General features: G+C 72.4%; 53 protein-coding genes and 1 pseudogene (2 of these 54 running past the window's edge). 42 read left to right on the top strand and 12 right to left on the bottom strand.

All coding sequences use genetic code 11. From position 1 onward, the window contains the following. The 5 genes from ACZ58V_RS18660 to ACZ58V_RS18640 form a co-directional block, all read left to right on the top strand. On the top strand, positions 1–6 hold the end of the coding sequence (locus tag ACZ58V_RS18660) for an adenosylmethionine--8-amino-7-oxononanoate transaminase (protein WP_468189546.1). Its footprint begins 1,275 nt before the window's first position; 6 of the gene's 1,281 nt are visible here — the last part of the coding sequence; the start codon falls outside the window, past its left edge; the stop codon is at positions 4–6. Between the two features lies 1 nt (position 7). Continuing rightward, positions 8–733, top strand: coding sequence for a dethiobiotin synthase (bioD, locus tag ACZ58V_RS18655; RefSeq protein WP_468188589.1), 726 nt, complete (start codon positions 8–10; stop codon positions 731–733). An 82-nt stretch (positions 734–815) separates the two neighbouring features. Beyond that, a complete protein-coding gene (gene bla / locus ACZ58V_RS18650) occupies positions 816–1,715 on the top strand; it encodes a class A beta-lactamase (RefSeq protein ID WP_468188587.1) in 900 nt (299 codons plus the stop codon). A gap of 8 nt (positions 1,716–1,723) precedes the next feature. After that, positions 1,724–2,653, top strand: a complete 930-nt coding sequence (locus ACZ58V_RS18645) for an endonuclease/exonuclease/phosphatase family protein (RefSeq protein ID WP_471290887.1) — start codon at positions 1,724–1,726, stop codon at positions 2,651–2,653. Between the two features lie 78 nt (positions 2,654–2,731). Continuing rightward, positions 2,732–3,406: a class I SAM-dependent methyltransferase gene (locus ACZ58V_RS18640; RefSeq protein ID WP_471290885.1), complete on the top strand. Its 675-nt coding sequence runs from the start codon at positions 2,732–2,734 to the stop codon at positions 3,404–3,406. On the opposite strand, the gene ACZ58V_RS18635 is transcribed toward ACZ58V_RS18640, so the two are convergent. Together ACZ58V_RS18635 and ACZ58V_RS18630 are read right to left on the bottom strand one after the other, a co-directional pair. After that, a complete protein-coding gene (locus ACZ58V_RS18635) occupies positions 3,407–3,781 on the bottom strand; it encodes a fic family toxin-antitoxin system, toxin component (protein ID WP_189724416.1) in 375 nt (124 codons plus the stop codon). A gap of 4 nt (positions 3,782–3,785) precedes the next feature. Further along, positions 3,786–4,025 carry a toxin-antitoxin system HicB family antitoxin gene (locus ACZ58V_RS18630; RefSeq protein ID WP_184599608.1) on the bottom strand — a complete coding sequence of 80 codons (240 nt, stop codon included), beginning with the start codon at positions 4,023–4,025 and terminating at the stop codon, positions 3,786–3,788. 136 nt (positions 4,026–4,161) lie between these two features. Between ACZ58V_RS18630 and ACZ58V_RS18625 the strand changes: the two genes are divergently transcribed. The 3 genes from ACZ58V_RS18625 to ACZ58V_RS18615 are packed head-to-tail and all read left to right on the top strand — an operon-like array spanning position 4,162 to position 8,491. Further along, positions 4,162–4,974, top strand: coding sequence for an ABC transporter ATP-binding protein (locus ACZ58V_RS18625; protein WP_471290882.1), 813 nt, complete (start codon positions 4,162–4,164; stop codon positions 4,972–4,974). A 3-nt stretch (positions 4,975–4,977) separates the two neighbouring features. Beyond that, complete coding sequence (locus ACZ58V_RS18620; protein ID WP_471290881.1) at positions 4,978–7,545, top strand: ABC transporter permease; 2,568 nt, start codon at positions 4,978–4,980, stop codon at positions 7,543–7,545. A 46-nt stretch (positions 7,546–7,591) separates the two neighbouring features. Further along, a complete protein-coding gene (locus ACZ58V_RS18615; protein ID WP_471290879.1) occupies positions 7,592–8,491 on the top strand; it encodes an LLM class F420-dependent oxidoreductase in 900 nt (299 codons plus the stop codon). On the opposite strand, the gene ACZ58V_RS18610 is transcribed toward ACZ58V_RS18615, so the two are convergent. Beyond that, a complete protein-coding gene (locus ACZ58V_RS18610; RefSeq protein ID WP_468188574.1) occupies positions 8,488–9,051 on the bottom strand; it encodes a dihydrofolate reductase family protein in 564 nt (187 codons plus the stop codon). The genes ACZ58V_RS18615 and ACZ58V_RS18610 overlap by 4 nt on opposite strands. A 379-nt stretch (positions 9,052–9,430) precedes the next feature. Here ACZ58V_RS18610 and ACZ58V_RS18605 point away from each other — a divergent pair, with 379 nt between their 5' ends. From ACZ58V_RS18605 to ACZ58V_RS18505, 21 genes and pseudogenes are all read left to right on the top strand, one after another. Next, on the top strand, positions 9,431–10,909 hold the full coding sequence (locus ACZ58V_RS18605) for a sugar transferase (RefSeq protein WP_471290877.1): 1,479 nt from the start codon (positions 9,431–9,433) through the stop codon (positions 10,907–10,909). A gap of 73 nt (positions 10,910–10,982) precedes the next feature. Then, positions 10,983–12,299: a nucleotide sugar dehydrogenase gene (locus ACZ58V_RS18600; RefSeq protein ID WP_468188570.1), complete on the top strand. Its 1,317-nt coding sequence runs from the start codon at positions 10,983–10,985 to the stop codon at positions 12,297–12,299. Then, positions 12,289–13,568 (top strand): annotated as a pseudogene (locus ACZ58V_RS18595) (glycosyltransferase family 4 protein). The gene ACZ58V_RS18600 and the pseudogene ACZ58V_RS18595 overlap by 11 nt, the downstream one beginning before the upstream one ends. After that, complete coding sequence (locus ACZ58V_RS18590) at positions 13,565–14,935, top strand: Wzz/FepE/Etk N-terminal domain-containing protein (protein ID WP_471290875.1); 1,371 nt, start codon at positions 13,565–13,567, stop codon at positions 14,933–14,935. The pseudogene ACZ58V_RS18595 and the gene ACZ58V_RS18590 overlap by 4 nt, the downstream one beginning before the upstream one ends. Then, positions 14,932–16,479 (top strand): Wzz/FepE/Etk N-terminal domain-containing protein, encoded by a 1,548-nt coding sequence (locus ACZ58V_RS18585; RefSeq protein WP_471290873.1) that lies wholly within the window; start codon positions 14,932–14,934, stop codon positions 16,477–16,479. Before ACZ58V_RS18590 ends, ACZ58V_RS18585 begins: the two co-directional genes overlap by 4 nt. A 3-nt stretch (positions 16,480–16,482) precedes the next feature. Further along, entirely contained in the window at positions 16,483–18,417 is a 1,935-nt protein-coding gene (gene asnB, locus ACZ58V_RS18580; RefSeq protein WP_471290871.1) for an asparagine synthase (glutamine-hydrolyzing), read from the top strand. A gap of 18 nt (positions 18,418–18,435) precedes the next feature. Further along, the gene (locus tag ACZ58V_RS18575; protein WP_471290869.1) at positions 18,436–20,619 is read left to right on the top strand and encodes a bi-domain-containing oxidoreductase; all 2,184 of its coding nucleotides are present in this window, start codon (positions 18,436–18,438) and stop codon (positions 20,617–20,619) included. Continuing rightward, positions 20,616–22,586: a heparinase II/III family protein gene (locus ACZ58V_RS18570; RefSeq protein ID WP_471290867.1), complete on the top strand. Its 1,971-nt coding sequence runs from the start codon at positions 20,616–20,618 to the stop codon at positions 22,584–22,586. The genes ACZ58V_RS18575 and ACZ58V_RS18570 overlap by 4 nt, the downstream gene beginning before the upstream one ends. A gap of 8 nt (positions 22,587–22,594) precedes the next feature. Beyond that, positions 22,595–24,115, top strand: a complete 1,521-nt coding sequence (locus tag ACZ58V_RS18565; protein ID WP_471290865.1) for a right-handed parallel beta-helix repeat-containing protein — start codon at positions 22,595–22,597, stop codon at positions 24,113–24,115. Continuing rightward, positions 24,108–25,358: an O-antigen ligase domain-containing protein gene (locus tag ACZ58V_RS18560; protein ID WP_471290864.1), complete on the top strand. Its 1,251-nt coding sequence runs from the start codon at positions 24,108–24,110 to the stop codon at positions 25,356–25,358. Before ACZ58V_RS18565 ends, ACZ58V_RS18560 begins: the two co-directional genes overlap by 8 nt. Positions 25,359–25,360: 2 nt before the next feature. Next, entirely contained in the window at positions 25,361–26,581 is a 1,221-nt protein-coding gene (locus ACZ58V_RS18555; RefSeq protein WP_471290862.1) for a glycosyltransferase, read from the top strand. After that, complete coding sequence (locus ACZ58V_RS18550; RefSeq protein ID WP_471290860.1) at positions 26,582–27,838, top strand: class I SAM-dependent methyltransferase; 1,257 nt, start codon at positions 26,582–26,584, stop codon at positions 27,836–27,838. It begins immediately after the preceding gene. Beyond that, positions 27,835–28,629, top strand: coding sequence for a glycosyltransferase family protein (locus ACZ58V_RS18545; protein ID WP_468188550.1), 795 nt, complete (start codon positions 27,835–27,837; stop codon positions 28,627–28,629). Before ACZ58V_RS18550 ends, ACZ58V_RS18545 begins: the two co-directional genes overlap by 4 nt. Continuing rightward, complete coding sequence (locus ACZ58V_RS18540) at positions 28,626–29,273, top strand: PIG-L deacetylase family protein (RefSeq protein ID WP_468188548.1); 648 nt, start codon at positions 28,626–28,628, stop codon at positions 29,271–29,273. Before ACZ58V_RS18545 ends, ACZ58V_RS18540 begins: the two co-directional genes overlap by 4 nt. A gap of 3 nt (positions 29,274–29,276) precedes the next feature. Then, entirely contained in the window at positions 29,277–30,302 is a 1,026-nt protein-coding gene (locus tag ACZ58V_RS18535) for an NAD-dependent epimerase/dehydratase family protein (protein WP_471290857.1), read from the top strand. After that, positions 30,299–31,573, top strand: coding sequence for a DUF4910 domain-containing protein (locus tag ACZ58V_RS18530; RefSeq protein WP_471290855.1), 1,275 nt, complete (start codon positions 30,299–30,301; stop codon positions 31,571–31,573). The genes ACZ58V_RS18535 and ACZ58V_RS18530 overlap by 4 nt, the downstream gene beginning before the upstream one ends. Before the next feature lie 5 nt (positions 31,574–31,578). Further along, complete coding sequence (locus ACZ58V_RS18525; protein ID WP_468188542.1) at positions 31,579–32,880, top strand: hypothetical protein; 1,302 nt, start codon at positions 31,579–31,581, stop codon at positions 32,878–32,880. Further along, the gene (locus tag ACZ58V_RS18520; RefSeq protein WP_471290853.1) at positions 32,877–33,824 is read left to right on the top strand and encodes a glycosyltransferase family 2 protein; all 948 of its coding nucleotides are present in this window, start codon (positions 32,877–32,879) and stop codon (positions 33,822–33,824) included. The genes ACZ58V_RS18525 and ACZ58V_RS18520 overlap by 4 nt, the downstream gene beginning before the upstream one ends. After that, positions 33,821–35,035, top strand: coding sequence for a polysaccharide pyruvyl transferase family protein (locus ACZ58V_RS18515; protein WP_468188538.1), 1,215 nt, complete (start codon positions 33,821–33,823; stop codon positions 35,033–35,035). The genes ACZ58V_RS18520 and ACZ58V_RS18515 overlap by 4 nt, the downstream gene beginning before the upstream one ends. Next, positions 35,032–35,592, top strand: coding sequence for a dTDP-4-dehydrorhamnose 3,5-epimerase (gene rfbC / locus ACZ58V_RS18510; RefSeq protein ID WP_468188536.1), 561 nt, complete (start codon positions 35,032–35,034; stop codon positions 35,590–35,592). Before ACZ58V_RS18515 ends, rfbC begins: the two co-directional genes overlap by 4 nt. Continuing rightward, positions 35,589–36,923 (top strand): glutamate-1-semialdehyde 2,1-aminomutase, encoded by a 1,335-nt coding sequence (locus ACZ58V_RS18505; protein ID WP_471290851.1) that lies wholly within the window; start codon positions 35,589–35,591, stop codon positions 36,921–36,923. Before rfbC ends, ACZ58V_RS18505 begins: the two co-directional genes overlap by 4 nt. Before the next feature lie 12 nt (positions 36,924–36,935). Here the strand turns inward: ACZ58V_RS18505 and ACZ58V_RS18500 are convergent, their stop codons facing one another. After that, positions 36,936–37,598, bottom strand: a complete 663-nt coding sequence (locus ACZ58V_RS18500) for a phosphatase PAP2 family protein (protein ID WP_468188532.1) — start codon at positions 37,596–37,598, stop codon at positions 36,936–36,938. Positions 37,599–37,757: 159 nt separating this feature from the next. On the opposite strand from ACZ58V_RS18500, the gene ACZ58V_RS18495 reads away from it, so the two are divergent. Then, the gene (locus tag ACZ58V_RS18495) at positions 37,758–38,183 is read left to right on the top strand and encodes a GNAT family N-acetyltransferase (RefSeq protein ID WP_471290849.1); all 426 of its coding nucleotides are present in this window, start codon (positions 37,758–37,760) and stop codon (positions 38,181–38,183) included. On the opposite strand, the gene ACZ58V_RS18490 is transcribed toward ACZ58V_RS18495, so the two are convergent. The 3 genes from ACZ58V_RS18490 to ACZ58V_RS18480 are packed head-to-tail and all read right to left on the bottom strand — an operon-like array spanning position 38,180 to position 40,383. Further along, positions 38,180–38,737 carry a TetR/AcrR family transcriptional regulator gene (locus ACZ58V_RS18490; RefSeq protein ID WP_471291708.1) on the bottom strand — a complete coding sequence of 186 codons (558 nt, stop codon included), beginning with the start codon at positions 38,735–38,737 and terminating at the stop codon, positions 38,180–38,182. The two genes, ACZ58V_RS18495 and ACZ58V_RS18490, sit on opposite strands and share 4 nt — an antisense overlap. Positions 38,738–38,795: 58 nt before the next feature. Further along, positions 38,796–40,187 carry an amidase gene (locus ACZ58V_RS18485; protein ID WP_471290847.1) on the bottom strand — a complete coding sequence of 464 codons (1,392 nt, stop codon included), beginning with the start codon at positions 40,185–40,187 and terminating at the stop codon, positions 38,796–38,798. Next, positions 40,174–40,383 (bottom strand): hypothetical protein, encoded by a 210-nt coding sequence (locus tag ACZ58V_RS18480; RefSeq protein ID WP_471290846.1) that lies wholly within the window; start codon positions 40,381–40,383, stop codon positions 40,174–40,176. The genes ACZ58V_RS18485 and ACZ58V_RS18480 overlap by 14 nt, the downstream gene beginning before the upstream one ends. Positions 40,384–40,495: 112 nt before the next feature. Here ACZ58V_RS18480 and ACZ58V_RS18475 point away from each other — a divergent pair, with 112 nt between their 5' ends. The 6 genes from ACZ58V_RS18475 (at position 40,496) to mug (ending at position 46,821) form a co-directional block, all read left to right on the top strand. After that, on the top strand, positions 40,496–41,377 hold the full coding sequence (locus ACZ58V_RS18475) for an MBL fold metallo-hydrolase (RefSeq protein WP_471290845.1): 882 nt from the start codon (positions 40,496–40,498) through the stop codon (positions 41,375–41,377). Between the two features lie 156 nt (positions 41,378–41,533). Next, positions 41,534–42,874 carry a hemolysin family protein gene (locus ACZ58V_RS18470; RefSeq protein WP_468188522.1) on the top strand — a complete coding sequence of 447 codons (1,341 nt, stop codon included), beginning with the start codon at positions 41,534–41,536 and terminating at the stop codon, positions 42,872–42,874. After that, positions 42,871–43,884: a hemolysin family protein gene (locus ACZ58V_RS18465; protein ID WP_468188520.1), complete on the top strand. Its 1,014-nt coding sequence runs from the start codon at positions 42,871–42,873 to the stop codon at positions 43,882–43,884. Before ACZ58V_RS18470 ends, ACZ58V_RS18465 begins: the two co-directional genes overlap by 4 nt. 61 nt (positions 43,885–43,945) lie before the next feature. Then, positions 43,946–44,719, top strand: a complete 774-nt coding sequence (locus tag ACZ58V_RS18460) for an SGNH/GDSL hydrolase family protein (protein WP_471290842.1) — start codon at positions 43,946–43,948, stop codon at positions 44,717–44,719. Between the two features lie 105 nt (positions 44,720–44,824). Beyond that, complete coding sequence (purB, locus tag ACZ58V_RS18455; RefSeq protein ID WP_471290840.1) at positions 44,825–46,267, top strand: adenylosuccinate lyase; 1,443 nt, start codon at positions 44,825–44,827, stop codon at positions 46,265–46,267. An 8-nt stretch (positions 46,268–46,275) separates the two neighbouring features. Continuing rightward, positions 46,276–46,821, top strand: coding sequence for a G/U mismatch-specific DNA glycosylase (gene mug / locus ACZ58V_RS18450; RefSeq protein WP_468188514.1), 546 nt, complete (start codon positions 46,276–46,278; stop codon positions 46,819–46,821). A gap of 4 nt (positions 46,822–46,825) precedes the next feature. On the opposite strand, the gene ACZ58V_RS18445 is transcribed toward mug, so the two are convergent. From ACZ58V_RS18445 to ACZ58V_RS18435, 3 genes are all read right to left on the bottom strand, one after another. Further along, positions 46,826–47,257, bottom strand: a complete 432-nt coding sequence (locus ACZ58V_RS18445) for a hypothetical protein (protein WP_471290838.1) — start codon at positions 47,255–47,257, stop codon at positions 46,826–46,828. A 68-nt stretch (positions 47,258–47,325) separates the two neighbouring features. Next, a complete protein-coding gene (locus ACZ58V_RS18440) occupies positions 47,326–48,054 on the bottom strand; it encodes an ABC transporter permease (RefSeq protein WP_471290836.1) in 729 nt (242 codons plus the stop codon). Positions 48,055–48,056: 2 nt separating this feature from the next. Continuing rightward, positions 48,057–48,977 carry an ABC transporter ATP-binding protein gene (locus ACZ58V_RS18435; protein ID WP_468188508.1) on the bottom strand — a complete coding sequence of 307 codons (921 nt, stop codon included), beginning with the start codon at positions 48,975–48,977 and terminating at the stop codon, positions 48,057–48,059. A 108-nt stretch (positions 48,978–49,085) separates the two neighbouring features. On the opposite strand from ACZ58V_RS18435, the gene ACZ58V_RS18430 reads away from it, so the two are divergent. The 3 genes from ACZ58V_RS18430 to ACZ58V_RS18420 all read left to right on the top strand — a co-directional run bounded on the left by ACZ58V_RS18430 (position 49,086) and on the right by ACZ58V_RS18420 (position 52,181). Beyond that, the gene (locus ACZ58V_RS18430; RefSeq protein ID WP_471290834.1) at positions 49,086–50,258 is read left to right on the top strand and encodes a sensor histidine kinase; all 1,173 of its coding nucleotides are present in this window, start codon (positions 49,086–49,088) and stop codon (positions 50,256–50,258) included. A gap of 14 nt (positions 50,259–50,272) precedes the next feature. After that, the gene (locus ACZ58V_RS18425) at positions 50,273–50,935 is read left to right on the top strand and encodes a response regulator (RefSeq protein WP_189724460.1); all 663 of its coding nucleotides are present in this window, start codon (positions 50,273–50,275) and stop codon (positions 50,933–50,935) included. A gap of 88 nt (positions 50,936–51,023) precedes the next feature. Beyond that, a complete protein-coding gene (locus ACZ58V_RS18420) occupies positions 51,024–52,181 on the top strand; it encodes an ROK family transcriptional regulator (RefSeq protein WP_189724461.1) in 1,158 nt (385 codons plus the stop codon). Positions 52,182–52,247: 66 nt separating this feature from the next. Here the strand turns inward: ACZ58V_RS18420 and ACZ58V_RS18415 are convergent, their stop codons facing one another. After that, positions 52,248–53,009 (bottom strand): GntR family transcriptional regulator, encoded by a 762-nt coding sequence (locus ACZ58V_RS18415; protein WP_471290832.1) that lies wholly within the window; start codon positions 53,007–53,009, stop codon positions 52,248–52,250. Between the two features lie 168 nt (positions 53,010–53,177). Further along, positions 53,178–54,062, bottom strand: a complete 885-nt coding sequence (locus tag ACZ58V_RS18410) for an RNA polymerase sigma-70 factor (protein WP_468188499.1) — start codon at positions 54,060–54,062, stop codon at positions 53,178–53,180. A 110-nt stretch (positions 54,063–54,172) separates the two neighbouring features. Between ACZ58V_RS18410 and ACZ58V_RS18405 the strand changes: the two genes are divergently transcribed. The 3 genes from ACZ58V_RS18405 to pdxR form a co-directional block, all read left to right on the top strand. Then, the gene (locus ACZ58V_RS18405; RefSeq protein WP_471290830.1) at positions 54,173–54,826 is read left to right on the top strand and encodes an NADPH-dependent F420 reductase; all 654 of its coding nucleotides are present in this window, start codon (positions 54,173–54,175) and stop codon (positions 54,824–54,826) included. Between the two features lie 107 nt (positions 54,827–54,933). After that, positions 54,934–55,764, top strand: coding sequence for an alpha/beta fold hydrolase (locus tag ACZ58V_RS18400; protein WP_471290828.1), 831 nt, complete (start codon positions 54,934–54,936; stop codon positions 55,762–55,764). A gap of 48 nt (positions 55,765–55,812) precedes the next feature. Next, a protein-coding gene (gene pdxR / locus ACZ58V_RS18395; RefSeq protein WP_471290826.1) for a MocR-like pyridoxine biosynthesis transcription factor PdxR crosses the window boundary here: on the top strand, positions 55,813–56,843 show its 5' portion. The gene runs 409 nt beyond the window's last position; the window shows 1,031 of its 1,440 coding nt (coding positions 1–1,031); it begins with the start codon at positions 55,813–55,815; the stop codon falls past the right edge of the window.

Genomic DNA, 56,843 nt, shown 5'->3' with positions numbered 1-56,843 from the left:
GGATGACATGACGGTACTGGTGATCACGGGCACGGGCACGGAGGTCGGCAAGACGGTCGTGACCGCCGCCGTCGCCGCGACGGCGAGGGCGGCGGGCCGTTCGGTGGCCGTGCTGAAGGCCGCGCAGACGGGTGTACGGCCGGACGAGCCGGGGGACGCCGCCGAGGTCGCGCGTCTCGCGGGCGCCGTGACGACGGCCGAACTCGCCCGGTACCCCGAGCCGTTGGCCCCGGCCACGGCCGCCCGCCGGGCCGGCCGCGCCCCGGTGCACCCGCACGAGATCGCGGAGGCCGCCGCGAAGCTGGCCACCGAGCACGACCTGGTGCTGGTCGAAGGGGCGGGCGGACTGCTCGTACGCTTCGACGCGGCCGGCGGCACCCTGGCGGACGCGGCCCGGCTGCTGTCGGCGCCGGTGCTGGTCGTGGCGCCGGCCGGACTCGGCACCCTGAACACGACGGAGCTGACGGCGCGTGCACTCCGCTCCCGGGGGCTGGACCTGGCCGGGGTCGTGATCGGGAGCTGGCCCGCGGCCCCGGATCTCGCCGCGCGCTGCAATCTCGTGGACCTGCCGGACGTGGCCGGAGCGCCGCTGCTGGGCTCCGTTCCCGCCGGGTCCGGGGCCCTCTCCCCTGCCGCTTTCCGCTCGGCGGCGCCGCAGTGGCTTGCGCCTCGCCTGGACGGTACGTGGGACGCGGAGGCGTTCCGGGTGCGGGAGGCTCCCCCGGCGTCCTGAGTCCCGGCGGGCGCGCGGTGAAACCGGCGGAGGCGTGATCGCGTGTTGGACTACGTACGTGATCACCTCTGGAGGGAACACCTTGCACCCGACACACTCACGCCCGTCCCGCCGCACGGCTCTCGTCGTGGGCGCCGCCGCCGCTCTCTCGCTCGGCGGCGGCACGGCCCACGCGTTACCCGGTACGGGCGGCGTCACCGCACGGCTGAGGGAGCTCGAACAGGAGCACACCGCCCGGCTGGGCGTCTACGCCCGCAACCTGCGCACGGGCCGGACCGTGTCCTACCGGGCGGACGAACGCTTCCCGATGGCCTCGGTGTTCAAGACGCTGGCCGCCGCGGCCGTCCTGCGCGATCTCGACCGCGACGGCGAGTTCCTGGCCAAGCGCATCCACTACACCCAGGACTACGTCAAGAAGTCGGGGTACTCCCCTGTCACCGAGGAGAACGTCGCGACCGGCATGACCGTCGGCGAACTCTGCGACGCCACCATCCGCTTCAGCGACAACACCGCGGGCAACCTGCTGCTCGTGGAGCTGGGCGGACCGACCGCCGTCACGCGTTTCTGCCGCTCGATCGGCGACCCGGTCACCCGGCTGGACCGCTGGGAGCCCGAGCTCAACAGCGCGGAACCGTGGCGCGTGACCGACACGACGTCCCCGCGCGCCGTCGGCCTGACCTACGCCCGTCTGGTGCTCGGCGACGCTCTGGAGCCCCGGGACCGCGCACGGCTCACGGACTGGCTGCTCCGCAACACCACGAGCGACGAGAAGTTCCGCAAGGCGCTGCCCGCCGACTGGCTGGTCGCCGACAAGACCGGCGGAGGACGGTACGGCACCAACAACGACGTGGGCATCACCTGGCCGCCGGACGGTCCGCCGATCGTGATGTCCGTCCTGACCACCCAGCCGGAGGAGGACGCCCTGGCCGACAACCCGCTGGTGGCCGGGGCCGCCGCGGTGCTGGCGTCGGAACTCGGCTAGGAGTGCGGGTGAGAGGCGGGCGGTCGTGGGACGCCTGGCTCGTCGCGGGCGCCGTCGGTGTCGCCGGCCTGCTGGCCCTGCACTCCGCCGTGCCCAACGGGGTCGGGCGCCTCGGAAGTCTCCTGGAGACGTTCCTGCCGTGGCTGGGCGTGGCCGTGCCTCTGCTCGGCTGCCTCGCCGCGCTCAAGCGGTCGAAGGCGGGGCTGCTCGCCTGTCTCTTGCCCGTGCCCGTCTGGTTCTGGATGTTCGGCGGGCTGTGGTTCTCCTCGCCCCCGGAGTCGCACGATCTGACGGTGGTCCAGCACAACGTGGCCGATGACAACGCCGACCACTCCGGCACCGCGCGGGCTCTGCTCGCCACGGGTGCGGAGCTGGTGGCCGTCGAGGAACTGACGCCCGCCGCACGGCCCGCGTACCAGGACGTCCTGGGCGGCTCCCGGCCGCACCGGGCGGTCCACGGCACGGTGGGCCTGTGGTCGGCCTGGCCCCTGTCGGACGTGCGGCCCGTGGACATCCGGCCGGAAGGCTTTCCGGAGAGCTGGCAGCGCGGCCTGCGGGCCACGGTGTCCGCGCCGGGCGGAGAGTTCGCGGTGTATGTGGTCCATCTGCCGTCCGTCCGGCTGGGCCCGACGGGTCTGGCGTCGGCGGCCCGTGACGAGAGCGCGGCACTGCTCGGGGCACGGATCTCGGACGACCCGGCCGGACGGCTCCTGGTGGTCGGCGACCTCAACGGCACGGTGCGGGACCGGGGACTCGGACCGCTCACCTCCCAACTGGACGCCCCTCCCACGGGGTTCGCGTTCAGCTGGCCGGCCTCCTTCCCGGTGGCGCGGATCGACCAGGTGCTGGGGAGAGGAGCCGAGGTGACGGAGGTGTCCGCCCTGGACGCGACCGGGAGTGATCATCTTCCGGTGCTCGGCCGGGTCCGTCTGGCCTAGTCGCGTTGTGGGCGGCAGGGGTGCGCCGGGGCCGCGCGGGGGACAATCCTGGTAGGTCCGCCTAGCAGGGAGGTCCCCATGCCGCTCCGCTCCGGCAAGGTGCCGCGGGATGCCGTGCACCATCCGCTGTTCGCCCGCTACTACGCCCGGATCAGCGTCGCCGCCGAGACCCGGATGGGCATGGGCAGGGTGCGCGGGAGACTGCTCGACGGGCTGTCCGGGCGGGTGCTCGAGATCGGCGCGGGCAACGGGCTGAACTTCGCGCACTACCCGGGCACCGTCTCGGAGGTGGTGGCCATCGAACCGGAGCGGCGGCTGCGGCAGCTGGCCGTGGAGGCCGCCCTGCGCGCCGAGGTGCCGGTGGACGTGGTGCCGGGCGCGGCCGAGGCGCTGCCGGTCAAGAGCGAGGGCTTCGACGCGGCGGTGGTGTCGCTGGTGCTGTGCAGTGTGCGGGACGTGCCCCGGGCGCTCGGGGAGCTCCGGCGGGTGCTGCGGCCGGGCGGTGAGGTGCGGTTCTTCGAGCACGGCCGGGGCGGCGGCCGGGTGATGACCTTCAGCCAGCGCGCGCTGGACCTGACGGTGTGGCCGGCGCTGAACGGGGGCTGCCATCTGTCGCGGGAGCCGGTGCGGGCGCTGCGCGACGCCGGTTTCGAACTCGGCCCCTACCGGCAGGTGCTGATGCCGGAGCAGGGACCGGCCCTGCCCGCTTCGTACTGCGTGCTGGGCACGGCATGGCGCCCGGTCGGCTCCTAGTCACAGGCTCCACTGGCGCAGCTGCTGCTCGATGTCCCGTACGGATGCCTCGCCGCTCTTGACCAGCTTGGCGAGGTCGCGGACCTGCTCGGGCGAGGTGACGACCTTGGCGCCGCTGGCGACCAGGTACGCGTAGGCGACGGCGGAGGCGAACAGGGCGTTGGAGCGTTCCAGCGCGGGGACGTGGATCAGGAGCTGGAGCAGCGCGGCGGCGCGGGCGTGCGGGCTGTCGTAGACGGGGACGTCGAATATGGCGGCCTGGTGGCGTGCGACGGCGGCGACGAGGGCTCCCCAGTCGGTGACCTGGGGGTCTCCCGGGGTCTTGTGCTCGGCGAGCATCAGCAGCCAGGCGAGATCGATCTCGAGGTTGTTCAAGGGATCAGTGACGACCTTCGCGCGTGCCCTCACGGTCGACGCCGAATTCGTCGGCGAAGACGGACTCGTACTGCTTCATGAAGTCGGCGGCGGCCTCCACGAAGGTGTGGCCCACCTCGCCGGTGTCCTGTCTGACCAGCTCTTCGATGTAGCGGTTGACGCTCATGCCGCGGGCCAGGGCGCGTTCGCGGGCGGCTCGGGCGGTGCCCTCGTCGACTCGCACGTTCAGCTGGGTCTTCGCCATACCTCGAAGCTAGCGCGTGAGTGCTAGCACCCGCAAGGCCGGGACTCCGACTCGCGGAGGATACCGAGTGTGGGCCGCGTCACATTACCCTCGGGCAAGACGACGAAGTCCGGACATCCACCCCGAGGAGGCGGCCTTGTCCACACCTGCTGCGGAGCACGCCCCCGGCCTGGCGTCGGCCGACGGGATCGCGGCCCGCGCCCGCGGTCTGACCAAGGCGTACGGCTCGGGCGAGACGACCGTGCTCGCGCTCGACTCGGTGGACGTGGATGTCGCGCGGGGCCGGTTCACCGCGGTGATGGGGCCGTCGGGCTCCGGCAAGTCCACGCTGATGCACTGCCTGGCGGGGCTCGACACCGTCTCGGCCGGCCAGGTGTGGCTCGGCGACACGGAGATCACGGGGCTGAAGGAGCGCGAGCTGACGCGGCTGCGCCGGGACCGGATCGGGTTCATGTTCCAGTCGTTCAACCTCATCCCGACCCTGAACGCGCTGGAGAACATCACCCTGCCCATGGACATCGCGGGCAGGAAGCCCGACGAGAAGTGGCTGGACCAGGTCATCGACACCCTGGGCCTGCGGGACCGGCTCAGGCACCGGCCGTCGCAGCTCTCCGGGGGCCAGCAGCAGCGCGTGGCCTGTGCGCGGGCCCTGGCCTCGCGGCCCGAGCTGATCTTCGCGGACGAGCCGACGGGCAACCTCGACTCACGCGCCGGCCTGGAGGTGCTCGGCTTTCTGCGCGAGGCGGTGGACCAGCTGGGCCAGACGGTCGTCATGGTCACCCACGACCCGGGGGCCGCCGCCCACTCGGACCTGGTGCTCTTCCTCGGGGACGGGCGGATCGTCGACGAGATGCAGCGGCCCACGGCGGAGGCCGTGCTGGAACGCATGAAGAGGTTCGACTCGATCCGCACCCGGTTCGAGGACACCCCGTCCGCCGAGGAGAACTGACCCGTGCTCAAGGCGACCCTGAGAAGCTTCCTGGCGCACAAGGGGCGGCTGCTGCTCTCCGCGCTCGCCGTCCTGCTGTCCGTCGCGTTCGTCGCGGGCAGCCTGATCTTCTCGGACACGGTCAGCCGTACGTTCGACCGGCTGTTCGCCTCCACCGCGGCCGATGTCACGGTCAGCCCGAAGGAGGACCTCGACGAGGCCGTGCCCTCCGGCCGGACGGCCACCCTTCCGGCCGCGCTCGCCGCACGCGTGCGGCAGGTCGACGGGGTCGCGGCGGCGCGCGCCGAGGTGGACGTGGACGGCCTCACGGTCGCCGACGAGAAGAACGAGCCGGTGGGCCCGACCACCGGGGCACCCACGCTCGGCACCGCCTGGAATCCCACCGAGCGCAGCCCCGTGGAGCTGACCTCCGGTCACACCCCGCGCGGGCCCGCCCAGGCGCTGCTCGACTCGGAGACCGCCGACCGCAAGGACGTGCGCATCGGGGACACCCTCACCGTGATCGCGCCGCCCGGTTCGTTCAAGGTCAGGGTCGTCGGCATCGTCACGTTCACCACCACCAACCCCGGCGCCGCCCTGGTCTTCTTCGACACCCGGACCGCGCAGACGAAACTGCTGGGCAGCCCCGGGGGCGCCACCAGCATCTCGGTCGACGCCGCCGACGGGGTCAGCGACGCGCAGCTCAAGCAGCGCGTGTCCGCCGCGCTGGGCGCGCACACCTACGACTTCAGGACGGCCGGCGAGCAGGCCGAGTCGGACGTCGAGCAGCTGGGCGGATTCCTCGACGTCATCAAGTACGTGATGGTCGGGTTCGCCGGGATCGCCGTGCTGGTGGGGGTGTTCCTGATCGTCAACACCTTCTCCATGCTCATCGCCCAGCGCACCCGCGAGCTGGGGCTGCTGCGCGCGCTCGGCGCCGACCGGCGCCAGGTCCGACGCTCGGTCCTCGTCGAGGCCCTCCTGCTCGGTCTGGTCGGCTCCACGCTGGGGCTCGCGGCCGGGATCGGGCTGGCGGCCGGTCTCATCGAGCTGATGGGCCTGCTCGGCATGAACATCGACGCCGGCGAGATGGTCATCGGCTGGGTGACGCCCGTGACGGCGTACGTCGTCGGACTCGGGGTCACCTTCGTCGCCGCGTACCTCCCGGCGCGGCGGGCCGCGGGGGTCTCGCCGATGGCCGCGCTCTCGGACGCCGAGGTCGCCGGGGTGGGCCGGCCGCTGCGGATGCGCGCGGTGGCGGGCGCGATCGTCGGGGCGGCCGGGGCGGCGGCGCTCGCGGGGTGCGCGGCGGCGACCCGGACCTCGTCGGCGGCGTCCCTGCTGGGGCTCGGTGTCGTCCTGACCCTGATCGCCACCGTGATCGCCGGTCCGCTGCTGGTGCGCCCGGTGATCCGGGTGCTCGGCGCGGCCTTCCCCGCGCTGTTCGGGTCGATCGGCCGGATGAGCCAGCGCAACGCCCTGCGCAATCCCCGCCGTACGGGGGCGACCGCGGCGGCCCTGATGGTGGGTCTCGCCCTGGTGGGCGGGATGTCGGTGGCGAGCGCCTCGATGACCAGGTCGTTCGACCAGCAGATCGACAAGACGCTGGGCGCCGACTTCGTGATCCAGAACACCAACTTCCTGCCGTTCCCGAAGGAGGTCACCGACGAGGTGCGCGGCACCGACGGCGTGGGCCTGGTCGTGCGGGGGCGGTTCACCCCGGTCGCGGTGCGGCTGCCGGACGGCGACCGCGTGGAGACGACCGCCGCGGCATACGATTCGCGGCTCGACGAGGTCGCCAACATCACGTACGTCCAAGGGGACTCCGCGGCGGCGCTGGCGGACGGGCGCCTGGCCATGGACCGGGACTTCGCGCGCGACCACGGGGTGCGGGTGGGCAGCACCGTCCCGGTGGAGTTCCAGGGCGGACGGTCGGCCGAGCTGAAGGTCGGGGCCCTCACCGACCAGGACTCCGCCGAGGGGTTCGGCACCCAGGGCGGTCTCTACTTCGGGCTCGCCACCCTGGAGCGGTACGCGCCGGGCGGGCAGGACTCCGCGCTGTACGTCAACGCCGCGCCCGGCACGAGCGACGACGACCTGCGCGCGAACCTGGAGCGGACCCTGGATCCGTACCCGCAGGTGCAGGTGCGGGACCTGGCCGACTACAAGCAGCTGGTCCACGACCAGATCGCCGTCCTGCTGTACCTCGTGTACGCACTGCTGGGGCTGGCGATCATCATCGCGGTGCTCGGCGTGGTCAACACCCTTGCCCTGTCGGTCGTCGAGCGCACCCGGGAGATCGGGCTGCTGCGGGCGATCGGGCTGGCCCGGCGTCAGCTGCGGCGGATGATCCGGCTGGAGTCGGTGGTGATCGCGGTGTTCGGCGCGGTCCTGGGGCTGGCGCTGGGGCTGGTGTGGGGCGTGTGTACGCATCAGGTGCTGGCGCTCCAGGGCATGACGGCCCTCGCGATCCCGTGGGGCACGATCGTCGCGGTGGTGATCGGCTCGGCGGTGGTGGGCGTGGTGGCGGCGCTGCTGCCGGCGTTGCGTGCATCCCGCATGAATGTACTGGCGGCCATCGCCCACGAATGATGGAATCGCGGCAGTCACTCAAGTCCCCTCTCGGTGAGGAGAGTTCATGCCGCGCCCGTTCCGTTTCGGAATCAACATGCTCACGGCCGCCCCTGGCGAGGAGTGGCGCGCCAAGTGCCGCCGGGCCGAGGAGCTCGGCTACGACGTGATCCTCGTCCCCGACCATCTGGGTATGCCCGCGCCCTTCCCCGCGCTGGTGGCGGCGGCCGAGGCGACCGAGCGGCCGAGGCTCGGCACGTTCACGCTCAACGCCGGTTTCTGGAACCCGGCGCTGCTGGCCCGCGAGGTGGCGACGACGGACGCGCTGACGGGCGGGCGCCTGGAGCTCGGGATAGGCACCGGCTACGCACGGGACGAGCACGAGTCGGCCGGGCTGCCGTTCGGTTCGCCGGGCGAGCGGGTGGACCATCTGCGGCGCACGGTAGAGGAGTTGGAGCGCCTGCTGGCCTCCGAGGAGCACCAGCCGCGGGCGGCGCAGCGGCCGCGGGTGCCGCTGCTGGTCGGCGGGAACGGCGACCGGATGCTGCGGCTGGCCGCCGAGCACGCCGACATAGCGGCGTTCACCGGTGCGCGCACGGCACCCGGCAGCACCACCGGGCAGTTGACGCCGATCAGCCCTGACGACCTCGAAGAGCGCGTGGCACGCTATCTGAAGTTCGCGGAGGGCCGCGCGGAACCGGCCGAGCTGAACCTGCTCGTGCAGGTGGTGATCGGCACCGAGGACCGCGAGGCCGCCGTCCAGCCGCTGCTGGACCGCGTACCGGGCCTGACGGCCGATGAGGTACTGGACCTTCCGGTGACCCTGGTCGGCACGACGGACGAGATCACCGCCCAGGTCCTGGCCCGGCGCGAGCGCTACGGCTTCACGTACCTGACCGTCCTGGAGCCGTACATGGAGGCGTTCGCGCCGGTCATCGAGCGGTTGCGCGGGGGTGGAGCCGGCTAGCGCGCCACGCGGTGGCGGAGGTAGACGACGCTCGAGCTGAAGGTGCGGGTCTCGACGAGTTCGAGATCCACCCGGCGCTCGTGCCGGGGGAAGAACGGGATGCCACCGCCGAGCAGCACCGGGTAGACCATGGCCCGGTACTCGTCGATCAGGCCCGCCCCGGCCGCCTCGGCGGCGAGCGTCGCGCCGCCGATCGCGATCTCGCCCTCCCCCGGCTCGGCCCGCAACCGCTCGATCTCCTCCGCCACGCCGCCGGAGGCCAGGCGGGCCTGGCCCTGCACCGTCGACAGCGTGGTGGAGAACACCACCTTGGGGAGCGGGTTCCAGAGCGCGGCCCACTCGAGCCCTGCGTCGTCGAGCGATGCATCCTGGTCGGCGGTCTCCCAGTACAGCATCGTTTCGTACAGCCGTCGTCCCAGCAGGTGGACGCCGACATCCCGGATCTCGTCGATCCAGAAGCGGAAGACATCCTCGCCGGGCACCGTCCAGTCGAACCCGCCGTCCGGGCCGACGATGTAGCCGTCGAGTGAGACGCTCATCGAATAGGTCACGCTGCGCATCAGCAGTCCTCCTCGGTAACGGGTTCGACAGGCGGTCGCCGATCGATGCATCCACCCTCAAAGCTTGAACACAAATTGCACACACCCTCTCTCCATACTGGCCCCGATGGTCTAGATTGACCGTGCTTCAGCTGTTCGGGCACGAGGCGACCCTTAATGATCAATAGGTCCAGCGCTGTATAGAGCCGGTGGGACGGGCGGGTCCGCTGCCGCCGGGGCGGGTTGTTCAGGCAGCCCTGCGAGCGCTGGGATGTCATGCGCACGACGAGGGAGGCGGGGGCCTCCCTGGGGGTGAACGGCGCGGGGGGCGGGGGCCTCCCGGAGGGGGAGGAACAGTGTCGGGCGAGCACGTCGAGCCACTGGGGACCGGGGGGGTTCTGTGCGGCAAGGGGGATTAGCCAGCCCGTATCCGTCAGCACGCGGGCGTCTGGCGGACGGGGCGATCGATCAGCCCGCGATCGACTGGGAGCAGCGGTACCGCCGTACCGTGATCACCACCGATACCGTGGCCACCGCCATCGTGGTGGCGGCGATCGGCAACTTCTTCGGGGCGCGGGACGCGGCCAACTGGCACGAGAAGTGGGGAATCCTCGCCTTCGGCACCGAGCTGCTGGTGCTGGGGGCGCTCGCGGTGGGCCGGGCGTGGGCGCCGGCCGTACTCGGCCAGGGCGCTGAGGAATTCCGCCGGCTCGGACGCTCGCTGTTCGCGGCGACCGTCGTACTGGCGCTCGGCGGCATCGCACTCACCTCGCGCAACATCAAGCTCTGGATCTTCGTCGCGATCCCCGCGATCGCGCTCGTCACCATGACCGCGCGGTATCTGCTGCGCCTCTGGCTGCACAAACAGCGCAATGAAGGCCGGTGCCTGAGACCGGTGCTCGCCGCCGGGAGCCCGGCCACCGTGCACGACCTGATCACCCGGACCCGTAAGTTCCCGCACCTCGGCTGGCGGGTGGACGCGGTGTGCACGACGGACGGTCTCGGGCCGGGCGGTGACCAGCTGGACGGAGTGCCGGTCGTCGGCCGGCTGGCGGACGTCGCGGGCCACGTCCGCCGCGACGGCTACCGGGTCGTGGCGATCACACCGGACCCGCACTGGTCGCCGGACCGGCTGCAGCGGCTGGCCTGGAACCTCGAGGGCAGCGACGCCGAGATGGTCGTGGCCCCCGTGCTGATGGAGGTGGCCGGCCCGCGGCTGCACGTCGACGCGGTGCTCGGGATCCCGTTGCTGCGGGTCAGCATGCCGACCTTCACCGGGGGCCGCCGGGCGGTCAAAGGGGTCGTCGACCGGATAGGCGCAACGATTCTGCTGATGTTGTTCGCGCCGCTGATGCTGGTCGTCGGGCTGCTCGTGCTGGTGGACAGCCGAGGCGGGGCGTTCTACCGCCAGCGCAGGGTCGGCAAGGACGGCCGCGAGTTCACCATTCTCAAGTTCCGCACCATGGTCGCCGGGGCTCACGGGGCACGTGCCGAGCTGGCCGACCGCAACGAGGGCGCCGGCCTGCTGTTCAAGCTCCACCAGGATCCGCGGGTGACCCGGGTGGGAGCGGTGCTGCGCCGGTACTCGCTCGACGAACTCCCGCAGCTCTTCAACGTGCTGACCGGATCGATGTCGCTCGTCGGTCCGCGGCCTCCGTTGCCGGAGGAGTCCGCCGCGTACGGCCCGGACATCCGGCGGCGGCTGCTCGTCAAGCCCGGACTCACCGGCCTGTGGCAGATCAGCGGACGCAGCGACCTGTCGTGGGAGGAGGCGGTCCGGCTGGACCTGCGGTACGTGGAGGACTGGTCGCTCGCCCTGGACACAGTGATCTTGTGGAAGACGCTGCGTGCGGTGCTCCACGGGCAGGGGGCGTACTGATGCGCGGGGGTCGTCGGAGGGCCGACGCGCGGACCGCAGGCCGTCAGGGCCTGCCTGGGGGGAGGAACGAGTCATGAGAGTCAGCGTTTTCGGGCTCGGCTACGTGGGCTGTGTGTCGGCCGCGTGCCTGGCCAGCATGGGTCACGAGGTCATCGGGGTGGACGTGAACCAGGTGAAGGTCGACCTGGTCAACGACGGCAAGGCCCCGGTGGTCGAGGAGCGGATCGGCGAGCTCATCGCCGAGGTCGTGCGGACCGGAGCGTTACGCGCCACCGGTGACGTCCGCGAGGCGATCATGGGCAGCGAGGTGTCGCTGGTCTGTGTGGGCACGCCGTCGGAGCCCAACGGCAGTCTGTGCACCACGTACTTGGAGCGGGTCACCGAGGAGATCGGCGCCGCGCTGGCCGAGCGCGGCGGGCGGCACACCGTGGTGTTCCGCAGCACCATGCTCCCGGGCACCTGCCTGAACCTGCTGGTGCCGATCCTGGAGAAGTCCGTCGGCGGTACCGCCGGAGTGGACATCGGGGTCGCGGTCAACCCGGAGTTCCTGCGCGAGGGCACGAGCGTGCGGGACTTCTTCGACCCGCCCAAGACCGTCATCGGCGAACTCGACCCGGCAAGCGGCGACGCGGTGGCGGCGCTGTACGACGGCTTGCCCGGCGAGGCGTTCCGGGTGCCGATCCCGACGGCCGAGGCGATCAAGTACGCGGACAACGCGTTCCACGGCCTCAAGATCGGCTTCGCGAACGAGCTGGGCGCGGTGTGCCAGGCACTCGGGGTGGACTCGCACCAGGTGATGGACGTGTTCCTGGCCGACCGCAAGCTGAACATCAGCCCCGCCTACCTGCGGCCCGGTTTCGCCTTCGGCGGCTCCTGCCTGCCCAAGGACCTGCGCAGCCTGGTCCACGCGGCGCAGCGGGCCGACGTCTCGGTGCCCATCCTCTCCCATGTGCTGCCCTCCAACTCCGACCATCTGCAACGCGCGGTGGACCTGGTCGAGCGCACCGGCAAACGCCGTGTGGGCCTGTTCGGGCTGTCCTTCAAACCCGGCACCGACGACCTCCGTGAGAGCCCGCTCGTCGAGATGGCGGAGAGGCTCTTCGGCAAGGGCTACGACCTCAAGATCTACGACGCCAATGTCAGCCTCTCCCGGCTGCTCGGCGCGAACCGCGAGTACATCGAGAGCCGGCTGCCGCACCTCGCGCAGCTGCTCGCGGACTCCGTCGACGAGGTGCTCGAGCACGCCGAGGTGTGCCTGGTCGGGACCAGGGATCCGGCCGTGCTGTCGGCGCTGCCCCATGGCGACGGCCCCGTGATCGTCGACCTCATCCGCCTTCCCGACGCCGAGGCGCGTCAGACCGAACCGGGGTACGTGGGCCTTGCTTGGTAACACATCGTTCGGTGAGACAGCCGGCGGCGATCGGTCGGACCGGCGCGCGCTGATCCTGGTGGAGAACCTGTCGGTGCCGTTCGACCGGCGGGTGTGGCAGGAGTGCACGACGCTGCGCGACGCGGGCTGGGAAGTGCACGTCATCTGTCCCCGGGGGGAGAAGCGGGACACGGAGCCGGAGGCGGAGATCGACGGGGTGCGGATCCACCGCTACCCGTTGCGCGCCGCCACCGGAGGGCCGGCCGGCTATCTGCGGGAGTACGGATCGGCGTTGTGGCATACGGTCCGGCTCGCCCGCAAGGTCGGCCCGGTCGACGTGGTCCACGCCTGCAACCCGCCCGACCTGCTGTTCCTGCCCGCACGGTGGATGAAGAGGCGCGGCGCGCGGTTCGTCTTCGACCAGCACGACCTGGTACCCGAGCTGTACCTCTCCCGGTTCGACCGCGGTGAAGACCTGCTCTACCGGGCCGTGTGCGCGCTGGAACGGCTGACCTACCGGGCCGCGGACGTCGTGCTCGCCACGAACGAGAGCTACCGGGACGTCGCGGTGCGCCGTGGCGGTCGGCGGCCGGAGGATGTCTTCGTGGTGCGCAGCGCGCCTGACATCGACCGGTTCCATCCCGTACCGCCCGAGCCGGAGCTGAAGCGCGGCAAGCCTCATCTGCTGTGCTACCTGGGCGTCATGGGCCCGCAGGACGGTGTCGACTACGCCTTGCGGGCGCTCGCGAAGCTGCGCGACGACCTCGGGCGGACCGACTGGCACGCGGTGTTCGTCGGAGCGGGCGACGCCTTCGACGCGATGGTGGAGCTGTCCCGGCGGCTCGGGCTCTCGGAGCAGGTGCAGTTCACCGGACGCATTCCGGACGCCGACCTGGTGCGCTACCTGTCCACCGCGGACGTGTGCCTCTCCCCCGACCCGCGCAATCCGCTCAACGACGTGTCGACCATGAACAAGGTTCTGGAATACATGGTGATGGGCCGGCCGATCGTCTCGTTCGACCTCCGGGAGGCGCGCGTCTCCGCCGGTGACGCCGCCGTCTACGCGCCCGCCGACGACGAGGCCGAGTTCGCCGGGCTCATCGCGCGGCTGCTGGACGATCCGGAGCAGCGGGCCCGGATGGGCAAGATCGGCCAGGAGCGGATCAGCGGGCCGCTCTCCTGGCGGAACTCGCAAGCGTCGCTGCTCGCCGCCTATGCCGCTGCCTGCCGTGATCAAGCTCCCGTGTCGAGAGCGACCCGTACCAGGCAGGGAAGAGGCCGCACTGTTGAGCGATGAAACGATACGCCTGGTCACGATCGGGCGGATTATCCGTCGGCGCGGGCGGCTTCTCATCATCCTCACGGTGGTGGGCGCGCTGGTCGGCTACGGCACCTCTCTGCTGTTTCCTCCGCGATACACGACATCGGCATCGGTGCTGCTGCCGGGGGCGTGGGAGGAGCGCGAGCTGCTGACCCAGACGGAGATCGCGAGCAGTTCGGTGGTGGTCGACCGCGCGGCCGCCGCGATCGGCTGGACCGGGGTCAGCGGCAGCGAACTGCGGGATCGGGTGAGCGCCCAGGCCGCCGACGGGAACATCATCAAGATCTCGGGCACGGCCGACACCCCGGAGCGCGCACAGCGGCTCTCCGACCAGGTGGCCCAGCAGTTCGTCGCGTTCGCCGCGCGGATCGCGGGCGACGACACCGACGCCGACGCGGCGGCGCGGCCCGAGGCACTGCGGCAGCTGGTGGTGCAGACCGGCCGCCGCATCACCGAGCTGGCCGATGCGGCCGATCCGGGGCGGACCGTGGAGAGCGTGCAGACCCGCACCGAACTCGCGAAGCTGCGCACCACGCTGCAGGAGGCCGTCAACAAGCTGGACGAGGCCGACCCGGCAGCCGACAAGGCCAACATGGTCCTCATGGGGCCGGCGGCCCGGCCGGCCGGCGAGGCACCGCCGACGAGGACGCAGCTCATCGTCGCCGGGGCGCTGCTGTTCTTCCTGCTCGCGATCATCGGCCATCTCACCGCCGCGCGGATGAGTCGCCGGCTGCGCACCGAACCGGAGATCGCCGCGGCACTGGGATCGGCGCTGCTGGGCACCGTCGACGTACCCGGTGAACAGCCCGCGCACCGGCGGGAAGACCGTGCCCCGCGGGCCCGGATCCGCCGGCTGCTGGGCGTCGACATCCGGTGGGACCTACCGAGTCCGCAGACGTCCGGCGACGACACCGGCAGGCAGATCCGCTACCGGCGGGTGTGCGCCCGCCTCCGGGAGCAACTGCCGGCCCCCCGGCGGCTCCTGGTCGTCGTCCCGGACGGCGACGAGATCGCCCGCCGGGCCGCCGGGCAGCTCGTCGCCGGGGCCGAGGGCGATCCGCTGCTGCGCGTGGTGGGGGTCTCGGTGTCCCGGCCGATGGTGCCGGACCGCGACAACGAGTCCGGGGCCCTGGTCGTGCTCAGCGCGGGCAGCTGGACCGCGGGGGAACTCGCCGGCATCGCCGAGGCGTGTGCGGACGCCCGGCACGAGGTCGTCGGCATCGTCCTCGCCTCCGGCACGGTCCGGGCCCGTCCGACGCGGTCTGCCGGCCGTCCTCGGGATGCCGCCACGCCGGCGCTCGCGGTCGGCGACAGCGCGGCGGGAGGTTCGAGGTGACGACGAGTACGACGTCGGAGTCGTCGGCCGCTCCGCTGCTGGACCTGCAGGCGCTGGTGGTCGCGGTGCGCAGGCGGCGCCGCCTCTGGGGCGCCATGGCGCTGCTGGGGCTGCTCGTCGGCGCGGCGGTGGCGATCCTCATGCCGCCACCGCCGACCGCGGTGACCAAGGTGCTGGTCGCGCATCAGGAGGACCAGCCGAACGACCCCGGAACACTGATCCGCACCGACGTCGAGCTGCTGCACACCACGCGGATCGCCGGCGAGGCCCTGAAGGCACTCAAGTCCCCCGAGAAACCGGAGGACTTCATGCGGGACTACGGGGGCATCGGCTTGACCAACAACCTGCTGCAGATCACCGCGACAGGTGACAGCGACACGGAAGCGGTGGCCCGCGCCAAGGCGCTGGCCGACGCGTTCGTCGCGGACCATGTGAGACGGATACGGGAAGCCGCGAACGCCGAGGCCAAGACCCTGCTCGACCAGCGTGACCGCATGCGGGACGAACTCGCCCAGGTCAACAAGGCGATCGGAGACGGACCGCCGCAGGGCGACCCGCAGGCGTCGGCGGACATGGAGTCGCTCTTCGCCCGCCGGGCCGAACTCACCTCGCGGATCACCGACTTCGGCCAGCGCGCCGCGGAGGCCCGCATCGGCACGCCCCAGCTCATCGCCGGCACACAGATCGTGGACGCCCCGCACGCGGTACGGCACTCCCTGCCCAGGACCGCTGCCACCAACGCCGCCCTCGGGCTCGTCCTCGGGCTCGTCCTCGGGCTCGCGGTGGCCGCGGTCGGCACGGTGGTGGCGGACCGCCCCGTGCTGCGCCGGGAGATCGCGGCGAACCTCGGCGCCTCGGTCATCGCGGAGCTGCCCCACCGGCCGGCCGGGCTGTGGCGGCGCCGACGGATCCGGGCGGCACGGACCAGGCTCAGCACGTTCCTGGCCCGCACCGTGCGCGGCTCCGCGGAACCGGTGTCGCTGCTGGAACTGGGCTGTGCGCGCGGCACGAGCGTGATCGCCCTGGACCTCGCCGGGACACTGGCGGCGGAGGGCCCGGTGGTCATCGTCGATGGTCTGCCCGGCCGACAGCTGGCCAACCGCCGTCCGAAGCCGGGAGACCCGACCGTGGTCGGCGGTGAGCGGGCCGAGGACGTGTCACCTCAGGAGCGCCGGTTCGGCGTCGGCTCGGTGGCGCCCGGCACGGCGTGGACCGACCTCCAGTACCTCGGCACCCGGACCGTGCTCGTCGTGCGGGCAGGGCACGGCAGCGCGGCATGGCTGCACACCGTGGCACGGCAGCTCGCGGACCAGCGCATCGCGGTGATCGGTGTGGTGCTGATCGACCCCGATCCGCGTGACCGGACCGACGGCACGCTGTGGGACGGGCCGCAGACCGCGCTGCGCGGCCGGACCGAGCGGCCTGCCCGGCAGAACGGTGGGGGTACCTCCCACGCCGTTCAGGCAGTGGGGGAGGGCCGGCGGCGGGCAGAGCCGGCGATGTGGGCCGCACGGGTCCCGGACAACGACCAGGAGGCGCGGTAGCACATGTGTGGCATCGCAGGTACATACCGTTGGCCGGACGGGAAGGTCGTGACCGACCGGCTCACCGACACCCTCGCCCACCGCGGTCCGGACGGGGCGGGCCGGTACAGCCACCCCGCCGGTGACGCCGAAGTGCACCTCGGGCACCGCCGGCTGGCCATCATCGACCTGTCCGAGACCGGCGCCCAGCCGATGGTCTCGGGCGGCCTCGTCCTGACGTACAACGGCGAGCTCTACAACGCGCCCGAGCTGCGTGCCGAACTGGCAGCGGCCGGGGTGCGCTTCCGCGGTACCTCGGACACCGAGGTGGTGCTGGAGGCCTGGCGGCGCTGGGGCACCGACTGCCTGCCCCGGCTGCGCGGCATGTTCGCGTTCGGGATCTTCGACGAACGCACCGGTGAACTGGTGCTCGTCCGCGACCAGTTGGGCATCAAGCCGCTGTTCCTGCTCCGGCGCGGCGAGGGGCTGGTGTTCGCCTCCGAGCTCAAGGCGCTGGCCGCCGCGACCGGCGGGGCGCTGGAGGTGGACCATGGGGCGCTGGTGGCCTCGCTCCTCTACTACTGGGTGCCGGACTCGCGGTGCGCGTTCCGTGAGGCGGAGAAGCTGCCGCCGGGGAGCTGGCTCAGGTGCCGTCCCGACGGCCGGGTGGAGCGCGGCCGGTACTGGAACCTGAAGGACGTCGCCGCCGAGGGCCGGGAGCGGGCCCGCAGCGGTGAGCTGCCGGACCTGGCCGCCATCGTCGAGGAGTCGACCCGGCGCCATCTGCTCTCCGACGTACCCGTGGCGACGTTCCTCTCCGGCGGGCTCGACTCCAGCTATCTGACCGCGCTGGCGGCCCGTCACCAGCCCGGGATCTCCGCGTACACGATCGGTTTCCGCGCCGAGGACGCCAAGTTCGAGGCGATGCCTGACGATCTGCGCTACGCGCGGCAGGTCGCCGAGCGGTTCGGCGTCGACCTGCACGAGATCGAGATCGCGCCGAACGTGCTCGACCTGCTGCCGCAGATGACGTACAGCCTGGACGAGCCGATCGGGGACCCCGCGGCGATCAACACATATCTGATCTGCCAGGCCGCCCGGGAGGCCGGGGTCAAGGTGATGCTGTCCGGGATGGGCGCCGACGAGTTGTTCGCCGGCTACCGCAAGCACCTCGCGAACCTGCTCGCGCTGCGCTACCAGCGCGTTCCGCGGCCGCTGCGGCGCGGGGTGTCCGCGGCCGTGGACCGGCTGCCGGTCGCCACGGCCCGCCGGGGGTACCGGTCGGTGCGGTTCGCCAAGCGGTTCCTGTCCTTCGCCGATCTGCCGGAGGAGACCGCGTTCCGGCGCAGCTACACCATGTACGACCAGGACGAGTTGCTCGCGCTGGTCGATCCGGATCTGGCCGGGACGGTCGAGGACGTGCTGACCGAGCACGCGGACGTCTACCAGGACAACGACCTGGACGACTTCGTCAACCGGATGTGCCTGGGCGACGCCCGGATGTTCCTGCCGGGCCTCAACCTCGCCTACACCGACCGCTCCAGCATGGCCGCGTCGACCGAGGTGCGGGTGCCGTACGTGGACGTCGAGGTGGTGCGGGCGGCGTTCGCGGTGCCCGGCGACCGGAAGATCGTCGGGCGGCAGGGGAAGGCCGTGCTCAAGGAGGCGGCCGGCTCGGTCCTGCCCCGGGAGATCGTCTACCGGCCGAAGGGACTGTTCAGCGCCCCGCTGCGGGCCTGGATGAGCCGGGATCTCGCGCCGCTGGTGCGCGAGGTGGTCGAGGACGGGGTGCTCGTCAGCTCCGGGCTCCTGCGGCGCGACGCGCTGGCGCGCATGGTCGCCGAGGACGCCGCCGGGCAGCGGGACTTCTCCAAGCATCTGTGGCATGTGCTGACCCTCGAGTACTGGTATCGCGACGCGACCTCTGGGTCCGGTCAGAGCGCTCGGTCAACGGCTTAGGAATTCAGAGGAGTTCGGGTGAAGCAGGTTGTTCAGAACTACAAGAGCGGCGAGCTGGCGGTGCTCGACGTGCCGGTGCCGGGGTGCAAGCCGGGCGGTGTGCTGGTCCGTACCGCCTACTCGCTGATCTCCACCGGGACCGAGATGATGAAGGTCTCCGAGGCCGGCATGTCGATGCTCGGCAAGGCCCGCTCCCGGCCGGACCAGGTGGCCAAGGTCATGCAGAGCGTGGCCACCAACGGGGTGCCCGCCACCTACCGCAAGGTGATGGGCAAGCTGGACTCCTACACGCCGCTGGGCTACTCGCTGTGCGGGGTGGTCGAGCAGGTAGGCGCCGGGATCGACGATGTGAAGGTCGGCGACCTCGTGGCCTGCGCCGGCAACGAGCACGCGTTGCACGCCGAGTTGAACTGGGTGCCGAAGAACCTCTACACCCCGGTGCCGGACGGCCTCGCGCCGCGGCACGCGGCCTTCGGCACCGTCGGTTCGATCGCGATGCAGGGCGTCCGCCAGGGCGAGCCGCAGCTCGGCGAGGTGGCGCTGGTCATCGGCCTCGGGCTGATCGGACAGCTGGTGGCGCAGTTGCTCACCGCCTCGGGAGTCCGCGTCGTCGGGGCCGACCCCGACCCGGTGCGCTGCGAACTCGCCGCGCGCCTGGGCGCCGCGGCCTGCGGCGATCCCGCGTCCGCGGCCGTGGAAGCCGCCGTCGCCGAACTCACCGGCGGTCACGGCGTGGACCAGGTGTATCTGGCCGCCGGCGGCGGCAGCAACCAGCCCGTCGAGCTGGCCGCCCGCTTGTGCCGGGACCGCGGCCGGGTCGTCGACATCGGCAAGTGCCGCCTGGACCTGCCGTGGAACGCGTACTACGAGAAAGAGCTCGACGTCCGGTTCTCGCGCTCGTACGGCCCCGGGCGCTACGACCCGGAGTACGAACTGGAGGGGCGCGACTACCCGATCGGCTACGTGCGCTGGACCGAGCGCCGCAACCTGGCGTGCTTCCTCGATCTCGTCGCCCGCCGCCGCGTCGACGTGGAGCCGCTGGTCTCCCACGTCGCGGACTTCGACGACGCCGTGGAGACGTACCAGAGCCTGAAGGACGGCGAGTTGAAGGCCGTGGCCGTGCTGTTCCGGTACCCCGAGCAGCACGAGGAGGCGGCGGAGGCCTCGGCGGTGACCGTGCCCGCGGTGCGGCGCGGCGACAAGGCGTCCGCCCCGGCCCGGTCCGCCAGGACGCCGGTGCGCCTGGCGTTCGTCGGCGCGGGAAACTACGCGACGTCGATGCTGCTGCCGCACCTGGCGGGGCGCGAAGGCGTCGAGTTGTCGACCGTCGTCACCACGACGGCGCTGTCCGCGGCCAACGCGCAGCGGAAGTTCGGCTTCGCCGAGGCGACCACCGATATCGACGCCGTGCTCGGCGACAAGTCCGTCGACGCGGTGTTCGTGGTCACCCGGCACAGCTCGCACGCCGAACTGACCCGAAGGGCGCTGCTGGCCGGCAAGGCCGTGTTCGTGGAGAAGCCGTTGGCACTCACCGAGGACGAGCTGGCCGGTGTGCTCGCGGCGGTGGAGGAGTCCGGCAACGACCGGCTGCAGGTGGGCTTCAACCGCCGGTTCGCGCCGCTGCTGCAGGAGGCCAAGGAGCGGTTCGGCGCCCGGACCGGGCCGGCGAGCCTGCGCTACCTGGTCAACGCGGGCCGGCTGCAGCACAGCAGCTGGTACCTCCAGCAGGGCACCGAGGGCTCGCGGTTCGCCGGGGAGGGCGGACACTTCATCGACACGGCGAGCTGGCTGCTCGGGGCCGACCCGGAGTCGGTGTACGCGGTCGCCACGCCCGGCGGCGAGGACCTGCAGGTCGTGCTGCGCTACCCGGACGGGTCCACCGCCACCATCAGTTACGTCACCACCGGCGCGCCCGGCTTCCCCAAGGAGACGCTGGACCTCGTCGCGGACGGCAAGGTGCTGCGCCTCGACGACTTCGTCCGTGCCTCGGTCCACAGCCGCAAGCGGTGGGTCAGTTCGCGGCTGCCCAAGGCCCGGGACAAGGGGCAGAACGCCGAGCTGGCCGCGTTCGTCAAGGCCGTGCGGACCGGCGGGCCGATGCCGGTGCCGCTGGAGTCGCTGGTCGCCACCACGTCGGCCACCCTCGCCGTGCGGGCCGGCCTGTCCGGCGGCGCGCCGGTGACGCTGGCGAGGGCGCTGTGAGCATGAGCGCGGGCTGGTACTTACGGCGGCTGTCCCGGATGGGACCACGGGAGGTCGGCGGCCGGGCGGGCGACGCGGTGCGCAGACGGCTGTGGCGGTCGGCGCGGCCGGACTGCCCGGGCGTGAGGGGTGCCCGCTTCACCGCGGTACTGCCCGCCGGGACGATCACCGCGATACCTCCGGACGCCGCGAAGCGTCTCGTCGCCGAGGCGGACCGGCTGATGTACGGGCACGCCGAGTATTTCGGCGTGGTCCGCGACGACCTGGACGACCCGGACTGGTGGTACGACCCGAAGACCGGGCGCCGGGCGCCGTGGGGCTACGCCTTCGACGTGCCCTACCGGAACGAGGACGCGGTCGGGGACATCAAGCAGATCTGGGAGCTGTCCCGGCACCAGTACCTCACCGTGCTCGCCGCCGCCTACGCGATCACCGGGAACGAGCGGTACGCCGAGCGAGTGGCCGCGCACCTGCGGTCCTGGTGGACGGCCAACCCACCGCTGCGCGGAGTGCACTGGATCAGCGGCATCGAGCTGGGGATCCGGCTGCTGTCGTGGGTGTGGATCCGCCGGCTGCTCGACGGCTGGCCGGGCGTGGCCGGGCTGTTCGAGGGCAACCCGGTGGCGCTGAACCAGATCTGGCACCACCAGCGCTGGCTGGCCGCGTTCCCCAGCCGGGGGTCCTCGGCGAACAACCACGTCATCGCCGAGGCCGCCGGGCAGTTCGCAGCGGCCTGCGCGTTCGGGTGGTTCCCCTCCTCGACACGTTGGCGAGCCGACGCGCTGCGGTCGCTGGAGCGGCATCTGCGCGGCAACACCTTCGGATCCGGCCTCAACCGCGAGCTGGCCACCGAGTATCACGGACTGGTGCTGGAGCTCGGCCTGGCCGCGGTGGCCGAGGCGGATGCCGCCGGTGTGCCGGTCCCCGCGTCGATCCGGCTGGTGCTGCTGCGGATGACCGACGCGCTCGCGGCCGTCGTGGACAACCGGTTACGGCCGCCGCGCCAGGGGGACGCGGACGACGGGCACGGTCTGGTCGTGGACGGCCCGGGCACCGACCGCTGGGCCTCGCTGCTGGCCACCGGGGACGCCGTGTTCGGCCGGCTGGCCTGGTGGCCGGCGGTGACCGGCACCGATGTGCGCACCCCGCTTCTTGCCGCGCTCATCAGGCCGTACGCGACGGAGGGAACCGCACGCCCGGCGAGCAGACCGGCGCATTTCGCCGACGCGGGCATGACCATCCTGCGCGGTCCGGCCCCGCGTGGTCAGGGGGAGATCTGGTGCCGCTGCGACGGTGGTCCGCACGGGTTCCTGTCCATCGCCGCGCACGCCCACGCGGACGCGCTGTCCGTGGAGGTCCGGCACGACGGGGTCGACGTGCTCGCCGACCCGGGGACGTACTGCTACCACGGGCAGCCCGAGTGGCGGCAGTACTTCCGGTCGACGCTCGGCCACAACACCCTGCAGCTGGACGGCGTTGACCAGTCCGTCTCAGGCGGCCCGTTCCTGTGGACGCGGCAGGCCCGCAGCCGCGTCCTGGTCACGGACACAGCCGACGACTCCAACGGGGGGACGGCCCGCTGGAGCGCCGAGCACGACGGCTACCAGCGCTTCGTGCACCGCCGCCGGGTGGAACTGACGGCCGAGAGCCAGGAGCTGAGGGTGGTCGACGAGGTCCGCGGCGATCGCGGGGCCGTGCGCCTCGCGTTCCACCTCGGCCCGGCGATCACCGCGGACCTGGTGGGCAACCGGGCCGTGCTCACCTGGACCCGGGACGGCGAGGACCGCTCCGCGGTGCTCGACCTGCCCGGGCAGCTGTCCTGGCGGGCCCATCGCGGCGAGAGCGACCCGCCGCTGGGCTGGTACTCCGCCGGCTTCGGGCGCAAGGAGCCTTCCACCACGCTCGTCGGCACCGGCTTCACCGACGGCGCGGAGGGGTTCACCACCGTGCTCGAGTTCCGCGGCTAGGGGGGCGCGTGGGGATCAAGTGGCGGCACCAGGCGTTGGCGGCGGTACCGCTGGCGCTGGCCCTGCTGGCGGCGACCGGCTGTGAGAGCACGCCGGGCGCGCGGCCGAAGCCGACCGCCGCGCCGTCCACGTCCGTGGCCCGGGTGTGCGCCGAGCCCGCGGCCGGACCGGCGAAGGCACCGGCGGGCGCGGTGACGGTCGACCCCGCGGTGGCCGGTGACCTGGCCACGAAGACCAAGAGCAGCCCCCCGAACACCACCTTCTGGCTCCGACCGGGCCGGCACAGGCTCGAGCCGGAACGCTACGCCCAGGTCGTCCCCAAGAAGGGGAGCACCTACCTCGGCGCGCCGGGCGCGGTGCTCGACGGCCGCAAGACCAACCAGTACGCCTTCGGCGGTACCGCCCGCGACGTCACCATCCGCCACCTGACCGTGCAGGGTTTCGTCGCACCGCACAACGAGGGCGTGGTGAACCATGACTCGGCCGACGGGTGGGTGATCGAGCACGCGACGATCCAGAACAACTCCGGCGCCGGGCTGATGGCCGGTGCCCGCCAGCGGGTCCGCGCCAGTTGCCTGCGCGGCAACGGCCAGTACGGCATGAACGCGTACAAGGCCACCGGCCGGATCAGCGGCCTGGTGGTCGAGGGCAACGAGATCGTGGGCAACAACACCGACGACTGGGAGCGGCGGCGGCAGGGCTGCGGCTGCACCGGAGGCGTCAAGTTCTGGGCCGTCGACGGCGCCGACATACGCGGCAACTGGGTGCACGACAACCGCGGCGCCGGGCTGTGGGCGGACACCAACAACAACGACTTCCGCGTCGAGGACAACGTGCTCGAGGCCAACGACGGGGCCGCGCTGATCTACGAGACCAGCTACAACGCGGTCATCCGGAAGAACACGATCCGGCGGAACAACCGGGTCGAGGGCCGCCGGTACGCCGACCGCGGGGACACCTTCCCGTTCGCGACCGTCTACCTGTCCGAGTCCGGGGGCGAACCACGGATCCGAGCCCGCACGGACAAGATCGAGATCTATCGGAACGTGCTGGAGAACAACTGGTCCGGGATCACCCTGTGGGAGAACGCCGACCGGTTCTGCAACAGCCCGGCCAACACCTCTTCCGGTGACTGCACGTTGCTGGTGAAGGACACCGACCGCTGCGCGCGTCCGGCGATCGCCACCGCACCGCTCTACGCCGACTGCCGGTGGAAGACCCAGCGGGTGGACATCCACCACAACCGCTTCGTACTGGACACGTCCGTCGTCGAGTGCACGGTCAAGTGCGACCGCATGGCGGTGCTGGCCAACTACGGCACCTATCCGGACTGGTCGCCCTACCAGGGCGAGCGGGTGGCCGAGGCGATCACCCGCGAGCAGCACAACCGCTGGCACGACAACGTCTACCTCGGACCGTGGAAGTTCGTCGCCCACGACCCGAGCCGGGTGCTCGACTTCGTGCAGTGGCAGGGCACGCCGTACCGGCAGGACGCGGGCAGCACCTTCGGCGCACGGGACGGTGGTTGAGATCGGCCCGGACCGCACAGACCACACGTCGAAGATCGTCGGTACGGCCTGGGGGCTGCTGATCCTCAACACGCTCGGCTCCGCCGGGGCGAAGACCATCGTCCCGCTGCCCCGCTCCCTCATCCAGATGGTCACCATGGGCGCGCTGGTCGCCGCGTTCGCGCTGGCGCTCGCCGTCAATCTCCGGCTGCGCATCCGGGCCAGTGCCTTCGTGTTCCTGCTCACCCTGCTCCTGGTGCCGAGCGTGATCTCCAGCGCGGACCTGGAGTCCGGGTTCGGCGCGCTGTTCCGCTGCGCCCGGCTGGCCCTCTTCATCGGCACGCTGTGGCTCCTCAGCCGCTGGTGGGACGGCGGCCTGACGTTCGTCCGGCACCACATCCGGATGTACTTCGTGGTCCTCGGGTCAGTGGCCGCCGGCCTGGTCATCTCACCGGGCGCCGCCCTGCCCGAGCTCTACGGCGGGCGGCTGGTCGGCGCGTTGTGGCCGCTCACCCCGCCGCAGATCGGACAGTACGCCGCGGTGATCATCGGGCTCACCGTGCTGCTCGTTCTGGGCCGCCGGACCGACCGGCGCGGCGCGGCGGTGGTCATCGTGCCGGCGTTCGTCCTGCTCGCGCTGACCCATACCCGGACGGCCACGCTCGGCCTGTTCATCGGGCTGGCGTTGGCGATCGGCTCGCTCGTCCTGACCAGTGCCGTCGCACGCCGGTTCTTCGCCTGGGCGGTGCTGTGCGCGGCCGTGGCAGCGGTGGGGTTCGGCTCCCTGCTGCAGGCCTGGTTCCTGCGCGGACAGAGCCAGGAGAACTTCACCAGCCTCACCGGCCGGGCCAAGGTCTGGGACGCCCTGCTGGCAGCGCCCCGGTCGACCTCGGAGTACCTGTTGGGCTCGGGCCTGGGCGACAAGTCGTTCGGCGGGCTGCCGATCGACAACAGCTGGCTGGCCGTCTACCACGAGCAGGGGCTGACCGGCGTCGCCCTGGTGGCGGCGATCATCATCGTGCTGGGCGGCGTCGCGCTGCTGCGGCCACCGTCGCTGTCGAGGGCCTGCGCGATCTTCCTGATCAGCTACTGCGCGATCGCGTCGTACACCGAGGCCGGGCTGGGCGACGCCTCGCCGTATCTGCTGCATCTGGCCGTGGCCGCCTCGCTGCTGGCGGCTCCCGCCGAGGCCGCTCCCCTCGCGACGCCAGACGTCCCTCGACGACACATCCCGCGCTGGGCCCAGAGATCGGAGGTGAGCTGACCATGCATGTCCTCGTGGTGCACAACCGCTACGCCTCGGCGCAGCCGAGCGGGGAGAACAAGGTCGTCGACCAGGAAGTGGCCCTGCTGCGCGAGGCCGGCCACCGGGTCGGAATGTTCGAGCGGCGCAGCGACGACATCGCCGCCCGGTCCCTGCTGAGCAAGGCCGCGCTGCCGCTCCTCGTGCCGTGGAACCCGGCGGTCCGCACCGAACTCGCCGCCCGGCTGCGCACCGAGCGGCCGGACGTGGTGCACGTCCACAACGTCTTCCCGCTCCTGTCACCCGCCGTGCTGGCCGCCTGCGCCGACGCCGGGGTGCCCGCCGTCGCCACGCTGCACAACTACACCCAGGTCTGCCCGCCCGGCACGCTGCAACGGGACGGCCGGCCGTGCGCCGATTGCGTCGGGTCGACGCCGCTGCCCGCCGTCCGGCACGGCTGCTACCGCAACTCCCGGCTGGCGACGGTGCCGCTCGCGGTCAGCCTGTCGGTCAACCGGCGGCGGTGGTGGTCCGGCGTGGAGCGGTTCTTCTGTATCTCCGCGGCGCAGCGCGACGTCCTGGTGCGCGCCGGCATGCCGGCCGAGCGGCTGGCGGTGAAGCACAACTTCGTGCCCGACCCGGGCGCCGTCCGAGCGGGCCCCGGCGAGCATCTGCTCTACCTCGGCCGGCTCGCGGAGGCCAAGGGCGTGCGGCTGCTCATGGCCGCGTGGGACGAGATCGCCGCGGGCGGCGGTGTGGGCGCGCCGCTCGTGATCGCCGGCACGGGACCGCTGGAGCGAGAGGTGACGGCCTGGGCGGCGGGCCGGGACGACGTGCGCTACGTCGGCCTGTTGGACCCGGCCGAGTGCCGGCAGGCCGTCACGCGGTCGGTCGCCGTGGTGGCTCCCTCGACATGGCTGGAGGCGTTCGGCCTGGTGGTCGTGGAGGCGATGGCGGCGGGGGTCCCGACCGTCGCCGCCGGTCACGGCGCCTTCGTCGAACTCGTCGAGGACGGGGTGACCGGGCTGCTGCACCGGCCGGGCGACCCCGCCTCGCTCGCGTCCCGCATCCGCCGGATCGCGGCCGAGCCGGCCCTGGGCCGGGAGATGGGCCAGGCGGCCCGGCGCCGTTACGAGCAGGGCTTCAGCCCGGCCGTCGGCCTGGAGCGCCTGGTGGAGGGGTACCGCACCGCGATCGCGGGGCGGTCGGAATCAATCGGGGACCGAATCAATGGGGGGCAGTAAATGACACGATGCAGACTCTGCGGCTCGGCGGCGCTGGCCAGCGTCGTCGATCTGGGGGCGACCCCGCCGTGCGAGAGCTTTCTCGCCGCGGACCAACTGGACCGGCCGGAGCCCGCGTACCCGCTGCACCTGCGGGTCTGCACCGACTGCTGGCTGGCGCAGATCCCTCCGCTGATCACGCCGGAGGAGACGTTCAAGGAGTACGCGTACTTCTCCTCCTACTCCACCTCATGGGTGGAGCACGCGCGCACCTTCGTCGCCGACGCCGTTCAGCGGCTGGACCTGGGCCCCGACGCCTTCGTGGTCGAGGTCGCGAGCAACGACGGGTACCTGCTGAGGCATGTGGTGGACCGGGGGATCCGCTGCCTGGGCATCGAGCCGTCGGTGAACGTCGGGGCCGCGGCGCGGGACGCGGGTGTGCCCACGCTCACCGAGTTCCTGGACCCGGAGACCGGCTCGGCCGTCCGCGCCGAGCACGGCCCGGCGAACCTGGTCGTGGCCAACAACGTGTACGCGCACATCCCCGACGTCGTCGGGTTCACCCAGGGGCTGCGCGCCCTGGTCGCCGACGACGGCTGGGTCTCCATCGAGGTGCAGCACCTGCTGACGCTGATCGAGGAGAACCAGTACGACACGATCTACCACGAGCACTTCCAGTACTACACGGTCGCGTCCGCGATCCGGGCGCTCGCGAGCGGCGGACTCACGCTCGTGGACGTCGAGTTGCTGCCCACGCACGGCGGCTCCATCCGGCTGTGGGCCCGGCCGGCCGAGGTGGCCGGCGAGCCGGCCAATGGGGTATCCCCTGCTTGGGGAAGGGTGACCGACGTGCTGGCCCGGGAGAAGGCGGCCGGGCTGCAGGAGCTGTCCGGGTACACCGAGTTCTCCGCCCGGGTGGCCAAGGTGCGCCGGGACCTGCTGCGGTTCCTCATCGAGGCGGCCGAGCGCGGCGAGACGGTCGTCGGCTACGGCGCCCCGGGCAAGGGCAACACCCTGCTCAACCACTGCGGCATCCGGCCCGACCTGCTCCCGTACACGGTCGACCGCAACCCGTACAAGCACGGCAGGTTCACCCCGGGCACCCGCATCCCGATCCTGCCGCCGGAGCAGATAGCCGCCGACAAGCCGGACTACGTCCTCGTCCTCCCGTGGAACCTGCGGGACGAGCTGGTCGAGCAACTGTCCTTCGTGCACGAGTGGGGCGGCCGCCTGGTCTTTCCCATCCCGGAACTGAGCATTGTCGAGGTCAAGGCATGAAGGTCGTTCTGTTCTGCGGCGGTTACGGAATGCGGATGCGGAGCGGTGCCGCGGACGACGTGCCCAAGCCCATGGCGATGGTCGGCCCGCGACCGCTGATCTGGCACGTCATGCGCTATTACGCGCACTTCGGGCACAAGGAGTTCATCCTGTGCCTCGGGTACGGGGCCCATCACATCAAGGACTTCTTCCTCAACTACGAGGAGACCACGTCCAACGACTTCGTGCTGCGGGACGGGCGGACCGAGTTGCTGTCCACCGACATCGCCGACTGGACGATCACGTTCGCGCAGACCGGCATCGAGTCGCCGATCGGGGAGCGGCTGCGCCGGGTGCGGCACCACCTGGACGGCGACGAGATGTTCCTCGCCAACTACGCCGACGTGCTCACCGATGCCCCGCTGCCGGAGATGATCGACCGGTTCGCCCGGCGCGACGCCGGCGCGTCGATGATGGTGGTGCCGCCGCAGTCCTCGTTCCACTGCGTGGACCTGGGCGAGGACGGCCTGGTGGGGGGCATCACCGCGGTGAGCGACATGCCGCTGTGGGAGAACGGCGGCTACTTCGTGCTCCGCCAGGAGGTCTTCGACCACATCCCGGAGAACGGGGACCTGGTCGCCGACGGATGCGCCCAGCTGGCCAAGCGGGGAAGGCTGGTGGCGCACCAGCACCGCGGCTTCTGGAAGCCGACCGACACCGTGAAGGAGCGGGCCGCGCTCGACGACGCCTACGCCCGGGGCGACCGGCCGTGGGCCGTGTGGGAACGGGACACCGCCGGAGCGCGGGCGTGATCCGGCTCGGGGCCGGGTCCCTGGACCGGATCGTCGCGGTGGGCGCGCACTGCGACGACATCGCCATCGGCGCCGGCGGCACGCTGCTGACGCTGTGCCGCGCCCGGCCGGGTATCCGTGTCGACGCGCTGGTGCTCTCGGGCGGTGGCGGCGAGCGGGAGCAGGAGGAGCGGGCCGCGCTCGCCGCCTTCTGCCCCGGCGCCGACCTGCGGCTGACCGTGCTCAAGCTGCCGGACGGCCGGATGCCCGCGCACTGGGAGGAGGCCAAGGCCGCCGTCGAGGAACTGCGCGAGCGGACCGAGCCGGATCTGGTCCTCGCGCCGCGTACCGATGACGCGCACCAGGACCACCGCGGCCTGGCGCAGCTGCTGCCCACGGCGTTCCGCGACCACCTCGTGCTCGGCTACGAGATCGTCAAGTGGGACGGCGACCTCGGCCGTCCCGCGGCGTACCAGCCGCTGTCGCCGGAGACCGCCGAACGGAAGGTGCGGCTGCTGCAGGAGCACTACCCCTCGCAGCGGCACCGGCCCTGGTACGACCGGGAGGCCTTCCTCGGTCTCGCACGGATCCGCGGCATCGAATGCCATGAGCGCTACGCCGAGGCGTTCGCCGTCACCAAACTCACTCTCGACCTGGGGGAATGAACCTTGCGCGTACTGCTGACCGGACATCAGGGCTACCTGGGCACCGTGATGGCCCCGGTGCTCACCGCCGCCGGGCACGAGGTCGTCGGTCTTGACGCCGGCCTGTTCGCCGACTGTGTCCTCGGCCCGACGCCCGCGGACCCGTCCGGGCACCGGGTGGACCTGCGCGACGTCACGGCCGAACACGTGGCCGGCGTCGACGCCGTGATCCATCTGGCCGCGCTCTCCAACGACCCGCTGGGATCGCTGGCGCCGGAGCTCACCTACGACATCAACCACCACGCGTCCGTGCGGCTGGCCCGGCTGGCCCGCGACGCCGGGGTGCAGCGGTTCCTGTACGCGTCGACCTGCTCGGTCTACGGCGCCGCCGGCGGCGCCGGCCTGGTGGGCGAGGACGCCCCGCTGCGCCCGGTGACGCCGTACGCGGAGTCCAAGGTGCGGGTGGAGGACGACCTGCACGCGCTGGCCGACGGCGACTTCAGCCCGGTGTTCATGCGCAACGCCACCGCCTTCGGCTACTCGCCCCGGCTGCGCGCCGACATCGTGCTGAACAACCTGGTGGGCCACGCGCTGCTGTCCGGCGAGGTGCTGGTGCTCTCCGACGGCACCCCGTGGCGCCCGCTGGTGCACGCCGCCGACATCGCACGGGCCTTCACGGCCGCGCTGGTCGCGCCGCGCGAAGCGGTGCACGACCGGGCGTTCAACATCGGCAGCGAGACCAACAACGTCACGGTCGCCGAGATAGCCGAGCAGGTCGCGGAGGCGGTGTCCGGCGCGAAGGTGGTGATCACCGGGGAGAACGGTGCCGATCCGCGGTCGTACCGGGTGGACTTCTCCCGGTTCCGCGCCGCGATCCCCGGCTTCGACTGCGAGTGGACGGTGAAGCGGGGCGCGCTCGAACTCGCCGACGCCTACCGCGAACACGGCCTGACCCAGGAGGACTTCGAGCGGCGCTTCACCCGGCTCGCCGTGCTGCGCGCCGCGTCCGACGCCGGCGCCGTCGACGACACCCTGCGGTGGCGCCGATGACCTCGGCCGGCGAGGAGATGCACGCGCTGGTGGAGCGGCTGTACCCGCTCTGCCGGAGCATCACCGGCGACGGTGTGCGCGCCACCCTGGGGATCGTCGGCGAGTACATCCCGCTGCGGGTGCACGAGGTGCCGACCGGGACGCAGGTGCTCGACTGGACGGTGCCGCAGGAGTGGAACATCCGGGACGCGTACATCGCCGACGCCGCCGGCAGGCGGGTCGTCGACTTCGCCGCGTCCAGCCTGCACGTGCTCGGCTACAGCGTGCCGGTGTCGGCGACCATGCCGCTGGCCGAGCTGCGTGGACACCTGCACACCCTGCCGGACCACCCGAGTTGGGTGCCGTACCGCACCAGCTACTACAAGCCGGAATGGGGATTCTGCCTGTCCCAGGACACCTTGGACGCGCTGCCGGACGGCGACTACGAGGTGCGCGTCGACTCCACCCTCGCGGACGGCCACCTCACCTACGCCGAGCACGTGGTGCCCGGGCAGGTGGCCGACGAGGTGATCGTCTCCTGCCATGTCTGCCACCCCTCGCTGGCCAACGACAACCTGGCCGGCATCGCCGTGGCGACGTTCCTGGCCCGGGCGCTGGCGGAGCAGAAGCCGTACCACACCTACCGGTTCCTGTTCGCGCCCGGCACCATCGGGGCGATCACCTGGCTGGCCCGCAACGCGGAGCGGATCGAGCGGGTCAAGCACGGGCTGGTGCTGGCCTGCGCCGGCGACTCGGGCCGACTGACGTACAAACAGAGCAGACGCGGCGACGCGGAGATCGACCGGGTGATGCGGCACGTCCTCGCCGCCTCCGAACGTCCGCACCACGTCACCGAGTTCACCCCGTACGGCTATGACGAGCGGCAGTTCTGCTCGCCCGGGTTCGATCTCGGCGTGGGCTCGCTCAGCCGGACCCCGTACGCCGGCTACCCCGAGTACCACACCTCGGCGGACAACCCGGACTTCGTCTCCCCGGAGGCGATGGCGGACACGCTCGCCGTCTGCCGCGAGGCGTTCGCCGTTCTGGACCGCAACCGGCGGTACGTCAACCTGAGCCCCTACGGCGAGCCACAGCTGGGCCGGCGTGGGTTGTACGACTCGCTCGGCGGCCGCAGCGACGCGAAGCAGGCCCAGATGGCCATGCTCTGGGTACTCAGCCTCTCCGACGGTGAGCACGGTCTGCTGGACGTCGCCGAGCGGTCCGGGCTGCCGTTCGACACCGTCGCCGCCGCGGCCGATGCCTTGCACGGCGCCGGCCTGATCAAGGCGTGACACCGATGACCACCGAGGAGGAGAAACCCCGGACAGCGCCGGCGGCACCCGCCGGATCCGCGCGGCGGGCCTTCGTCGGCCGGCTGTCCTGGGGACTGGCCGACCAGGCGGCCTCCAGCATCAGCAACTTCGCGGTGGGCATCTACGTGGCGCGCTCGCTGGGGGTGACCGCGTTCGGCGTGTTCAGCCTCGCCTGGGTGACGTACGGCGTGGTGCTCAACGTCTCCCGCGGCCTCGCCACCGACCCGCTCGTGGTGCGCTTCAGCGGTGTGCCGGAGGCGTCCTGGCGCGGAGCGGTGGCCCGGTCGTCGGGTACCGCGCTCGGCGTCGGTGCCGCCACCGGTGCGGCGTGTCTGGCGGTCGGCCTCGCTCTCGGCGGGCGTGTGGGGCCCGCGTTCGCCTGTCTCGGCGTCATGCTGCCGGGGCTGCTTCTCCAAGATGCCTGGCGGTACGCGTTCTTCGCCGCGGGCACCGGACGGAAGGCGTTCGTCAACGACCTCGTGTGGGGCATCGCGCTCGTCCCCGCCATGGTCGTGGCGGCCCGCGTGGGCAGCGTCGCCGCCTTCGTGCTCGCCTGGGGCGCGTCCGCCACGGTGGCCGCGGGGTACGGATACGTCCAGTCCGGCATCCTGCCCCGGGTGACGCGGGCACGCGCGTGGCTTCGCGAGCAACGCGATCTCGGCTACCGGTACCTGGCCGAGAACGTCAGCCTCAGCGGCGCGAGCCAACTGCGCGCGTACGGGCTGGGCGCGATCGTGGGGGTCGGCGCGGTGGGTGCGGTCCGGGGCGCCGAACTCCTGCTCGGACCGTTTCTCGCCGTGCTGATGGGGCTGTCGCTGGTCACCGTCTCGGAGGCGGCACGGGTGCTGCGACGGGCCCCCCACCGACTCGGCGGGTTCTGCCTCCTGCTGGGAGGCGGGCAGGCCGCCGCCGCGCTGCTCTGGGGCGGGGCGCTGCTCCTGATGCCTGACCGGCTCGGCGCGTTCGTGCTCGGCGACGTCTGGCACTCCGCCTCGCAGCTCATCGTGCCGGTCACCCTGGGCGTCGCGGGCGCCGGCCTCGGCACCGGCGCGGCGGCCGGGCTGCGTGCGCTCGCCGCGGCCCGGCGCAGCCTGCGCTGCCAGCTGTTCGCCTCCGCCTGCTACGTCGCCGGCGGGCTCGGCGGCGCGGTCCTGGGCGGCACGGTCGGCTCGGCCTGGGGCGTCGCCGCCGCGACCGTCTGCGCGTCGGCCGTGTGGTGGCTGCATCTGCGGTCCGCCCTCCGCGAGCACCAGCACCATCCCATCCCGGAAGTGAGGACGTCATGACCGCCCATCCCCGGCTGAGCATCGGCCTGCCCGTGTACAACGGCGAGCAGTATCTCGCCGAATCGCTCGACGCCCTGCTCGGCCAGACCTACGAGGACTTCGAGCTGGTCATCTCCGACAACGCCTCGACCGACGGGACCGAGGACATCTGCCGCAAGTACGCCGCGCAGGACTCACGCATCCGCTACCTCAGGCTGCGCCGGAACATCGGCGCCGCCCCGAACCACAACTACGTGTTCACCGAGTGCCGCGGCGAACTGTTCAAGTGGGCCTCGCACGACGACCTCTACGCCCGGGACCTGCTACGGCGTTGCGTGGAGGCGCTGGACGCGCGGCCGGACGTGGTCCTCGCGCACTCCGACCAGGCGGTCATCGATGGCGAAGGGCAGGTGAAGGTCCCGTACGAGTACGGGCTCGCCACCGCCTCCCCGCACGCGCCGGAGCGCTTCCGCAGCTTCCTGTTCGAGCCCGGTGGCGACGACTTCTACGGGGTGATGCGTGCCGACATGCTGCGCCGGGTGAAGCCGCACGACAGCTATCACCACGCGGACCGGACGTTCGTCGCCGAGATCGTTCTGCACGGCCCCTTCCACCAGGTGCCGGAGCTCATGTACTTCCGCCGCGACCACCCCACCCGCGCCGAGCGGGCGAACCCTTCCAAGCGCTCCCGGTGCGTCAACCTGGACCCGCGCCGGGCGGGCGCGCTGCACCCGACGCCCCGGCTGCTGGCCGAGTACGTCTGGGGCTTCGCCTCGGCGATTCAGCGGGCGCCGCTCTCCGCGGCCGACCGGCGCGCCTGCTACCGCCACCTGGCCGCGTGGATGACCAGCCGGGTGCGGCCGGGCGCCGGCGAGCGGGTCGAGGACCGCGCCCCGGTCGACCCGGCCAGGCTCACCGTCTCCGTCGACGACCTCGTCGCAGGACGCGAGGGGCGGCAGACATGAGAACTCCCCTACGCGTCGGGGTGTTCGGCCTGCTCGGCTCCGGCAACCTCGGCAACGACGGGTCTCTGGAAGCCGTACTCGGGTACCTCCGCGCCGAGCACCCGAAGGCGGTCGTGGACGCGCTCTGCGGCGGACCCGAGGTCGTCGCGGCCCGGTACGGGATCCCCGCTACGCGGCTGCACTGGTACCGCGGGGAGTACCGGACCGCGTCCCGTGCGGGCGCGATCGCGGGGAAGGGACTGGGCAAGCTCGTCGACGTGGTCCGCACCGCCGCCTGGGTGCGCCGGCACGACGTCGTGATCGTGCCGGGCATGGGCGTCCTGGAGGCCACGCTGCCGCTGCGGCCCTGGGGTTTCCCGTACTCCCTGTTCCTGCTCTGCGCGACCGGCAGGCTGTTCGGCACCCGGGTCGCGCTGGTCGGCGTAGGCGCCGCCCCGATCGGCAATCGTCCGACCCGGGCCCTGGTGCGCCGGTCGGCGCGGCTGGCCGCGTACCGGTCGTACCGGGACGCCCCGTCCCGCGACGCGATGCGGGAGATGGGCGTGGACACCGCGCGCGACGAGGTCTACCCGGACCTCGCCTTCGCCCTGCCGACGCCGCTGGCGAGCGGGCCGTCGGGCCCGCCGGGCCTGGTCTGCGTCGGCGTCATGGACTTCCACGGCGGCAACGACGACCGCGCACGGGCCGAGGAGATCCACCGGCGCTACCTCGACGGGACGACCCGCTTCGTCCGCGCGCTGGTCGAGGACGGCAGGCCGGTCCGGCTGCTCACCGGCGACGCGTGCGACGCGCCGGTGGTCTCCGCGATCCTCGACGCGGTGGACTCACCGCTGGTCACCGCCGCGGAGGCGGCCTCCCTGGCCGACCTGACGAGGGAGACGGCGGCGGCCGACACCGTGGTGGCGACCCGGTACCACAACCTGATCTGCGCGCTGAAGGCCGGCACGCCGACGCTCGCACTCAGCTACGCGGCGAAGAGCGACGCGCTCATGGACCGGATGGGCCTCGCCGCGTACTGCCACCCGGCCCGCGAGGTCGACGCCGACCGGCTGCTCGAACAGTTCCGGGAGTTGGAGAAGCGCTCGGCGGAGCTGCGCCGGACACTCGCCGAGCGGAACCAGATCACCGCCCGGCAGCTCGAGCACCAATTCACCGCCTTGACCGCGGTCTTGTCCCCGGCAACCACCCACCCCCGGCAGGAGGCTTCATGAAAGCGACCGCGGTCCCGGAGATCACCGGCGCGTACCTTTTCGAGCCGACCCCGTACGCCGACGAACGCGGCTTCTTCTGCCGCACGTTCGACGCCGACGTGGTCCGTTCGGTGGGCCTCGACCCGGACGCCTTCATCCAGGACAGCGTGTCGCGCTCGGTCCGGGGCGTGCTGCGCGGCCTGCACCTGCGCTCCGGCGCCGGCGAGGCCAAGCTCGTGCGGTGCTCGTACGGCCGGATCTTCGACGTCGTCGTGGACCTGCGGCCGGACTCGCCGACCTACCGCGACGTGGCCTCCTTCGAGCTGTCCGGCGACACGCAGGTGACCCTGTACATCCCGGCGGGGTGCGCGCACGGTTTCCAGGCGCTGACCGAGACCGCCGACACCTCGTACCGGATCGACCGCCCGCACGATCCCGCCGAGGACGTGACGATCGCCTTCGACGACCCGGAGCTCGCCATTCCCTGGCCGCTGCCGGTCACTTCGATGTCCGAGCGGGACCGGAAGGCGCCGGGTCTCGCCGAGGCCCTGAAGCAGAGAGAGCTGAAGTCAGCGTGAACACCGAAGAGTCCGAAGAGTTCCTCCTGCCCCGGTCGCGGCTGGCGAACGAGCGGCTGCACGCCATGATCCCCGGGGGCGCGCACACGTACGCCAAGGGCGACGACCAGTACCCCGAGAACCTGGCCCCGGTCATCAGCCACGGCCGCGGTGCCCATGTGTGGGACATCGACGGCAACCGCTACATCGAGTACGGGTCAGGGCTGCGGTCGGTCAGCCTCGGTCACGCCCACCCGCGCGTGACGGAGGCGGTGCGGCGGGAGATCGACCGCGGCAGCAACTTCGTCCGGCCGTCCATCGTGGAGGTCGAGGCCGCCGAACGCTTCCTGGCCACGGTGCCGACCGCCGAGATGGTGAAGTTCGCGAAGAACGGCTCCGACGCCACCACCGCCGCGGTGCGCCTCGCCCGCGCCGCCACCGGACGTCCGCGGGTGGCCCTCTGCGCCGACCATCCGTTCTTCTCCGTCGACGACTGGTTCATCGGCACCACGCCGATGTCCGCGGGCATTCCCGCGGCGACCACCGAACTCACCGTGGCGTTCCCTTACGGGGACCTGGCCGCCACGGAGGAACTGCTCAGCCGGTACCGGGGCGAGGTCGCCTGCCTGATCCTCGAACCCGCCACCCACACCGAGCCGCCGCCCGGGTACCTCGCCGGGCTGCGCGAGCTGGCCGACCGGCACGGCTGCGTACTGATCTTCGATGAGATGATCACCGGCCTGCGCTGGTCCGAGGCGGGCGCCCAGGGCCTGTACGGCGTCGTCCCCGACCTCTCCACGTTCGGCAAGGCGCTGGGCAACGGGTTCGCCGTCTCGGCGCTGGCCGGGCGCCGCGAGCTGATGGAGCGGGGCGGGCTGCGTCACTCCGGCGACCGGGTGTTCCTGCTGTCCACCACGCACGGCGCGGAGACGCACTCCCTGGCCGCCGCGATGGCTGTGCAGACCACCTACGTCGAGGAGGGCGTCACCGCGCGGCTGCACGCCCTCGGCGAGCGGTTGGCCGCCGGTGTCCGCGACGCCGCCGCCGCCATGGGCGTCGGCGACCACGTCGTCGTCCGGGGCCGGGCCAGCAACCTGGTCTTCGCCACCCTCGACGAGAACCGGCAGCCGTCGCAGGAGTACCGCACCCTGTTCCTGCGCCGGCTCCTCGCGGGCGGGGTGCTGGCCCCCTCGTTCGTGGTGAGCAGCGCGCTCACCGACGCCGACATCGATCACACCGTCGACGTGGTGGCCCAGGCATGTGCGCTGTACCGGAAGGCACTGGACGCAGCCGACCCCACACCCTGGCTGGCCGGGCGACCGGTGAAGCCGGTGTTCCGCCGCTTGGCGTGACCTGATGTGACGTCAGCGGCGTTGCTGCCGGCCGGCGTCGGCCATCCGGTCGACCAGCCACGCGGTCGCCGGTACCACCGCCAGCGCGGTGCACCAGCCGCCGAGGACGTCGGTCGGGTAGTGCGCGCCGAGGGCGACCTGCGCCCAGCCCATGGCGACGCCGGCAACCAGCGCCGCCGCGAGCACGAGCACCGTGCCGGCCGTCCTGCCGAGGCCGCGCCGGCCGGTCGCGAGCAGCGCCACCACGAGGGCGAGCGCCGTGAGGAAGGCGGTGTGCCCGCTCGGGTAGGACAGGTTGTCGGCGCCGTGGATGGTGCGTCCCACCAGGGGCTTGAGCAGCTTCGTCGTCCCCACGGTCAGACCGGCGCCGGCGACGACGAGCACCGCCGCGCGAGGCTGTCGAAGGAGCAGGCAGCCCGTCACGGTGGCCCCGACCAGCGCCGCCGCTCCCAAGGGCTCCCCCAAGAAGTCCGTGGCCAGCGCGAGATCCCGCCACGGCGGCACCGCACCGTCCACCGTCGGCTGGATCCACCCGTCCACCGTGCCGGGCTCGCTGTGCCCGGCGTACAGAACCCCGAGCGCGACGACCACCAGCGCGGCGAGGGCCGCGATCAGCCCGAGCCACCCGCGCAGCGGTGGGGGCAGCACCGCGGGCGCCGACCGGTGGGCAGCCATGACCGCTGGGCGCCAACTCCCCACCAACGAGCCCCCCGTCGTGTCCGACTCGGCCCGCGAGGGCGCCATCAGTCTCCGATTGTCACCCTAACCAACATGCGGTTCCCCGGTACGGAAACCCGTTCGCCAGACAGGCGGGCGGTCTGCTTGGCTCGCCCCATGAGCGATCTTCACATCCGCTGCGCGACCCTCTCGGACATCGACACCGTGCTGCGGTTCTGGCGCGAGGCCGCGGAGGGAACCAGCATCAGCGACGACCACGACGGAGTGGCGCACCTCATCACACGAGACCCCGAGGCCCTGCTGCTCGCCGAGCGCGACGGCCTCCTCACCGGCACCGTCATAGCCGGCTTCGACGGATGGCGCTGCTCCGCCTACCGGCTCGCCGTACACCCCGGCCACCGCCGGCAGGGCATCGCCACCGCCCTCCTCGAAGCCGCCGAACAACGCTTCGCGGCCCTGGGCGGACGTCGCGTCGACGCCATGGTCCTGGAAGCCAACGAACAGGCCCACCACACCTGGGCCGCGGCCGGCTACCACCGCGAGGACCACTGGCGGCGCTGGGTCAAGCCCCTCATCGGCTAGGGGGTGCCCCCGGCCGACGCGAGAACCCCGGCCACGAGCCGCCGGGCGTAGGCGGCGTCGAGGCCGTCCGGGCGGAAGAGGATGCGGTACATCATGGGCGCGACGACCTGGTCGATCACCGTCTCGACGTCGGGTGTCCGCTCCCCGCGCCCGGCCGCCCGGGTGAGGACGAGGCCGATCTGCTCGGCGGCGTAGGCCGAGCACTGGCCGGCGTTGCCGCCGTCCGGGTCGCCGAGCAGGGCGTCGCGGATGTAGGCGCGGCCGGCCGGCGAGGCCATCTCGTCGAGGAACTGCTCGGCCCAGGCCGTCAGGTCGGCCGGCAGGGCGCCGTGGTCGCCGGGCGTGGTGTCGGGCCGCAGACGCTCGACCGCCACGTCCGACAGCAGTACCTGCAGGTCGCCCCAGCGGCGGTAGATCGTCGACGGCGTCACGCCCGCGCGCTGGGCGACCAGCGGCACCGTCAGGGCGTCCCGGCCCAGTTCCGAGGCGAGTTCGTGTACGGCGGCGTGCACCGATGCCTGGACCCGGGCGCTGCGCCCCCCGGGGCGCACCATCTGTCTGCTCACGGAACCCACCTTAAAGCGAACCCTTTGCGTCTGGGGCGCTGCTCATTCAGGCCGCCGACGCGAGCTCGCGGGCGGGACGGGTCTGTTCGTAGGCGTGCCCGACCCGCAGGAGCAGCCTCTCCCCCAGCGGCCGGCCGAGGAGCTGCATGCCGATCGGGAGTCCCTCGGTGTCGTGGCCGACCGGTACGGACAGGGACGGCACCCCGGTGATGTTGGCGGGGGCGGAGAGCCGGACATAGGCGTCCGAGACGCCCTCGACGGTGCCGTCGGACCAGGTGATCGTCTCCTGGCCGGCCCGGACCGCGGTCGCGGGGAGGGTGGGGGCGGCGATCAGGTCGACCTCGCTCAGCATGCTCGCCCACTCCTGACGCATGAGGGTGCGGGAGCGCTGGGCCCGCAAGTAGTCCCCGGCGGGCATCAGTTCGCCGGCCTCCAGGAGGATGCGGACGTCGGCCTGGTAGAGCTCGGGGACCGTGCGCAGGGTGCTCTCGTGGTAGGCGGTGGCCTCGGGCACCATCAGGCCCCACTGGGTGGCCTGGATGTAGCGGGTCATGGGGATCTCGACGTCGACGAGCCGGGCACCGAGGCTTTGGAGCCGGTCGATCGCGCTCCGGACGGCGGCTTCCACCTCCGGGTCGACGTGGTCGAAGTACCAGGTGCGCGGCACGCCGATCCGCAGTCCGCTCAGGTCGGTGCCCTCGGTCGGCCGGTGGGCCACCGGGGGTGTGGTCAGGGAGGCCGGGTCGCGGGGGTCGTGGCCGGCCAGGGCGTCGAGGACCAGGCCCGCGTCCTCGACGGTGCGGGTGATCGGGCCGACGTGGTCCAGGGACCAGGACAGCGAGGTGACGCCGTGGCGCGGGACGAGGCCGTAGGTCGGCTTGAGGCCGACGACCCCGTTGAGCGCGGCGGGCACCCGGATGGATCCGCCGGTGTCGGTGCCCAGGGCGAAGGTGGCGGCGCCCGCGGCGACGGCGACCGCCGATCCCCCGCTGGAGCCGCCGGCGACCCGGTCGCGGTCCCAGGCGTTGCCGGTCTGCGGGGTGGTCAGCCCGTAGGCGAACTCGTGGGTGTGGGTCTTGCCGACCAGGACGGCTCCGGCCGCCGACAGCCGCGCGGCGACGGTGCTGTCGGCGTGCGCGCGATGGCCGGCCCTGACCCGGGAACTGGCCGACGTCGCCATTCCGGCGGCGTCGATCAGATCCTTCAGGCCCATCGGGATGCCGTGCAGCGGGCCGCGGTGCCGGCCGGCCGCGATGTCGCTCTCGGCCTCGCGCGCGGCCCGGCGAGCGTGCTCGGCGGTGACGGTGACGTAGGCCCCGAGTCGCGGCTGCACCTCTTCGACGCGCTCCAGCACGGAGTCCGCCAGCTCGACGGGGGACAGCTGCCGCGCCCGGATCAGGTCGGCGGCGGCGCTGAGGGTCAGTTCATACGGCTGCATCGTGGGGCTCCTGTGGCGCGCGGTAGGCGGGAGCGGGCGGGGTGTCGCCGAAGTCCAGCTCGCGCAGGACGGCGACGACGGAGTGGATGTGGTCGGCGGTGGCCGCGACCGCGGCGTGGCGGTCGGCCGGCAGGACCAGCCCGGCGCGGTGGGCCCAGCGGGCCGCTTCCGCAGGCGTGAGTTCGGTAAAGGACATGGACTTCCCTGAGCTACAAAAGCCAACTGTTTGCGTTAGCCGACTGTAGGACCTACGGTCGGCTTAACGCAAACAGATTGCTTTAAGCGCGCTCATGCGTAAGGAGAGACCGATGACCACCTGGACCGTGGGCGACGTCGCCGTCCACCGCATCGACGAGGTGCCCCTGCCACCCGCCACCGGACCATGGCTGCTGCCCGACGCCACACCGGACGTCGTCGCGGGGCAGGACTGGCTGCACCCCCACTTCGCGGACGGCCAGGGCGTCCTGCACCTCGACAGCCACAGCTTCGCGTTCACCGCCGGCGGGCTGCGCGTCCTGGTGGACACGGGCATCGGCAACGGCAAGCAGCGGGCCAATCCCGCCTGGCACGACCTCGACACCGACTGGCTGCGGCGCCTCACCGCCGCCGGATTCCCCCCGGACTCGGTGGACTTGGTGATCCTCACCCATCTGCACGCCGACCACGTCGGCTGGAACACCCGGCAGGTGAACGGCGCGTGGGTGCCCACCTTCCCGCACGCCCGCTACCTGACCTCCCGCGTCGAGCGGGAGTTCTGGGCCGGGTACGCCATGGACGAGGCTCGCGCGCAGATGTTCCGCGACTCCGTGCTCCCGGTGGAGGAGGCGGGGCGTCTCGACCTCGTCGACGTCCCCGCCGAGGGCCTCGAAATCGCCCCGGGCCTGCGCCTGATCCCGACCCCGGGGCACACCCCCGGCCACCTCGCCGTCGAACTGACCAGTCGCGGACGGACGGCACTGATCACCGGCGACTGCGTCCACCACCCCGTCCAGCTCGCCCACCCGGGCATCGGCGCCTGCGTCGACATCGACCCCGGACAGTCCGAGGCCACGCGCCGCGGGCTGCTCGACTCGCTGGCCGGTACGGACACCCTTCTCCTGGGCACCCACTTCGCGCCGCCGACCGCCGGTAACGTCGTCGCCCACGAGGGCGCCTACCGGCTCGCACCCGCACCCGCCGACTCGCCCTGAGCACCCCCACGGAAGGACTTTGCCCATCCTTTACCCTTGGATGGCCACTCGGTTCTGCATGAAAGGTTGTGAGCGTCCGCCCATGGGCGAGCCTCCCCGCGCGCGACACCGCGCGTTCCGCCCCGTCCTGGAGAACCATGGAACGGGGGTGAACCGATGACCGAAGTGCTCCTCCTTCTGGCGGCGATCCTGCTCTCGCTCGCCTGCGGCGCCTTCGTGGCGGCCGAGTTCTCCCTCACCACGGTCGAGCGCGCCGAGCTGGAGCAGGCGGTGGAGCGCGGCGAGCGGGGCGCGCAGGGCGCGCTGAAGGCCGTACGGAGCCTGACGTTCCAGCTGTCCGGGGCACAGCTCGGCATCACCGTCACGAACCTGGTCGTCGGCATGCTCGCCGAGCCGTCGATCGCCGCGCTGATCGCCGGGCCGCTGGAGGACGCCGGTGTCTCGCGGTCGGCGTCGCACAGCCTCGCGCTGGTGCTCGGCACGGCCGCGTCGACGGTGTTCCTGATGGTGGTCGGCGAACTGGTTCCCAAGAACTGGGCGATCTCCTCGCCGCTGGCCGTCGCCAAGACCGTGGGCAACGCCCAGCGCTGGTTCAGCGCCGCGTTCCGGCCCTTCATCACCCACCTCAACAATACGGCGAACCGGATCGTGCGCCGGATCGGCGTGGAGCCCGCCGAGGAGCTGGCCTCGGCGCGCGGGCCTCAGGAGCTGGCGGCGCTGGCCCGCCACTCGGCCAAGGAAGGCGCCCTGGAGGCCGACACCGCCGAGCTGTTCGTGCGGACGCTGAACCTCGCCGACCTGACCGCCGAGAACGTGATGACGCCCCGGGTGCAGGTCGTCGCCCTGGAGGTGCAGGCGACCCTGGAGGACGTGGCGAACGCGACCCGGGCGACCGGCCTGTCCCGTTTCCCCGTCTTCCGCGGGACCCTCGACTCGGTCGTCGGGACCGCGCACGTCAAGGACGTGCTGGCGGTACCGGCCGAGCGCCGGACCCGGATCTTCGTCTCCGAGCTGATGCGCGAACCACTGCTGGTGCCGGAGACCCTCACCGTCGACCGGCTCCTGGACCGGCTCTCCGGCAAGCGCACGATGGCCGTCGTGATCGACGAGTACGGCGGTACGGCGGGTGTGGCCACCCTGGAGGACATCGTCGAGGAGGTCGTCGGCGAGGTGCGCGACGAGCACGACCCGCACGAGCTGCCCGACCTCGCCGCGGCCGGCACGGACGAGGCCGGCCACGCCCTGTACTCGGCCGACGGCTCCGCGCGCGTGGACCACCTGGAGCGGGTCGGGCTGCGTGCGCCGGAGGGGCCGTACGAGACGCTCGCCGGTCTTGTGGCGACGGTGCTGGGCCGGATACCGGCCGTCGGTGACACCCTCGAGGTCGCCGGCTGGCGGATGGAGGTCCTGGACGCGGCGGGCCGCCGGGCGGCGCGCGTCCGGCTGCGGGCGCCCCTCAATGACGAGAAGCCCGACGAGAAGGGAGCGGAGCTGTGACCGCGGTACAACTGCTGATCGGCCTGGCGACGCTCGTCGTCAACGCCTTCTTCGTCGGCGCCGAGTTCGCGCTGATCTCGGTGCGCCGCAGCCAGATCGAGCCCTACGCCGACCGGGGCGACCGGCGCGCCAAGAGCGTGCTGTGGGGACTGGAGCACGTGTCGGCGCTGATGGCGGCCGCGCAGCTCGGCATCACGCTGTGCACGCTGGTGCTGGGTGTGGTGGCCGAACCGGCGATCGCGCACCTGCTGGAGCCGGTGTTCCACGCGGTGGGCGTGCCCGAGGGCGCGGGGCACGCGGTGTCCTTCGTGATCGCGCTGTCCCTGGCCACGTATCTGCACATGCTGCTGGGCGAGATGGTGCCGAAGAACATCGCGCTCGCCGAGCCGGTGCGCAGCGCGCTGGCGCTCGGCCCGCCCCTGGTGGCGCTGTCCCGGGCGCTGCGTCCGGTGATCTTCACGATCAACGCCTTCGCCAACACGCTGCTGAAGCTCCTGCGTGTGGAGGCCCGGGAGGAGGTCGCCGCCTCCTACTCGGACGCCCAGATAGCGCAGATCGTGAAGGACTCCAGCGAGGCCGGCCTCATCGACGACCGCGCCCAGGAGCGGCTGCACGACGCGCTGGAACTGGGCCGACGCCCGGTGCGTGACGTGGTGCTGCCGCTGGAGCGCGTGGTCTACGCGAGCGTGGGCGTCACTCCGGACGAGCTGGAGCAGCTGACGGCGGAGTCCGGGTTCTCCCGCTTCCCGGTGGTGGACGAGGGGCGGCGGATCGTCGGCTATCTGCATGTGAAGGACGCCCTGGACGCCGTGGGGCGCGATGTGCCGTTCCGGCTGCGGGACATGCGGCCCATCGCGCGCGTGCGGGAGCACACGCCGCTGGACGACGTCCTCACCGCGATGCGGGGCAGCCGTACGCACCTCGCGGCGGTCCTCGGGGAGGACGGACGGCTGTCCGGTCTCGTGACCATGGAGGACGTACTGCGGGAGCTGTTCGGCCAGCGGACGTGATCGGGGCCACCGGCGGCCGACCGACTGCTGGGTATGTGCACGGGATACTATTTCCGTCGCCATGCACACGAACCCCACCCACAGCAGCCTCGTCGCGGTCGGCGACTCCTTCACCGAGGGCATGTCGGACCTGTTGCCCGACGGCTCCTACCGCGGCTGGGCCGACCTGCTCGCCGCACGGATGGCGGCCGGCACACCCGGCTTCCGCTACGCCAACCTCGCGGTGCGCGGCAAGCTGATCCAGCAGATCGTCGACGAGCAGGTGGACGTGGCGGCGGCCATGGAGCCCGATGTGATCACCCTGGTCGGCGGGCTCAACGACACGCTGCGGCCCAAGTGCGACATGGGCCGGGTGCGCGCCCTCCTGGAGGAGGCCGTGGAGCGGTTGGCCCCGTCGTGCAAGCAGCTCGTGCTGATGCGCAGCCCGGGCCGGCGGGGTCCCGTCCTGGAGCGGTTCCGGCCTCGCATGGAGGAGCTGTTCGCCTGCGTCGACGAGCTCGCCGACCGGCACGGCGCGATCGTCGTCGACCTCTACGGCGCCCCCTCGCTCGGCGACCCCCGGCTGTGGGACGTGGACCGGCTGCATCTGACGGCCGAGGGCCACCGCCGGGTCGCCGAGGCCGTGTGGCAGACGCTCGGCTACGAGCCCGAGGACACCGAGTGGCGGACGCCGATGCCGACGACGCTGCCGCCGGGCTGGGTCATGCGCCGCGCGGCGGACGTGCGGTTCGCCCGGCAGTATCTGCTGCCCTGGATAGGCCGCCGTCTGACGGGCCGCTCCTCTGGCGACGGCCTGCCGCCGAAGCGCCCCGAGCTGCTGCCGTACGAGCTGTAGGTCCCGCCGTACCGCCCCTTCGCCATGGCATCGCGGCCCTCTCGTAGGTTCCGACGAAAAGGCCGGTGCGCTGGCCTGCACGAATCGCCAGTAGAATCCGTCCACGTGACTTCCGCTCCCGCCAAGCCCCGCATCCCGAACGTCCTCGCCGGACGGTACGCCTCCGCCGAGCTCGCCACGCTCTGGTCCCCCGAGCAGAAGGTGAAGCTGGAGCGGCAGCTCTGGCTCGCCGTGCTGCGCGCCCAGAAGGACCTCGGGATCGAGGTGCCGGACGAGGCGCTCGCCGACTACGAGCGTGTCCTCGACACCGTCGACCTGGCCTCCATCGCCGAGCGTGAGAAGGTCACGCGGCACGATGTGAAGGCGCGGATCGAGGAGTTCAACGACCTCGCCGGGCACGAGCACGTGCACAAGGGCATGACCTCCCGCGACCTCACCGAGAACGTCGAGCAGCTGCAGGTCCGGCTCTCGCTGGAGCTGATGCGCGACCGCACGGTCGCCGTCCTGGCGCGTCTGGGCAAGCTGGCCGGCGAGTACGGCGAGCTGGTCATGGCCGGCCGCTCGCACAACGTCGCCGCGCAGGCCACCACCCTCGGCAAGCGCTTCGCGACCGCCACCGACGAGCTGCTCGTGGCCTACGGCCGCGTCGAGGAGCTGCTGGGCCGCTACCCGCTGCGCGGCATCAAGGGCCCGGTCGGCACCGCGCAGGACATGCTGGACCTGCTGGGCGGGGACGCCTCGAAGCTCGCGGAGCTGGAGCAGCGGATCGCCACGCACCTGGGCTTCTCGCAGGCGTTCACGTCGGTCGGCCAGGTCTACCCGCGCTCCCTGGACTACGAGGTCGTGACGGCGCTGGTGCAGCTGGCGGCGGCGCCGTCGTCACTGGCGAAGACGGTCCGGCTGATGGCCGGGCACGAGCTGGTCACCGAGGGCTTCAAGCCGGGCCAGGTCGGCTCCTCGGCGATGCCGCACAAGATGAACACCCGTTCCTGCGAGCGCGTCAACGGCCTGATGGTGATCCTGCGCGGCTACGCCTCGATGACGGGCGAGCTGGCGGGCGACCAGTGGAACGAGGGCGACGTGTCCTGCTCGGTGGTGCGCCGGGTCGCGCTGCCGGACGCGTTCTTCGCGCTGGACGGCCTGCTGGAGACGTTCCTGACGGTGCTCGACGAGTTCGGCGCGTTCCCGGCGGTCGTCGCCCGGGAGCTGGACCGGTACCTGCCGTTCCTCGCCACCACCAAGGTGCTGATGGGTTCCGTGCGCGCGGGCGTGGGCCGGGAGCTCGCGCACGAGGCGATCAAGGAGAACGCCGTCGCCTCCGCGCTCGCGATGCGCGAGCAGGGCGCCGAGCGCAACGAGCTGCTCGACAAGCTCGCCGCCGACGCGCGCATTCCGCTCGACCGCGCCGAGCTGGACGCGCTGATGGCCGACAAGCTGTCCTTCACGGGTGCCGCGGGCGACCAGGTCGCCACCGTGGTCGCCCGGGTCGAGGAGATCGTGAAGCAGCACCCCCAGGCCGCGGGCTACACGCCCGGCGCGATTCTCTGACGCGCCGCATGGCGCGCTTCACCCCCGAGGAGCTGGAGGCCGCCCGCGACCGTGTCGTGCCCGACGTGGTCGCGGACGGTCTGCGGGTGCTGTTCTGCGGGATCAACCCCGGGCTGATGACGGCCGCGTCGGGCCATCACTTCGCCCGCCCCGGCAACCGCTTCTGGCCGGTACTGCACCGGTCGGGCTTCACGCCCCGGCTGCTGAAGCCTTCCGAGCAGCAGGAGTTGCTGTCGTACGGGCTCGGCATCACCAATGTCGTGGAGCGGCCGACCGCTCGGGCCGACGAGCTGAGCGGCGAGGAGTACCGGGAGGGTGGGCGGCTGCTCGCGCTGAAGGCGGAGCGGCTGCGGCCGGACTGGCTGGCTGTGGTGGGCGTGACCGCGTACCGTGCCGCGTTCGACGACCGGAAGGCTCAGGTGGGGCCGCAGTCGCGGACGTTCGGGGACACGCGCGTGTGGGTGCTGCCCAACCCGAGCGGGCTGAACGCGCACTGGACGGTCGAGACCATGGCGGAGGAGTTCGGACGGCTGCGGGCAGCCGCCGGGAGCTGACCCCCTACGGCGGGTCCGCCTCCGTGACCAGGGCCAGCAGGTGAACCGCGTCCGACTCGTCCCGGTCCGCGACCGCCACGGCGACCCAGCGGCCGGAGCCCTCCACCTCCCAGAGGTACGCGATGCCGGCGCGTGCGCCGAGGTCGGCCCAGGGCCGGGGTATCTCCTCGTGCTCGGTGCGCAGCAGGACCGTCAGCAGGTTGTAGGGCTCGGTGTCGCCCCAGCGCGAGGCGAGAAGCTCGTAGACGGCGTCCCGGTCCTTCTCGAACTGGTCGATCGTCACCGCCCGGGTCGCGGGGTCGCCGTAGGGCCCGCTCTCTAACACCGCGACGTGGTAGCCGGGCCCCGAGCTGCCGACGTCCGACGGGCCGTGCTCCGCCGGAAAGGGGCGGTAGCACAGCTCGTCGACGAGGGCGATGTGCTGTGCGAGGTTCATGGGTCCAGTAAACCCGCCCCCACTGACACTTGGCGGGACACTCGGCGGGGCATCGACCCCGTTGTCGGTCAGGCGTCCCGGCGGCGCACGCTCCACGCTCCCGCCAGCAGCGCGGCGGCCGCCCAGAACGCGGTCACCGCGAGCCCCGACCACGGCCCGAGGGACGACCCGTCGTACGTCTCCCGCAGGACCAACTGCCCCGCCTTGTCGGGCAGGAAGTCCGCGACGCTGCCCGTGGCGTCACCGATCACGAACCCTACGACGAGGATGAACGGGATCAACAGCGACAGTGTGGCCACGCCGCTGCGCAGCAGGGCAGCAAGCCCGGCGGCGAACAGGGCCATCAGCATGAGGTAGACCCCGCAGCCCACGACACCCCGCACCTGCTCGCGGACGCCGAGACCGTCGGCTGCCGGGCCCAGGCCCGCCCGCGCCACGAGGAGAGCGGCGAGAGCCGTCACCAGCCCCACCAGGAGCGCCGGCACGGCGATGACGGCCGCCTTGGCCGCGAACCACCGTCCGCGCCGGGGAACCGCGGCCAGCGAGAGCCGGAGCGCCCCCGAGTGGAACTCGGAAGACACGGCCATGGCACCGAAGGCGACGGCCGCGATCTGGCCCGGTATGACACCCGAGAGGGACGTGAACAGCGCGTCGAACCCCGGGTCCGACGTCTCGGAGACACCGGCGATCGCGGAGAACGCCGTGGTGGCGGCGAACAGGGCCACGAGGGCTCCCGGCAGCGAGCGAAGCGTACGGATCTTCAGCCACTCGGAGCGGAGTACGGGCGTGAGTTCCATGGTCAGGCCTCCTGGGGCTGTGCGGTGAACTCGGTCTCGGCGGACGTGAGGTCGAAGTAGGCCTGCTCCAAGGTGCCCTCCTCGGCCGCGAGTTCCAGGACCGGTACACCCGCGGCGGAGGCGATGCGGCCGATGTCGTCCACGCGTGCGTGGTGAACGGTCCAGTGACCGTCCGCGTGCTCCTCGGCGTCGTGGCCGTGCCGGGCGAGGGCGCTCTTGAGCGCGGTGGGATCGCTCGTGCGGATCCGGACGCGCGGCCGCACGCGTGCGTGGATGAAGTCCCGCATCGGGGTGTCGGCCAGCAGCCGGCCCCGGCCGAGGACCACGAGGTGGTCCGCGAAGGACGCGGTCTCGTTCATCAGATGGCTGGAGACCAGGACCGTCCGCCCCTCCCCCGCGAGCCGGCGCAGCAACTGCCGGATCCACACGATGCCTTCGGGATCGAGGCCGTTGGACGGCTCGTCCAGCATGACCACCTCGGGGTCGCCCAGCAGGGCGGCGGCGATGCCGAGTCGCTGGCGCATGCCCAGGGAGTACGTCCGCACGCGGCGCCGGGCCACCGACGCCAGGCCCGTCTCCTCCAGTACCTCGTCGACGCGGCGATCCGGGATGCGGTTGCTCGTGGCCAGGACACGGAGGTGGTCACGGGCGGTACGGGAGCCGTGCGCGGCCTGGGCGTCGAGCAGGGCGCCGACGTGGCGCAGGGGTTCGCGCAGGGTCGGGTAGCCGCGTCCGCCGATGGTCGCTGAACCGGCGGTCGGCCGGTCCAGGCCGAGCACCAGCCGCATGGTGGTGGACTTCCCGGCGCCGTTGGGGCCGAGGAAGCCGGTGACGCGGCCGGGCAGCACACGGAACGTGAGGTCGTCGACGGCGCGCTTGGTGCCGAACTCCTTGGTGAGGGACTGGACGTCGATGCTGGTCATGGCAGCAGCCTGGCCGGTCGTGCGGGGTACGGGCCTCCCCCGGCGGTGGAGATCGCCTCCCCCGTGCGGGGGAGGTCCGTTGTCAGTGGTGGCTGGCACGATGACGCAATGGTCCGCATGCTGCGCCCGCTTACCCGGTCGGTGACGTACAAGCGGTGGCTGCACATGATGGTGGCCATCGTGTGGTCCTCGCTGTGGCTGTTCGTCGAGGAGGCGGTGTGGACCCAGGTCACGGCCGCCGTGCTGCTCGGACTGGCGGGCCTCGTGCCCATCGCACGGGTCGTGGAGGGGTTTCAGGCCAGGCTGCTGCTGATCGGCAATCGGCAGGACGGTGAGAGCGAGGAGATCGTGACCACCCCGTCGGTCACGTGGGCGGACCGCGGGCGGACGGTGATGTGGCTGGAGGCGCGGCTGTGCATCGGCTGGATCGTGGCTCACCTCTCCGTCCAGTTGCCCCTCCTCGCGATCGACTTGGCGACGACGGCGTTCGGCACCGAGCCCGCCGGCGATGGGTTCGTGCCCGTCAAGGGGCAGCACTGGTGGCACGCCCTGCTCGCCCCCCTGCCACTGCTGCTGCTCGCCGTGGTCGTGGTGGGGGCGGGCCGCCTCATCACCGCGCTGGCCAAGCGGCTCCTCGGACCGTCACCCTCCGAGCGGATGGCGGCGCTGGAGGAACGCACCGAACAACTCCTGGAACGCACGCGTATCGCCCGCGAGTTGCACGACTCCATCGGACACGCGCTCACGGTCGCCGTCGTACAGGCGGGGGCCGCGCGGGCGGCCGGTGACGCGGAGTTCACCGACCGTGCCCTGGTCGCCATCGAGGAGACCGGCCGGGCCGCCCTGGAGGACCTGGAGCGTGTGCTCGGCATCCTGCGCGAGTCGGAGAAGCCGGTGAGCAGCAGGCCGACGCTCGTGGACGCCGACCGTCTGCTGGAGTCCGCGCGTGCCTCCGGGGCGAAGGTCGACGCCGAGGTGACCGGCGCCGTGGACACCGTGCCGGGGCCGGTGTCCCGGGAGGGCTACCGGATCCTCCAGGAGGCACTGACCAATGTGCTGCGGCACGCGGGGGCGGTCCCGGCACAGGTACGTGTCCAGGTCACCGGCGACACCCTCGTCCTCGCGGTACGCAACCCGCTGACCGAACCGGTACCCGGCCCTGCCGGACGCGGCAGCGGCCTGCGCGGCATACGCGAGCGCGCCGCCCTGCTCGGCGGACGGGCCAGAACCGGACCCGACGAAGGTGACTGGCAGGTTCATGTCGAACTACCGTTGAGTTGATCTACGCTGTCCGGATGCCGGTCACCGTTCTCCTCGTCGACGACGAACCCCTCGTACGCGCGGGTCTGCGGGCCGTGCTGGAGGCACAGCCCGACATCGAAGTGGTCGGGGAGGCCGCGGACGGGGCTGCGGTGATCCCGCTCGTGCGGCGGCTGCGGCCCGACGTGGTCGCCATGGACGTACGGATGCCGCTGCTGGACGGTATCGAGGCCACCCGGGCGCTGCTGCGGACAGTCGACGAGCCGCCGCGGATCCTGGTGGTGACGACCTTCGAGAACGACGAGTACGTGTACGAGGCGCTGCGGGCCGGAGCCGACGGGTTTCTGCTCAAGCGGGCCCGGCCGGCCGAGATCGTGCACGCGGTGCGGCTGATCGCCGAGGGCGAGTCGCTGCTGTTCCCGGCCTCGGTGCGGCAGCTCGCCGCCGAGTACGGCGACGACGGCGGGAACCGCGCGGCGCGGGCGGTGATGGAGCGGGCCCAGCTGACCGAGCGCGAGGCCGAGGTGCTGCGGCTGATGGCACGGGGGTTGTCGAACGCGGAGATCGCCGCCCGGCTGGTCGTCGGGACGGAGACCGTGAAGTCGCATGTCAGTGCCGTGCTGGCGAAGTTGGGGGCGCGGGACCGGACCCAGGCGGTGATCGCCGCGTACGAGTCGGGGTTCGTGGCACCGGGCTGATCGGCGAGGGCCGGTGCCGGACCCTCGCCGGGGCGCGCCGCGCCGAGTACGATCCGGCCAACACGCGCGCGACCTGGGAGGACGGACGGTGGGGCGGCTGACCGGCGGGGACCCCTCGCTGCTGCGAAGGATCAACTCCGCGGTGGTGCTGCACGCGCTGCGTGCCACGGACTGCGCGACGCTGACCGAGATCACCCGGGTGACGGGGCTGTCCCGGCCGACCGTCGAGGGCGTCGTCGAGGGGCTCATCGAGGCCGGGCTCGTCGTCGAGAAGGCGGCCGAGGAGGGTGCCGCACGGCGGCAGGGGCGCCCGGCGCGGCGGTTCCGGTTCCGGGCGGAGGCCGGGCATCTGCTGGGTGTGGAGATCGGGGCGCACCGGGTGGCCGCGCTGCTGGCCGACCTGGACGGCCGGGTGATCGGCGCCCAGGCCAAGGACGTGTCCGAGACGGCGGGAGCCGACGAGCGGCTGGAGCGGCTGCGCGGGGCGGTCGCCGAGCTGCTGCGGCGGGCCGGTGTCGCACGGGGCTCGCTGCGGGCCGTGGGCGTGGCGACGCCCGGGATCGTCGAGGCGGACGGCACCGTACGGCTGGGCACCGCGCTGCCGGGGTGGACGGGGCTGCGGCTGGGCGAGCGGCTGAGCCGGTCCTTCAAGTGCCCGGTCCTGGTCGAGAACGACGCCAACGCGGCCGCCGTCGCCGAGCACTGGAAGGGCGCGGCCACCGAGTCGGACGACGTGGTGTTCGTGCTGGCGGGGCTCAGCCCGGGCGCCGGTGCGCTGATCGGGGGGCGGCTGCACCGGGGCTACGGCGGGGCTGCCGGCGAGATCGGCGCACTGCATCTGCTGGGCCGGGAGGTCACCCCGGAGACCCTGCTCTCCACCACCGACGAACCCCTGCACCCGCTCGACGAGCAGGCCGTCGCCGAGGTCTTCGCACAGGCCCGCGAGGGCGACCAGCGGGCCCGCGCGGCCGTCGACCGCTTCCTCCAGCGCCTGGTCCACGACGTGGCGGCCCTCGTCCTCGCCCTCGACCCGGAACTGGTCGTCATCGGCGGCTGGGCAGCGGGCCTCGACGGCGTCCTGGACCCTCTCCGCCAAGAACTCTCCCGTTACTGCCTGCGCCCCCCACAGGTCGCCCTCTCCCGCCTCGGAGACGCGGCGGTGGCGACCGGGGCCCTGCGCCTGGCCCTGGACCACGTGGAGGAACAACTGTTCAGCGTAGAGGGCACGACTACGGCACGCCGGTGAGACATCGCTCCTCAGGGGCGCGGGGAACGGCGCGACCAGCCACGACGCACCCGCAGACCGTGACGGTCAGGAAGCCTGCCGCTGAGGCCCGTCGTGAATCTCCACCCCACCCGAGTCACCGAAAGTCAACCGGCACGTGTCAGCACGATACGTAGCCACCGAGAGCGCAGCCGTACGCCCCGCGACAACGAACCGCGTCGTCACCACGAGAACGGGCGCCCCAGGAAGCCGATCCAGCTCCTTCGCATCGTCCGCCCCGGCGGAGCCGAGCTCCACCGCGTTCTCCTGCCGCCCCAGCTCCAGCCGCTGCAGCTCACGCAGCACCGCACGCGCGCGTGCCGCTCCGGACGGCGCGTCGATACCGGAGAGCTCGGGCACCGAGGACCGAGGGATGTACAGCAGCTCTGCGGCCACCGGCCGGCCGTTCGACACACGGGAGCGGCGCACGACATGCACGGCCTCGTCGCGGCCGGTCTCCAGCGCCTCGGCGACAGCCGCCGACGGCACCGCCGCCGCGCAGTCGACGGGCTGCCAGGCGTCCTCGGAGCCGCCGGGCCAGGCGTGCGGGCCGGTGCCGAGGGAGACGCCCATGCGCGGCGGGGCGACGGTCGTGCCGACACCGCGGCGGCGCTGCAGCCTGCCTTCCAGTTCGAGCTGCTCCAGGGCCTGGCGGAGCGTGGCACGGGCGACGCCGAAGCGGGCCGCGAGATCGCGCTCGTTGGGCAGGATCTCCCCCACCGAGAACTCCGAGTCGAGCGCTTCACTGAGCACGGTCTTGAGATGCCAGTACTTCGGTTCCGGCACCGATTCCAGCTGCGTGGTCCCCACCCTGTCCTCCGCAATCGCCGTGGTCGGCGGCTTTTTCGCGCCCTTGTTTTTTAAAGGTTGTTTCACTTCTCTGCGACCATAGGACGGCCCTGATCCTTGGTCAAGACCAATGGCCGGGAACGTTCACGGGGCGTTCATGCGAGGTCTGCGGGGCTACGGCGGCACCGGCTACTCGACGGCCAAAGACCGGAGCTTGTCGGGGTTCCGGACGATGTAGACCGCTTGGACCCGCCCGTCGGCGACGTCGAGCTGGAAGACGGAGTCGGGCTTGCCGCCGGACAGGACCAGCACGGCCGGGCCGCCGTTGAGTTCCAGGAAACGCACGGCGAAGTCCGTGACGCCCTTCCGCGCGGCGCCGACGAGGAAGCGGCCGACGTTGTCCGCGGTCCGCAGGGCCCGCAGCGGCGCCCGCGCCTTGCCGCCGCTGTCGCCGACGAGACGGACGTCCGGGGCGAGGAGCGCCATCAGTCCTTCCAGGTCGCCCTCGGCCGCGGCGGCGAGGAATCGTTCGGTGAGGTCGCGGCGCTGGGCGGGGTCGACCTCGTAGCGGGGCCGCCGCTCCTCGACGTGCTTGCGGGCCCGTCCGGCCAGTTGGCGTACCGCCGGTTCGCCGCGGTCGAGCATGGCGGCGATGTCGGCGTACGGGAAGCCGAAGGCCTCGCGCAGCACGAACACGGCGCGCTCCAGCGGTGACAGCGACTCCAGCACGACGAGGACGGCGAGGGAGACGGAGTCGGCGAGCACGGCCCGCTCGGCGGTGTCCGGCACGGTGTCGCCGAAGTCGGTGACGTACGGTTCGGGCAGCCACGGGCCGACGTAGGTCTCCCCGCGGGACTTGATCTGGCGCAGCCGGTCGATGGCGAGGCGGGTCGTGATCCGTACGAGGTAGCCGCGCGGTTCGCGCACATCGCCGCGGTCGCTGCCCGACCAGCGCAGCCAGGCCTCCTGGACCACGTCCTCCGCGTCGGCCACGCGGCCCAGCATGCGGTAGGCGACGCCCAGCAGGACGGGGCGGTGCGCTTCGAAGAGGTCGGTCGCGGTCTCGGTGGTCACGGCTCCATCCCAGCCCACCGGTGCGGCCCTGTCCAGGCGGAATCACTCGTTCCCGGACAGAATGGCCGACAGGACGCCGGTGATCGCCGGCAGGGTTCCCGGAGGTGGCTATGCGGTACGCGGTTCTGGGCACGGGCGAGGTCGGGCGCACCCTCGGCGGCCGGCTGGTGGAGCTGGGGCACGAGGTGCGGCTCGGCTCGCGTACGAGAGAGAATCCGGCCGCGCTGGAGTGGGCCGCCGCCGCGGGTACCGGAGCGGACGCGGGGACGTTCGCGGAGGCGGCGGCGTTCGGTGAGGTCGTGGTGAACGCGGTGGGCGGGCGGGTGGCCCTCGCCGCGCTGGAGGCGGCGGGGCCGGAGAACCTCGGTGGGAAGGTCCTCGTGGACGTCTGCAACCCGCTGGCGTTCGAGGAGGGCGAGCTGCGGCTGTCCCCCGTCGAGTCGGACAGCGTGGGCGAGCAGATCCAGCGAGCGTTTCCGCACGCGCGCGTGGTGAAGACGCTCAACACAGTCAACTGCCGGGTGATGGTGGATCCGGCGCGGGTGCCGGGCGAGCACCAGGTCTTCGTCTGCGGGGATGACGAGGGCGCCAGGGAGCAGGTGACGGCCCTGCTCGGGGAGTTCGGCTGGCCCCGGGAGCGGGTGCTCGACCTCGGCGGCATCCGGGCCGCGCGCGCCGTGGAGATGTGGCTGCCGCTGTGGGTCGGCCTGATGCAGAAGTTCGGACACGCGGACTTCAACCTGGAGCTTCGCCGGGCCCGTTGAGCGGCCCGTGGCCGCGGAGGCGGCGACAACTTGGGGCTACCCGCCGGTAGCAATTGCTGACAAGCTGTCTACAGCGTCCGTCAGCGAGTACAGCCGAGGAGCACCCCATGTCCGCCACCGTCTCCTTCAAAGTCGCCTCCGCGCACGGCGAGCAGAACGTCACCCTGTCCTACACGCGCCGGGGCAGCGGCGACCCGTTGCTCCTGCTGCACGGCATCGGCCACCACCGGCAGGTGTGGGACCCGGTGATCCCCGCGCTGGCGGCCGAGCGCGATGTGATCGCCGTGGACCTGCCCGGGTGCGGCGAGTCGCCGGCGCTGCCGGGCGGCATGGCGCACGACCTGTCGACGATGAACACCGTCCTCGCGGCGCTGTGCGAGACGCTGGAGATCGAACGGCCGCACGTGGCGGGCAACTCGCTGGGCGGCCTGCTGGCCCTGGACCTGGCCCGGGCACGACTCGTCCGCTCCGTCACCGCGCTGTCCCCCGCCGGGTTCTGGAACGAGGCCGAGCGCCGCTACGCCTTCGCGGTGCTGATGACCATGCGGCAGATCGCCCGGCGGATGCCGCTGCCCGTCGTCGAACGGCTGGCGCGCCCGGCGATCGGCCGGACGCTGCTGACGAGCACCATCTACGCCCGCCCGGGCCGCCGTTCGCCCGAGGCCGTGATCGCCGAGACGCTGGCCCTGGCCCGGGCCCAGGGCTTCTCCGAGACCCTCCGCTCCGGCAGGAGCGTGCAGTTCACCGACGACATCGTGGGCACACCGGTCACCGTCGCCTGGGGCAGCCGGGACCGGCTCCTCGTCCCCCGCCAGGGTGTGCGGGCCAAGGGCGTCATCCCCGGGGCCCGGCTGGTACGGCTGCCGGGCTGCGGCCACGTCCCGATGAACGACGACCCGGCCCTGGTCGCCAGGGTCGTCCTCGACGGCAGCCGCTGACCCGTACCGAGGCCCGCGCGGGGCGACAAGCCTCTAAGGTCTCCCTTCATGGAGCCACCGCAGAGCGCCCCGGGTACCGGTGCCGCGTCCGCCGCCTGGGAGCTGCTGCTCCCCGCCGCCGCGGCACCGGCGCGCACGCGTGGCCGGTCCCTCCAGGCGGCGCTGCGCGAGGCGGTCCGCTCGGGCCGGCTCGCGCCGGGCACGCGGTTGCCCTCCAGCCGGGATCTCGCGGCGGACCTGGGGGTGTCGCGGGGGCTGGTCACGGAGGCGTACGAGCAGCTGACAGCGGAGGGCTATCTGCGCAGCGGCCGGGGCGCCGGGACCTGGGTGGGCGCGGCCGCACGGGCCGCCCGGCCGCGGGCGCACGACCTCGCCCCGCGCTCCCCCGGTGCCCGCGCGGACTTCGTGCCCGGCACTCCGGACCTGTCGCTGTTCCCGCGCTCGGCGTGGGCCGCCGCGCAGCGCGAGGTACTGGCGGAACTGCCGCACCAGGACCTGGGGTACCCCGATCCGCGCGGGCTGCCCCGGCTGCGCACCGCGCTGGCCGGACTGCTCGCCCGGCGGCGGGGCGTGGTGGCCGACCCGGAGCGGATCGTGGTGGTCTCCGGGGTCGCCCAGGCGACGACCCTGCTCGGTTTCGCGCTGCACGCGCGCGGGGTGCGTGCCGTCGGGGTGGAGGACCCCGGCAGTCCCCAGCACGACGCGCTGTACGCCTCGGCCGGGGTCACCGCCGTGCCACTGCCCGTGGACGGCGAGGGGATCGCCCTGGAGCCGTTGCGGGCGTCGGGCGTACGGGCCGTGGTGACGACTCCGGCCCACCAGTTCCCCACCGGCATCGCCTACTCGGCCGACCGCCGTGCCGGGCTGCTGGACTGGGCGCGGGAGGTGGACGGCATCGTCCTGGAGGACGACTACGACGGCGACTTCCGCTACGACCGCGCCCCCGTCGGCGCGCTCCAGGGCCTCGACCCGGACCATGTCGCCTACACGGGCTCCGTCAGCAAGTCCCTCGCCCCCGGGCTGCGGCTGGGCTGGCTGCTCGTGCCCGAGTCCTGGGCGGAGGAGATCGTCGAACGCAA

Source organism: Streptomyces sp. NPDC040589, assembly GCF_055594445.1.
Note: the sequence above shows the minus strand (reverse complement) of the source record. Positions and strands in the feature narration are given on the sequence as shown.

What these genes read in the sequence shown, in the direction of transcription:
- bioD (WP_468188589.1), top strand. Translation starts at nt 8, where the DNA reads ATGACGGTACTGGTGATCACGGGCACGGGCACGGAGGTCGGCAAGACG.
- ACZ58V_RS18640 (WP_471290885.1), top strand. Translation starts at nt 2,732, where the DNA reads ATGCCGCTCCGCTCCGGCAAGGTGCCGCGGGATGCCGTGCACCATCCG.
- ACZ58V_RS18630 (WP_184599608.1), bottom strand. Translation starts at nt 4,025, where the DNA reads ATGGCGAAGACCCAGCTGAACGTGCGAGTCGACGAGGGCACCGCCCGA.
- ACZ58V_RS18615 (WP_471290879.1), top strand. Translation starts at nt 7,592, where the DNA reads ATGCCGCGCCCGTTCCGTTTCGGAATCAACATGCTCACGGCCGCCCCT.
- ACZ58V_RS18610 (WP_468188574.1), bottom strand. Translation starts at nt 9,051, where the DNA reads ATGCGCAGCGTGACCTATTCGATGAGCGTCTCACTCGACGGCTACATC.
- ACZ58V_RS18600 (WP_468188570.1), top strand. Translation starts at nt 10,983, where the DNA reads ATGAGAGTCAGCGTTTTCGGGCTCGGCTACGTGGGCTGTGTGTCGGCC.
- asnB (WP_471290871.1), top strand. Translation starts at nt 16,483, where the DNA reads ATGTGTGGCATCGCAGGTACATACCGTTGGCCGGACGGGAAGGTCGTG.
- ACZ58V_RS18555 (WP_471290862.1), top strand. Translation starts at nt 25,361, where the DNA reads ATGCATGTCCTCGTGGTGCACAACCGCTACGCCTCGGCGCAGCCGAGC.
- ACZ58V_RS18550 (WP_471290860.1), top strand. Translation starts at nt 26,582, where the DNA reads ATGACACGATGCAGACTCTGCGGCTCGGCGGCGCTGGCCAGCGTCGTC.
- ACZ58V_RS18545 (WP_468188550.1), top strand. Translation starts at nt 27,835, where the DNA reads ATGAAGGTCGTTCTGTTCTGCGGCGGTTACGGAATGCGGATGCGGAGC.
- ACZ58V_RS18530 (WP_471290855.1), top strand. Translation starts at nt 30,299, where the DNA reads ATGACCTCGGCCGGCGAGGAGATGCACGCGCTGGTGGAGCGGCTGTAC.
- ACZ58V_RS18525 (WP_468188542.1), top strand. Translation starts at nt 31,579, where the DNA reads ATGACCACCGAGGAGGAGAAACCCCGGACAGCGCCGGCGGCACCCGCC.
- ACZ58V_RS18520 (WP_471290853.1), top strand. Translation starts at nt 32,877, where the DNA reads ATGACCGCCCATCCCCGGCTGAGCATCGGCCTGCCCGTGTACAACGGC.
- ACZ58V_RS18515 (WP_468188538.1), top strand. Translation starts at nt 33,821, where the DNA reads ATGAGAACTCCCCTACGCGTCGGGGTGTTCGGCCTGCTCGGCTCCGGC.
- rfbC (WP_468188536.1), top strand. Translation starts at nt 35,032, where the DNA reads ATGAAAGCGACCGCGGTCCCGGAGATCACCGGCGCGTACCTTTTCGAG.
- ACZ58V_RS18500 (WP_468188532.1), bottom strand. Translation starts at nt 37,598, where the DNA reads ATGGCTGCCCACCGGTCGGCGCCCGCGGTGCTGCCCCCACCGCTGCGC.
- ACZ58V_RS18495 (WP_471290849.1), top strand. Translation starts at nt 37,758, where the DNA reads ATGAGCGATCTTCACATCCGCTGCGCGACCCTCTCGGACATCGACACC.
- ACZ58V_RS18490 (WP_471291708.1), bottom strand. Translation starts at nt 38,737, where the DNA reads ATGGTGCGCCCCGGGGGGCGCAGCGCCCGGGTCCAGGCATCGGTGCAC.
- ACZ58V_RS18485 (WP_471290847.1), bottom strand. Translation starts at nt 40,187, where the DNA reads ATGCAGCCGTATGAACTGACCCTCAGCGCCGCCGCCGACCTGATCCGG.
- ACZ58V_RS18480 (WP_471290846.1), bottom strand. Translation starts at nt 40,383, where the DNA reads ATGTCCTTTACCGAACTCACGCCTGCGGAAGCGGCCCGCTGGGCCCAC.
- ACZ58V_RS18475 (WP_471290845.1), top strand. Translation starts at nt 40,496, where the DNA reads ATGACCACCTGGACCGTGGGCGACGTCGCCGTCCACCGCATCGACGAG.
- ACZ58V_RS18470 (WP_468188522.1), top strand. Translation starts at nt 41,534, where the DNA reads ATGACCGAAGTGCTCCTCCTTCTGGCGGCGATCCTGCTCTCGCTCGCC.
- ACZ58V_RS18460 (WP_471290842.1), top strand. Translation starts at nt 43,946, where the DNA reads ATGCACACGAACCCCACCCACAGCAGCCTCGTCGCGGTCGGCGACTCC.
- mug (WP_468188514.1), top strand. Translation starts at nt 46,276, where the DNA reads ATGGCGCGCTTCACCCCCGAGGAGCTGGAGGCCGCCCGCGACCGTGTC.
- ACZ58V_RS18445 (WP_471290838.1), bottom strand. Translation starts at nt 47,257, where the DNA reads ATGAACCTCGCACAGCACATCGCCCTCGTCGACGAGCTGTGCTACCGC.
- ACZ58V_RS18440 (WP_471290836.1), bottom strand. Translation starts at nt 48,054, where the DNA reads ATGGAACTCACGCCCGTACTCCGCTCCGAGTGGCTGAAGATCCGTACG.
- ACZ58V_RS18435 (WP_468188508.1), bottom strand. Translation starts at nt 48,977, where the DNA reads ATGACCAGCATCGACGTCCAGTCCCTCACCAAGGAGTTCGGCACCAAG.
- ACZ58V_RS18430 (WP_471290834.1), top strand. Translation starts at nt 49,086, where the DNA reads ATGGTCCGCATGCTGCGCCCGCTTACCCGGTCGGTGACGTACAAGCGG.
- ACZ58V_RS18425 (WP_189724460.1), top strand. Translation starts at nt 50,273, where the DNA reads ATGCCGGTCACCGTTCTCCTCGTCGACGACGAACCCCTCGTACGCGCG.
- ACZ58V_RS18405 (WP_471290830.1), top strand. Translation starts at nt 54,173, where the DNA reads ATGCGGTACGCGGTTCTGGGCACGGGCGAGGTCGGGCGCACCCTCGGC.
- ACZ58V_RS18400 (WP_471290828.1), top strand. Translation starts at nt 54,934, where the DNA reads ATGTCCGCCACCGTCTCCTTCAAAGTCGCCTCCGCGCACGGCGAGCAG.